Source organism: Desulfurococcus sp. (assembly GCA_026626905.1).
GTDB lineage: Archaea > Thermoproteota > Thermoprotei_A > Sulfolobales > Desulfurococcaceae > Desulfurococcus.
This window is the reverse complement of the sequence record JAPNUX010000008.1, coordinates 112,988-167,496: the sequence shown is the minus strand read 5'-3', so window position 1 is coordinate 167,496 and position 54,509 is coordinate 112,988. Positions and strand designations below refer to the sequence as shown.

The window sequence follows — 54,509 nt, the reverse complement described above, 5'->3', positions numbered from 1 at the left end:
TGGAGAGAGAACTAGGTCGTAGACACCTGGCTCAACATCAAGCCTGCTCTTCGATTCTACAGCATACCTAGCTGCTATCCTAGCCATTGTTGAAAGCTTGTCTCTTCTAAGCTTTGTTGAACAGGTGCTCCACTGTCCGCTCCCTTCTTCACCAGCGAAAGCTCTAATATAGGATTCCATTGACGTGTACTCATGGGTGCCATCGAAGCCTTTAGATGTCGCAAGGTACTCCTTGACGTGCTCGAGGTTAAGCATTCCAGCAACATAGTCTATCTTCTCCTCATGGGCTACGCCTACTATCTCCTCGACTAGACTCGAGGGATCATACAAGTGCTCTATGATCTTCTCGTCAACCATACCTGGTACTTCAGCAGGCTTACCGGGCTCTGGGAGGGGGGCGTAGATCTCCGACTCTCTCACTCTACCCGCCATAGATACTAGTTGCTCTAGGGTAAGAGAAACCCTGCTGGGGTCTAATCCTACTACCTCAGCTATTATTACCCTCTTATCCTTCACTAAGTAGAGTTCTACATTGACGAGCCTCCAGTATTGTACCACGCTTAACTCGCTGTTAGCTATCTTACTCATAGTCCTCTCGGTTTCAACCAGCCTGACAGCTGCTTCCTGGAACCCCTTGCCGAGGGCTTCTTCAAGTATCTTTCTATGGAGCTCCATTTCACCCACCCCGCGTGCTTCTAAGCCTAATATTCTTCAGCTTCACGTTGGGTCCCCCGAACCATACTGGGACGCCTTGAGACGGCTCTCCTTTACCGCAGGTGCCAGCATAGAATTCAAGGTTTCTGTCAACGCCGTCTATGCTACTGTAGAATGACTTCGTAGTTACCTCTAACACTGGGTTCCTCACGTACTCCTTTAGCTCGCCGTTCTCGATGAGGTATGCTTCAAGCCCGACGTACCTTTGACTCCAGCGTTCATCATCTATATTCCACTCCATGTAGGATTTAATGTAGACGCCTTTTCTCACAGTCTCCAGGAGCTCCTCGAAGCTCATGTCCCCCGGCTTGAAGTAGGTGTTGCCCATTCTGATTATAGGCTCGCTAGCGTAGTCCATGGCTCTAGCTGCTCCATTGCTTCTAACACCGTATACTGTTGCTGTAAACCTGTTGTGGAGGTGCTCGTATACTACTCCCTCCTTGTATAGGTATCGGGCTCTCGCAGGTACCGCTTCATCATCGTAGAGGTAGAAGCCGTAGCTCCCAGGGATTGTAGGGTCATCTATAACAGTTGCATACTCGTTTCCAATCTTGGCTCCAAGCATGCCTGGTTTAATGAAGCTTTTACCAGCTTGAGCTGCTTCACGCCCCATGATTCTATCTGCTTCACTTGGATGCCCTGAGGACTCGTGAACTATTAATCCCACTATCTCGCTTCCAACTATTACATCAACGGGTTCTGAAGGGGGTGGTACAGCTTTCAGCAGTATCTCCTCATACTTCGAGGCCTCCTCAGGAAGCTTCTCGTGCAGCCTCCACTTATCTAGTAGCTCGACTCCACCACTCCCGCCGAGCTGCTCCCATCTCTGCACGCTACCTTTAGCTGGATGGCTTACCACCATGTTATAGTATACTGTTATCCTAGGAATACTGGATTCAATGTACCCGCCGTCGCTGTTCACTATTATTTTCTCTTCAATCCACTCATCGTAGCTTACAGTTAGAACAGGAATTCTAGCCTCCCTCGTAGAGCCTTGAATACTCTTCCACAGCTCGGTTAAATAGTTTATCTTCTCGTCGAGAGACAGAGAGTCAAAGGGTTTTACAGCTACAGCAGAATACCTAGCTCTCCCAAGCCTTGAATCATCCAGCTTCAAGGGATTCTTCACTAGCCGAGAGGAGGCTCGAGCAAGCCCTACAGCCTTCTCAACAGCCCTCCTCACACCCTCCCTGCTTAAATCAGGTGTAGCAGCAAAGCCTAGAGCACCGTTCACGAGAACCCTGATACCTATACCACTCCGATTCGAGAGACTTGAACCCACAACACTACCATTCCTAGTATATACTCCCAGCCTACTAATACCATGATACCTGGCTTCACTATAGGAGGCGCCAAGCTCACCTGCTAATTTAACCCCGTACTCAACTAGATCCAGCAACTAGTCCACCAGTATTGGTAAAATAGCACCGTAGAATATAAATATCCTCCAGCCTCCTCTTATCGCTTCCCTAGAGTCTAGGATCCATGCGTGAAATGAAATCTAAAGTGCCGGTAGAAGCAATCTAGTGTTCCTGGAACATATCTATATGACGGTAAACTAGATCCAGGTGAATACATCGCTTTAGAGCAAATATGTTACGATACGAGTGGAAGCAACCATGAGATTGGAATACCTCTCGGGACTTACGCAGCAATAGGTATATGCAGTATTCTAGCGGCTTCCTTAGAACCTATAGGCTTCATAGCGTGCTTCGCGGCTCAGAACTACCTATCAGTATCCCAGTTATCCTTATCATATGAATCGCCATCAATCTACATTAATTAGAAATATAGTGAATCGTGGTGAATCACGGAGACCACTCAGCTATCCCTGGAGACTATAATGTCCCTGAGTACGTTTACGTTAGGATTAGCCGCTACAAGTATAGGGAGCCTGGAACCTACTGCTACTATTATGTACCTGCAGGAATATACTTTGAATTCCACTAGAATATAGTTTCTCTGCTTCCTTAAATCATGTATCCTGGTACTCCAGCTGAAGCAGCTATAATAGTCGACTTGAAATCAATGCAAGCTTCCCACGCGGAAATCTTAACAGGATGACAGGATAAACGGGATTAAATCTAGAGGTATTCCTCATTATTATAGCTTAATCCCTTACATTAAAGCCTGCTCCACTAAGGTTATTCGAAGACCAGCTTAGAGAATGCAGTAATACCTAGCTTAGCGTAGGTGCGCAAGAGATTCATCTACCACCGTCTTAAACTCGTAAACAAAGGGATTCCAGTGACACCGTATGGTTTAGTGGAGGTGCGGGCCCGCGGGGATTCGAACCCCGGGCCTCCGGCTTAGGAGGCCGGCGCCCTATCCTGGCTAGGCGACGGGCCCTCAACCTACCTCCAGCTTACTTGAGGATTATAAGTGTTTTTCAGGTTATTCAAGCTTAAAACCCCGAGAAACCATAGTGTGCTATGCCGCCGTAGCTCAGACCGGTCAGAGCGCCGGACTCATACGGGGTATTAGTGACCGAGGTCACCTCAGGGGATATCCGGTTGTCCCGGGTTCGAATCCCGGCGGCGGCATTCTACTGCTCAGGTTTGTTTCCCGGTTACCTAGTGGTTTCAGAGTTTTAATTCTCCAGTGTGTTCTATAGATTGGTGTGCTCTATGGGTGAGCCCGGCTTTCTAATGGGGTATGTTAAGGCTCTTGATGTTAAGCGTAGAGGCATCCACGAGCTTCTACTAGAGATGGGGGATACAGCATTCCAGGGGAGGAGTCTAGGTGAAGCCTACAGGATCCTCATTGATATGTTCAGCGATGAGGATAATACTATATTCCTAGGGCTCGCTGGATCCATGAGTACAGCTGGCATGTGGAGGATTATAAAGTGGCTTATCGAGGAGAGGTATGTAGACGTTGTGGTTTCAACAGGAGCTATTATAAGCGAGGATATATATGAGGCCATGGGCTTCAAGTACTATAAGACTCATCCATGCGTTAGCGATGAAGAGCTACTCAAGTTAAAGTATGATAGATTCTACGATACACTTGCAAGCGAGGAAGACTACAGGAGGATGGAGAAGCTTATAGAGGAGTTCATAGAGGTCCTCCCCGAGGGCAGCGTCTACAGTACAGCCGAGTTCCTACACGAGTTTGGCAGGTTCCTTAACGAGAAAGGGGTAGACAGTATTGTAGCAGCAGCGTACAGGGCTGGAGTACCAGTATTCTCGCCTGCACTAGTTGACAGCGGGTACGGTATTGCCGCTGTACTAGCATACAGGAAGGGACATAAAGTAATCCTCGACATGGTTAGAGACTTCCACCAGCTCATCGAGATCGGGAGGAGAGCGAGGAAGCTTTCCGCAATATACATTGGAGGTGGAGTACCAAAAGACTACGTGAACCTTGTAGCAGTAGCACAGACACTCATAAAGGAGTACGAGGAGAGTGTTCACGACTACTATAAGAGCCTAGAGTACGTTGTACAGTTTACAACAGATTTACCTCAGTGGGGAGGGCTTAGTGGTGCAACACTAGAAGAGGCTGTCAGCTGGGGGAAGGTTTCACCTAGAGCTAGAAAGAAGCAGGTTCACGTTGATGCAACTATAGCTCTACCCATTATAGCCCACGGGCTCGTTGAAGGCGGCGTTAAGAGGAAGAGGCCTGCAGACCTCTCCTGGTTCTTTGCTAACCCCCGTAGTCTCCCCTAGTCTATTTCAGCGTATTAAAGCCAGGATCAAAGAGAGAATAGAAAGAGGATATAAGTACTTCCAGAGGAATCTGACAGCCTGCTCCGGCTTATATCGGGGTAGAGATGCATCTATTATCGTCAGCACAACAAATACCACTATGGTTTTAACTAGTATAATAGCTGTTGATGCCAGCCAGTTTTCCTCTACTGTGAAAGGCCAGGATCCCCCGAGGAACAGTAGAGTGTATACTAGAGGGTACACTAGTCTCTCAGCGAACTTAGCGAAGAATCCGAGAGCTAGTCTAGGCCCACCGAGCTCAGTGAATATACCCCAGTAGATTTCCGCTTCAGCCTCCGGTGCATCAAAAGGCTTAACCATTAGAATGCTCATCATTCCAAGAAACCCGGCGATTGCTGCAAGGAGCATGGCGGTTAAGCTGGTAGCACTCAACCCCCAGAGCATTGGGGAAGCCAGGGAGGTTAAGTAGAGGGAGTATTCAGCGTTGAAGTACTTTGATGCCAGTATAACCGGGGTGATAATTGCTATAGCGTAGGCTGGCTCGCTCGAGAAGAGGAGGGCTATGTATCGCGCTGCGCCGAGCATGGTGTAGGGGTTTGGGTGGGCTACAGCAAGGTAGACTAGCCCGAAGGGTATTAGTAGCAGCAGGTAGAGTATAACGACTATGTCGTATTCAGCATAGTATGGTTTTAAAGCTATAGGTGTCGCCGTGAATATAGCTATAAGAGCACCTATGACTAGCGATACCACTATAACCGGGCTAGTCTTGAGACTATACTTGCTAACCATATCCTTCTTCATTAACAGCTTCAACAGGTCTGCTAGAGGCTGGAGCACGCCGACCGTGCCAGCGTATACGGGTCCTCTCCTGAACTGTACTCTCCCGACAATCTTTCTGGCAAGCCACTGCGTGACTATTATGAGGATTATAGTGAATGTTAAGCCCGGGTAGACTAATGCCTGGATTAGAAGAGAAGACAAGTCAACCATTACTACCACCCTGTAATCAAGAGGACTACTATAAGAGCGAGGAGCACTATGAAGCCTACAACATACCAGTCGCTTAGATAGGATGCAATACCCCTCTCTAGGATGCTTCCTCCAAGCCTCCAAGCCCTCCTTAATATGTCTGCAACAGTCTCAGTGAGTGAGGGTAACTCGGGCTTCTCAACCACGAAACCCGACATAACCGGTAGCTCCGATACCTCGTCACGCTGACTTGGCATCCTGCTGGCTACAGTCTTCTGGAATAACACGTAGAATACAAGGTATACGGTTAACCCTATTAAAGCCACCTGAGAGAGCAGAATTAAGAGAAATGTGTAGGTGTTCATGGCCCCCGCCTCCTACTCGAATATTTTCGAGAGGTGCTTCTCGAATTCAGCTGAGATCTCGTTGTAGGCGACTTCATCTGATACATCCTTGGGTGTCAGCCAGTGAACGTAGTATACCTTCCTCTCTTGATCTAAGTCTACAACTACTGTTCCAGGCGTGTTCGTTATACTATTAGCTATAAATGTTACAGCGTAGTCTGTTGAAACCTTGTAGGGGACTCTAACTATAGCTGGCGTTGGTAGAGGCTTCGGTGAGAGGATCACCTTAAGGACATCCCAGTGGGCTTTCGCCTCTATTATAGTAAAGTACTTGAGCAAGTAGTATACACCGTGCAGTGTTCTCCTTAAGGTTATCTTACCTGGATTGCTGACTAAGTCCGGCTTGAAGATTAAAGCTACAATAACCCCTGTTGCGAAGGCTACTGCCAGCTCAACTATATCGAATACACCAGTGTAAACGAAGTATGTGATGGATGCTAGTAGCACCGCTAGGATTATTGATGCCTTATTCACTCCTCACTCACCTCCAGCTTCTTAATACTAAAGGTGCCAGTAGCCTCCACGATCTTCAATGCTAGGACAGCAAGGAATATGAGTTGAGCTAAACCTATTACTATTGCTGTCACAATGAGTACCTGGGGGATTGGGTCTACAGCCATGCTAGCGAAAGATGATACTTCCCGTGGATTCAACGGCAGCTGAGGGTTTAGCAGTGTTCCACCAGGGTATACCGGCGGCATCACGGCCCCAGGCCTAAATCCTATGAAGACTAGTAGCACGTAGACTGCATCTGAAAGGATCGTCACAAAGATCAGCTTCTTAATTATGTGGGGTTTAGATACAACCCCGTAGAGCGAGTAGGAGAATGTTAACACTACTACGAGTACTATGTAGTACCACAGGTATACATCCAAGCTCACTTCTCATCACCCCTCCCAAACCTCTCTACGAGGTACATGATGGCTACTGTAAAGCCTGTAGATACAGCTGTAAACTCCGAGAGGTTAAGCCAGATTAACGTGCCGGATAAAAGCACATCGCCTACCGGGGTATTCACCAGTGCTGGAAATGAGAACTGGGAGCCGGGTTTAGCTAGGTTCTGGAAGAGGTATGCGTTGAAGCCTGTGATTAGCGAGTAGAGTAGAGGTGTAATACCGATCAAGAATATAGCTGTGACACCCAGTGTTCTAGCCCCTAGAAGCCTGCGTGGTGTAAGCCCTCTTCCCTCGAGGACTCCAGTGCCATATGCGAGTAATATGACTAGTGGTGCTATAACGAAGATACTACCGCCCTGGAAGCCTCCTCCAGGTGTCAAGTGACCGTGGAGAGCTACTGAGATGCTTACAGCAGCTATTATGAGCGCAACGATCTTCGCTGTAACCCTAACTATCACTGTTAACTCTCCGCTGCTTTTCCCTGTTGTAGTTTTAGAGCTGCCAGCTTTCTCCAAGACTATTAGTGAGGCTACTACTGCAAGGAATAGCACGCTTGTCTCAAAGTAGGTGTCAAACCCCCTCTGATCCCAGATCACGCTTGTAACAACCTCAGTACTCATAGAGGTCCACTTTGAGAACGGGTATACTACGTGCACTAGGTATACTACTGCTAGCCCTGTGAGAGTTTGAGTACTGTATCCTATGAGCCCTGTATAGTAGAGTAATAGCACTAGGAGTACTGCTAGAGTGGAGGATACTATTATAGAGGCTATAGTAGAGAAGCTATTCTTCAAACCTATCACCCTTGCTTAATACGTACATGAGTATCACGCTGTTAACACCTAAGCCTATAGCTATGTACGCTATGAGGAGGTCTGGTGCAAGAAAGAATGAGAGGGCTATAGCATAGAACACAGACTCTATACCCGAGTATACTATCGCTTTAGCTACATCCCTCTCCCTGTATACAGCTATAGTTGCTAGGAGAGCAAGAGTAACGCTTACAGCAGCTAGAAGAAGCATCAATTCACTCACCCCTTATCCTCTCTCAATCTATCCACTAGAACCATAGGTTCAACCTCCCTGCTGCGATGAGTGGCTCTAGCAAGAATGTGAGAGCCTGGAGCCACGCCTAACGCTATGAGTGCAGCAGCGATCACGCATACCCCTGAAGTATAGGCTTTAAAGTAGACATCTACGTCTAAGGCAAGCACCATTATGGCTATACCTATGAGAGGATAGAAGCCTCCACCCATGCTACCGATTGTCGCTGCATGGAGCCTCATGTAGAAGTCCTTGAATCTAAAGAAGCCTATAGCAGCTATTATATCTAGAATCCCTCCTATCAGGGTTACCGTTAATCCAATATAGAAGATAACTGTGTAGATCAAGCTAGCCCTCCCTCCTCTCAAGGTATCTTGCAACCAGGATATCGAGGAGCATAACCCATGCAGCCAGCGGTATGACACCTATCAGGAGCATTGATGACTTATAGTAGAGTGCTATGATAACCAGCAGCACAATTAGATCCACGGATAAAGCGTCAACAGCTAGAACAGCGTCAGGTAGGGTTTTAGAGGTTAGGGCTCGAGCAACATAAATAACCATGGCGACTGCAAACAACCCGGTTAGAATAGGGAGGAAGAACTCGAGCAACCCGTAGTCAACCATGTTGAACCACACCCCCTTTCTCACTCCTGTAAACCCTGCTGTAGGAGTCAATGAAGATCTTCCTCTCAACTGATATACTCCCAATCGGCTTAAGCTCCTGCGGCTGCTTTAAGAGCCTTGATTTATCAGGAGTGAAGAGCTCGAATCCTGCCGCGGAAGTCATTGAAAGGGCGTCAAAGGGGCAGTACTCGACGCATAAGCCGCAGTAAGTGCACTTGTTAAGATCTATTCTAGGGAACCGCTTCCGCGGGTTCTGAGGGTAGTCTCCTTCAACTACAACCATGTCTATTGATGCAGCCGGGCACACCTGCTGGCACATAGAGCACCCAGTACACTTAGCCATATCGAGGACGTGAGCTCCCCGTGTCACAGGGCTTCTATAAGGCTTATCAATTCTTGGCACCTGCCTCGTGTAGGGCTTTCTCAAGAGGTATTTAACTGATTCAATAATAGATGAAGCCGTCACTGCTCTCACCTATCCAAGTCAGGTGAACACGGGTCAAGGGAGGCTAGTAGTACAGGGAAGTCGGCTATTGTGACTTCATCACGGCTTACAATGTAGTCTACAACAGTAGTGAGCAGGGGCATTGACATGCTCTTCAATCTAACCCTATAGGGTCTTCTACCTCCAGTGCTCACAATGTGAATTAAGTATTCTCCTCTAGCTGTCTCAACTCTCGCTACACCTTCACCTGGAGGCGCTGTTAATGGAAGCTTCACTCTTAAGCTACCCTCAGGCTGTATTCTCTTAACACTCTCACGAATGATCTTCAGGCTCTCATATATCTCCCGGAATCTAACCATGCTTCTATCGAATGCATCCCCTGTTGAGCCTACTGGTATATCGAAGCTTACTTTACTGTAGTTCAAGTAGGATGGATTCCTCCTTAAGTCGTAGGGGAGCCCGGTAGCCCTTAACACAGGCCCTGTTACACCTAGCTCTAATGCCTCCTTAGAGCTCAGCTTTCCTAAACCCTTTGTTCTAGCCTTGAACACGCTGTTTCTTAGCAGGGCGGATTCAACCTCTCTAACCCTCTCCTCAACGAAGTCTGCGACTCTCAATGTATCTTCAATAAAGGACTCCGGGAGAGGATACCTGATGCCTCCCGGCACGCTTATATTATGGTATATTCTATGGCCGGCTAGCCTGTAGAACCACTTCAGTATCTCCTCACGTGCAGCTATAGCCCAGAAGGCAGGAGTCCTCAACCCTGTGCTTCCACCTATAAAGTGAGTCCAGAACAAGTGGGAGGCTATCCTAGAGAACTCGGCTTGAATCATCCTAACGTACTTAGCGTTCTCAGGCACTTCAATCTTATGTATTTTTTCAACAGCCATAGCGAAAGCTATTTCAAGAGGGTCGGGGTCCTCCACGCAGAACCTGTAGCTTAACACGATATTCATCTCCCATGTCCTATTCTCCATCATCTTCTCGAATCCACGGTGAAGGAACCCTGGTAGTAGCTCGGCTTTAACGACTCTTTCACCGTCTAGTAGAAGCTTAAACCCTACGTTGCCTGGCGCACCTGGATGCTGGGGGCCGAAGTATACTTCCACAAGCCTGCTACCTGCCATACTTGTACCCTCCATACATGGTTTTCACAACGAAGTCAGCGGTATTCACGTCCCTCCGTAGAGGCGGAGGACCTTCCCAGTTGCCTTCTAGAATCCATTTTCTAAGGGAGTTATTACCCTTGAAGACTATCCCCATGAACTCGTAGACTTCTCTCTCAATGTAGAGGGCTAGCGGGTAAATGTCGCTAACTGTATCTATCTCGGGTGCTGCTCTCCTAACATATGTTTTAACCCATACCTGGGATGCATTTGATGGATTCTCAAGGATATAGTATACTTCGATGACTCCTTTCTCAGGGTAGTCTACAGTGTTAATGTTCACGAAGAGCGTGTAGCCTTTACTCTTAAGCTCTTCTAAAACTCCTCTAATCCTGGATGGATCTACTGATGTCCTACATATCTTCAGCTCCATATCCTCTTCGTAGCACTGGGGGTATGTCTCCTTGAAATCATAGTTCAACGGCTTAGAAGCCTCCGCCTTCATCTTCTCCTCGTACTCGCTTCTCCACTTTTTCTCAAGTTCCTCCCACTCAGCAATCTTCTTGAATGCATCAGGCTTGATCCTCGAAATATAATTCTCGAGGCTCCTCTCGCTGAGGCTCCTTCTCATGTATTCTATCATAGCTAGGTAGTCGTCTGGTGCTGGCATGCAGCCGGGAACCCATCCCTCCACCTCAACGAAGTCATCCAGCCTCTTGTATGTAGCGTAGCTATCCCAGTATAATCCACCGGTAGACGTGCAGTTGCATCCAGCTAGTACGAATCTAGGCTCAGGGACCTGCCTGTACATGTTTAGGAAAAGCTTTACAGTCTTCTTCGTTAGGTAGCCCATGCCTACGTAGATATCGCTTTGACGGGGTGAAGGTGTAGGCATGTAGCCGTATCTCTCCCAGTCGAGGGGAGTCATTACTAGTGGCGGAAACTCCACTGCACCGCAAGCCGAGCAGTAGTGTATCATCCAGAGGCTTCTAGCGTAAGACCACTTGGCAAGTTTCTCCAGCATTTCACCCACCTCCAATTATAGCCTTGAAGGCTTCTAGAACATAGTTTAATCTACCATGTATGAGAGCACTTGAAGCAGGCTCGATGAACCCATCCCTGAGAGGCATGTAGGCTACGCCGAGGGCTAGCACTAGTAGAGTGAACAGCAGGGTGTAAGCCTTGATTAACCCGTCAGGCTTAGTGGATTCACTATCATAGGCAAGAATGGTGGCTGAGACAGCTTTAATAAAGCCTGCTAGAGCTAAACCACTCCCTAGTAGAGCTACTATCAGTGATAGAATTAAGGTTGGATCCCCGCTGATGTAATTCAACAGCACGCTGTATAATTCTAGCTTAGCTGAGAAGAGGATTGTAGGGGGGATCCCTATGACTGCTAGTGCTCCGGTAGTAAAGCCTAACTGCATCACCCTGCTGCCCCGGAAAACCCCTTTCAACTCGTCTAGGCTGTCCCCTCCCCGAGTATAGGCGGCCCAGCCACTCGAAATAAATAAGAGTGGCTTGACTACTGCATGAGCCACCACATAGGATAATACTACTCCTACACCAGCTTCACTGAGAGATGAAGCTATAGCAATATACCCAGTGTCAAGTATCACGCTGTATGATATCATCTTCAAGAGCCTCTTAGAGTAGATTAAGCCGAAGCCTCCGACTAGGATTGAAGCTATACCAGCCAGCCTTAAGAGAAGAGCTACTTCACTAGGTATAGTAGAGTAAACTGTATAGTAGAGTCTCAAGAGGAGATAGTATCCAACAGCCTCAGCAACCCCTGCTAGAAGCCCTGCAACAGCTGGAGGAGCACTGCTGTAGGCGTCAGGCAGCCAGAAGTGGAGTGGTGCGAGGGCTTCTTCAGCTATAAGACTCCATGTCATGAGGATTAAAGGAAATAATACTGCTGTTTCAACTGGGAGAACCGAGTATTCTGCTCTACCAATAATGAATCTCGGGTCAATACTCCATAAAGCCAGGTAACCCATATTTAATGCTCCAACAGCAAAGTATAGAAGTGTAGCACCGAGAAAGTATACTAGGCCTGTCACAAAAACTAGAAGGCCGTATCTAAGGCTAGCAAAGTAAGCTTTAATATCACCTTTCAGCGCGAGGAGCCCAAGCATGGATATCGTGAGAACCTCGAGCATTACAAAGGAGTTGAATACATCGCCAGTATAGGTTACACCAAGCAGTCCCGCGATCAATCCGAGGTAGAGTGCAACACCATACTCGTTTAAACCAGGCGTAAAGTACTTTAGTAGAGGATAAATGAGGAGTGAGAGAAGGGCTACAACCAGCCCTATGCTAGCTGAAAACAAGTCTACCTCGTAGGATATACCCACTAGAGGTGTGAAACCTCCAAGAGTGTAGAGTAGTATCCTCTTTCCTGCCTCAATGTACACTACTATTGAGGCAGCTGCAGTGAAAACTAGGAATAAGCTACCGTAGATCAAGGTTACAATCGTCTTAACGCCTAGAACTCTGAGTAAAATACTCGTGAAAGCCCCGCCTATTAGAAGGTAGACTGTTAAAGCAGGCAGTAAATCAACAGGTAAACCTGAAAGCATTAGGTTCACCCAACCTAACATTCATTTAAAACCCTAGAGGCCAGTATATAAACCTTATTCTCCCGTTCAATAATGTAAGAATAGTATAGAGACGATTATACCATCAAATATCACTACACTCACTACACAAGTCTACATGCAGGTCGGGATCCTCGAGCATAATGCTCAAGCTGATTGGATCGAAGTATATTGAGATAGACTTGAAGAGTAAACCCTTAGAGAGAGCCTCCCATGCAGTCCTCCCGATCAGCTTATCCTCACGGCAGTAGAGCCTGAATCCTTTTGCTCCAGGTATACTTGCAACGAAGACAACCATGGTTTTAAAGCCTTTTGAAGCTAGATCACCGAGCACTCTGATATGCCTCCTCCCTCTCTCAGAGGGGGCGTCAGGGTAGCCGGCATACCCGTTGAGATCTAGGATAGCGCTCTTAAGCTCCACGTACACTTCTCTACCTCCACATTCAAGCTGGTAGTCTACGATGATATCACTGATCCTCTTATTCCTTCCAGCCACACTACAATCCTTCAGCCAGGGGATCAAGCCTTCCTCCACTGCTCTAGCGAAAGCTTTCTCCTGCGTCAAGGTATCTAGCACAGCAACTCCGCCATCCACGTAGACACCTAGAAGCCTGTAGCCTAGCCTGCCACTCTTAGTCTCCACGAGGAAACCCTTCACACCCGGCTTCAGCACGTTGAGAAGCCTCCCTGTATTGTTGAGGTGGGCTTCAAGCATGGTCCCATTAGACTCTACGAGAACAGTGAAACGGTTCAATCTCCGGAGGAAGATGCACTCACTAAGGGAGCTCAGATTAAACGATAAAATAGTTTTCACGAGTTGCATCCTCCAGCAAACTCTATTGAACCCTGTAATATCGTTCAGAAATAATTAACTAAGCCGTATTATTGACCTCCTTTCTTGGAATCATGTTCATTACTACTCTTCCCTTAGGATTCTAGGAGGAGTGCGGCGGCCAGGATTTGAACCCGGGATTTCCGGCGTGGCAGGCCGGCGTCCTAGTCCAGGCTAGACGACCGCCGCATCTAGTAGTGGGTTAGGTTGTGGTGTGTCTTATAAATTTATCTTGTGAGTTGCCGCCGCCGGGATTTGAACCCGGGTCACGGGCTCGAAAGGCCCGCATACTTGACCGGGCTATACTACGGCGGCTTAACTAGTGAATGGAATTCTAGTGAGGGCTTTTAAATATAGGTGAATGGAGCGAGGCTTGTAGAGTGTCCGCAGTGTCGTTAAGCCCTGCTTCTTGCTCTCTCAATAGCTTTTCTAATCCTATCTAATGCCTCGCTTCTACCCTTCCAGCCTATAACTTTAACCCATTTCCCTGGCTCTAGCTCCTTGTAGTGCTCGAAGAAGTGCCTAATTCTCTCTCTCACTGCTTCCGGGAGGTCCCATACATCCTTGATGCTGCTGTATCTTGGATCTATTTTTTCAGCTGGGACAGCTATTATCTTAGCATCCCTGCCTTTCTCATCCTCGGTTTCCAGGACGCCTACAGGTTTAACTTTTATCAGGGAGCCTGGTAGCAGAGGGTCGCTTGAGACTACTAGAACATCGACTGGGTCTCCATCCTCCTCAAGGGTTCCTGGTATAAAACCGTAGTTGAAGGGGTAGACCATGGATGTATAGAGTACTCGATCCACGACTAGTATCCCTGTCTCCTTATCTAGCTCGTATTTCACGCCGCTGTTGACAGGTATCTCTACTATAACATTGACTTCCTCGGGGGCCTTGGAGCCTGGCCCCAGCTTATCATATGCAGTCATATACTTCACCTACACCTAAGTAAACTAGTTTAGGGATGAGTAGCATCCAGGTAAAAAACTTGAGAGTGTTATTTCGTCTAGGAGAGCCTTAGGATTATTGTGGAGGGTACTCCTTCTTTAATGACAACTGTTATCCTGCCTGGCGCCTCAATGCTCGCCCATGGCTCGAGATTCTTTCTCAGGTTCTGGAGTGTTAGTATCGTGGAGTTTATCTTCTCTATGGCTTCCTCGATGACTCTGAGCTCTGTTATAGGATCTGGGTTCACCAGTATCTTAGCGTCCTTTAAGTCTACTTCCCTACCTGATGAAGCTACTTCTTCTCCTATGAGACCCTTCAGCATCTCTCTCAGCTTCCTAGCCTGCTCGGCTTTAACGCGGGCATCCTCCAGTTTCTTGAGGTTCTCGGCTAGCTGCTGCTTGAGGAATGATATAGTGTCATCTATGATCTTTATGACATCTCTGAACGATGAAACATCCCTTATAGCTAGACTCAATTCTTCCACCAAGCTTAGATACTGTAAACAATGATAAATAAACTTTTTATATTGAATTTTCACCGCACTCGTAGTCTACCAGCTTCTGAGAACCCTGTCTAGTAGAACAGGTATTTGAGATGGAGTATCGGCTACTGGTATCCCGGCATCCTCGAGGCTTCTACGCTTAGATGCATAGTCGCCTACACCCATGGATATTATTGCACCTGCATGCCCCATTCTCTTGCCTGGTGGAGCAGTCCTCCCAGCTATGTAGGCTACAACAGGCTTCCTCGAGCTGAGCTTGCTGTAGAATCCTGCGAATCTCTCCTCTGCATCTCCACCTATCTCTCCGATCAGTACTATGGCATCTGTACCGTTATCCCTGATGAACATTTCAGCCACCTCGGTGAAGTCTAGTCCTGTAATCGGGTCTCCTCCAAGCCCTACTACAGTTGACACTCCATGGCCGTGCTTAGATATCTCCCTTGCTATCTCGTAGGTTAGAGTACCGCTTCTCGAGACAACTCCAATTCTACCCGGTTTGAAGACGTGGGATGGCATTATTCCAAGCTTGGCTTCACCTGCTGTTATAACCCCGGGAGTGTTAGGTCCGATCACCATGACACCACGGCTTCTAGCATAGTTGATGAATTTCAGCTCGTCGTGGAGGGGGATGCCTTCTGTTATCACGACGATTACTCTAATGCCGTTGTCGACTGCCTCGTAGACGGCTTCACTCGCGAATCTTGCGGGCACGAAGACAATGCTTGCATCCACGGGGCCCTGCTCTGCAACAGCCTCCCATATAGAGTTGTAGACTGGGATTCCGTGAACGTATGCGCCTCTTTTACCTGGAGTTGTACCCGCGACTATCCTAGTACCGTATTCAAGCATAAGCTTGGTGTGAAAGCTACCCTCTCTCCCTGTTATCCCTTGAACTAGAACTCTAGTTTTAGAGTCCACTATTATACCCATTAACTCACCCCCCAGCTAACTCCACTGCCCGCTGAACTGCGTTATCCATCTCAGTGTAGACGTCTATGCCGTGCTCTGCTAGTATCCTCCTCCCCTCTTCTTCATTAGTGCCGAGCATTCTCACAATAACAGGCTTAGATACACCTATCTCTCTTAACGCTTCTACAATCCCGCTTGCCACTTCATCACACCGTGTTATCCCCCCAAATATGTTGATGAGGACTACTTTAACCCTTGGGTGAGCTAGTATAATCTTGACAGCCTCCCTTACTCTATCGCGTGTAGCTCCCCCGCCTATATCAAGGAAGTTTGCTGGTCTACCTCCGTAGTGGAGGATTGCATCCATTGTAGCCATAGTCAACCCGGCTCCATTGCTTACTACTCCTACATCTCCATCTAACTCCACATAGTTGAATCCCAGCTCCTTTGCTAGCTTCTCGTAGTATGATGCATCCCTGCCGTAAAGCTTCTGGAGCTCTGGTCTTCTGAATAAGCTGTTATCATCTACTATTATCTTAGCGTCGAGAGCTACAAGCCTCCCGTCACACGTGTAGGCTAGAGGGTTGAATTCAACGAGCTCGGCATCATAGTCCACCATAATCCTGTACATAGCTTTCATGATGTTATCGAGTGCTGCTAGCTTATCCCAGGGGAGGTTAAGGAATGCTAGAGCCTGCCTAGCCATGTACCCCATGTACCCTGTGAAGACGTCCACAGGGATTCTAAGTATTCTATCAGGGTATCTTCTAGCAAGCTCTTCTACCTCAACTCCACCCATCCCGGATACCAGGTATACTAGTTTTCTTGAAGCTCTATCAACAGTCAGTGAGAGGTAGAGTTCTCTCTCAATGCATACAGCTTCTTCTACAAGCAGCTTTTCAACTCTCTCACCTTTAATATTCATTGATAGTATCTCTCCAGCCTTGACTCGTACATCCTCGAGGCTTCCAGCCTTCCTTACTCCTCCCGCTAAACCTCTACCTCCAACGAGAACCTGAGCTTTCAGCACTACTTCTTTAGAGCCAAGCTCCATGTAGGCTTTCACAGCTTCTTCAACGCTACTAGCAAGTATCCCTTTAGGCACACTAATACCATATTTTACCGCTATATCCTTACCCTCGTACTCGTAGAGCTTCATGAGGGGATCCCAACTCACTGGTAAGCTAGCTAGACGTATTTAACCGTCTGGGAGGGAGTACTGCAGTAAAGCCCGGGGTGTATTAATCCACAGCCGCTAGGTTTAGCAGGCTATTCTACTTTACTGCAACATGGAATCCAGGAGTATTTGTAGTGCGGGGGGTGGGATTTGAACCCACGCAGGCCTACGCCACCGGGTCCTCAACCCGACCCCTTTGGCCAAGCTCGGGCACCCCCGCACTACTCGTGATGATAGTAGTAGAGAAGGGTGGTTTTATAGTTTATGGCTGGACTCTCCGCTTTCTACGATGACAGTTGCTACGGGATTAATCAAGCAGGGTGGTGAAGTCGTCTTGAAGCAGGCTTGAGAGTACCCCACAAAGTCTTTCCAGGGTGATAGGAGTACAGCTATAATCTAGAGTAGTGATCACCTCAAGTACACGGGGTGGTCTAAGTGTACGTTGAGATCGAGCCTGGAGACTACCATGTTCTACATCCAAGACCAGTATACTTGATCGCTTCGAGGAGCTCTACTGGGAGGCTTAACGTTATGGCTGCGTCATGGGTTACACCCGTCTCCGACGAGCCATTCCTCATAGCTGTCTCGATATGGAAGGGGAGCTTAACTTACAGAAATGTGAAGGAGACAGGAGAGTTCACTGTGAACGTACTGAGCAGTGAACACGTGGATCTAGCCTATAAGGCTGGAAGCGTGAGTGGTAGAGATATTGATAAGTGGAGCATGCTGGGGTTGAAGCCTCTCCCCTCAAAGCTCATTAAAACCCCAGGCGTGGATGGAGCTCTAGGAGTACTCGAGTGTACTGTTGAAGGCGAAGTACCGGTAGGAGAGTCAGTTGTCTTCATAGCTAGCGTTAAAGCTATCCGCGTGAAAGGAGACCTCTACGCTAAGCACGGCTGGGATCTCAATAGAACTAGCATACTAATGCATATGCATGGAAGAGTATTCACGAGTAGTGGAAGAGTAATTGTAGCTGAGAAAAGGTGGGGAAAGGCTGATAAACCAGGTGGAATGGCTTAAAAGCCGTCAAGTAGTATCGTGTATTCTGTGATAGAGATGCCTAGAGTTAAAGTGCGCCTCGTCGAATGGAGTGATATAGTTGACTGGTCTAGAAAGCTAGCTGAGAAGATAAGGGAGAGCAGCTTCAAGCCTGATCTAATTGTAGCAGTCTCGAGAGGCGGGTTTGTTCCAGCTAGGCTGGTATGCGACTTCCTAGGCGTAGAGAACCTGGCGAGTATTCAAAGCCAGCACTGGACTGAGGCTGCGAAAGCTAGCGAGAAGGCTATCATAAAGTACCCGTATAAGATAGATGCAAGCGGGCTGAGAGTACTAGTCGTCGACGACATAGTGGATACAGGCGATACATTAAAGCTCGCCAGAGACTACATTCTGGAGAACTGGAATCCACTGGAGGTTAAAACAGCAGCCCTCCAGTGGATAAGCACTGTAGCTAAGTTTAAACCAGACTACTACTACCTGGAGGTTAGAGAGTGGGCTTGGTTCCAGTACCCCTGGACTAGAGTAGAGGACACCTACCAGTTCATTAAGAGGATGATGAGCGAGGCTCTCAAGGAAACTGGTAAACGCGAGTGGAGCTTTAGCGAGATTGTAGAGGGTTTCAGAGAGTGGTATGGGGTGGATGTAGGAGAGGCATACTACAGGGAGGCATTAAGGATACTAGTTGAAAAAGGCTTTGTAAAGTATTCTCCTGGAGAGGGCAGGTACGTGGTGAGCTTGTAGTATGCTCGTGGAGCCGCCTGTTAGAGCCGAGATAGCAGTTATAGGAGGGAGCGGAGTATACAATCTCCCAGGACTCTCAAACATAAGAGAGTTCAAGGTTTACACTCCCTATGGTGCTCCAAGCGACAACTTAATTGTAGGCGAGTTGAAAGGCAGGAGAGTAGCATTTATTCCAAGACATGGGAGAGGGCATAAAATACCTCCTCATAGAGTCAACTACAGGGCTAACATATGGGCTTTAAAGAGTATTGGAGCCAAGTGGGTTATATCAGTCTCCGCAGTAGGGAGCTTGAGAGAAGACTTCAAGCCAGGAGACTTCGTCGTGCCAGACCAGTTCATAGATATGACTAAAGGGGTAAGAGACTTCACTTTCTTCGAGGGAGGCACTGTTGCACATGTTAGCGTCGCTGATCCATTCTGCGAGTGCCTCAGAAAGAAGATTCTCGAGGCTGCAAGCAGGCATCCAGATATAAGGATCCATGGGAAGGGAACATACATATGTATAGAGGGACCTAGATTCAGCACTAGAGCTGAAAGCAGGGTTTGGAGGGAGGTATTCAAGGCCGACGTAATCGGCATGACCCTAGTCCCCGAGGTCAACCTGGCATGCGAGGCACAGCTATGCTACGCCACCATAGCAATGGTGACAGACTACGATGTATGGGCTGAGAAGCCGGTTACAGCTGAGGAAGTAGTTAGAACAATGAATGAGAATGTTGCAAAGCTGCAGAAGCTACTCCCGGAGATCATAGGGATCCTACCTGAGGAGCCGAGTAGAGAGGAGTGTAGTTGTTGCAGGAGCCTGGAGACAGCTTTAATGTAAAATGGTACTTGGAGAAGCTGGCTGGAATCGAAGAGGAAGCCCGGAGGATCTCAGGCATAATAAGGAATTTTTTGAGAGAAGAAGGTTCGAGCAGGCTTATAATATCCTACAGCGGTCACGGCTACCTGCCTGCATCATGCATGTTCTGGCATATGGTGACAATGAATGAGGAGAGCTACCCGCTGATAGCTGATGCAGTATCCACGTCAGTTCTCATTCTAGCCTACAGGGATCCAATACCACTAGTAGTGTTCTCACCGGTATTTCGACCCGAACTATTCAATCTACTACAGGCTTCAAGAATAATGAATCACCCATACATAGCCTTGATAGGCGAGCCAGTTGATGAAAGAATACTGAGGCTTCTAAGAGACTACAGGGTTGTATTCGCTAGTGCACGCGATGAGCTGGATTCATCGCTAGTAATGGCTATGGCCTCCTACCATGCTTTAGCTGAAGCTTATAGTGGCAGGCTGGCTCGGAGAGGCGAGAGGATACTAGCACATAGTAGAGAAGGATTCACGCCGGTCTTCGAGGAGATGATAGGTGCATACAGAGAGGTTTTCTCAGGAATCCTAGGGTCTCGGGAGCTGACGGTATCATCGAGTAGACTTCTCGAGTCCTCATCCATATACCTCGTTGAAGCCTTAAGGAGGAGAGGTGTTAGAGCAGCCTACGAGCACCCGGAGCTTGTCTCAGGGCATGGTAGCGTGCTGCTTCTCGGGACTAGCGTGGAGGAACACTATCTCAAGGAGGTTAAATTCAAGCTTACTGCTAGAGGGCTCCGAGTAGTAGACTTAGTGTTCAACACTGACCCTATTGAAGCTAACATATACTTGGCTATGATAGCTGACTACATTGCGTCAGCTAGTGGTTCAACCACTGTATTTTAAAGCTTCACTTCTAACCTTATATTGTGAGATGACGGGTATGAGTAGAGCAATCTCTAGGAGACTACCCCACCTAGCGGGTCTTGGGGTCTTTACAGGGGTGCTTGTTGCTATAGTAGACTTGAGTCTCTTAAACGTGGTGATCGGGCTGTCAATTTTCACTGCATCAATACTCTACTTCTATAGCTACACGCGCCAGCCCATCAGTCGAGAGGAAGTTAGAAGCGTACTCCAGGTGATATCGCTACTAGCAGCTCTAGGAGCACTGCTAGGCGCAGTAATCTCAAGGGGCGCCCTTGATTCGAGTCTTACAGCTGCTAGCATTATTCTTACATCCCTAGTTACAGCTTTGATAGCCAGGGGTGCGTGAGTTTTGAAGATAGCTGTAATAGACTACAAGAAGGAGCCTAAAAGGAGCTCACTCGAGCTAATAGAATCCATAGTGAAGCATGGACACGAGCCAGTATACTTGAAGACACCTCTACTCGACGCAGTAATATCTCAGAGCGGTGTTAAAGTATATCATTCTACCGAGGAGGTTGTAGTCGACGCTGCTGTTCTAAGAGGAGTAGGCTTCGCGATGAGCCTCGAGATCCTGATGAAGAGGATAGGTGTTCTAGAAGCACTTGCATCAAGGATCCCCGTGGTAAATAACCCGTTAAAATCTCTTATAGCTAGAGATAAATGGATATGCCTGCTCCGATTACACTTAAACGGCCTCCCTGTACCGGAAACCCTGGTGACAGAGAACCCCTTTGCTGCTATGAGGTTTAGCAGAGATAAGAAGAAGGTGGTTTACAAGCCTCTCATGGGTAGCCTAGGGCTTGGAAGCACGCTTATAGAAGACCCTGATCTAGCATTCAACGTCTCAAGAGGCTTAATCAGTATCGGGCAGCCAAGCTACTACCAGGTCTACCTAGAGAAACCCGGCTACGACTACAGGGTCTTCGTAGTAGGAGATAGAGTTATAGGAGCAATGAAGCGTGTTAGCACGCAGTCATGGAAGACTAATATAGCGCAGGGGGCTGGTGGAATACCAGTCAGGGAGAGCGAGGAGCCGTACGTATACGAGCTCGGCTTGAAGGCTGTGAAGATACTGGGGTTGGATTACGCTGGAGTAGACGTAGCTTACGATAAAGCATCAGGGAGATACTATATACTGGAAGTAAACGCTTTCCCTCAATGGGAGGGCTTAAGAAATGCTACAGGCGTGAACCCGCCAGACTACATTATTGAGTATGTGGAGGAGAAGGCTAGAAGGTAGAAAGAGAAAAAATATTAATTAGGGAAACTGCGTGTAGTTTAGTCTTCATCCTCCTCGCTGATGTTGTAGACTGATCTAGAGAACTCCTCTCTAATGTTTAATCCGTGTCCACCAGACTGCTGTAGCCTGTTCTGCAGTTCCTCTAAAACCTGCTGGAGTAGCTGTAGACCTGTAGCGTTTGTTCTAGAGTGGATTTCCTCGGCTAGTTTGAGAATGTACTCTTTCAACTCTCTCTCCTTGAACATCTTCTTGAAGCCAGGGTGCTCAGAGAGCTTGTCGAGTGCTTTAGAGACTATTTCAGCAATTACTTTAGCTTCTTCTCGACGTCTCTCCTCAATTCTAGATCGCACTTCCTTAGTGTACTCCTTTACTATATCCTTAACTTCTTTTACTTCGCCGCGCTGTATTCTTGCTTCTATTTCAGCTCTTATCTCAGCTGGAAGCTTCTCTATCAGCCCCTTCATTACTGGAAGTGGTTTCGGCTTGAAGACCTGCTCGTACTTCACGTAGTAGATGAATACTGTTTTCACTAGAGTACTGTAGGCTTTAACATAGCTCTCGTAGCCGGAGACTGCGTGCTTGAATGCTTCTTTTAAGCTGCTTTCATTTAGATACTGCTGGGCTTCCGCGATCTTCTCGTCGCCTCTCTCAATCCAGAGAGCTACTGGGCTTGTGTTAATGTCTTTTCCACTAGTGTAGTTGACGGCGTTAAGCAGGATGCTCTTTAATTCTGAGGCTGCCTGCACGATGGCATTAATAGTGTTAGGTGTTATAGTGTAGTTTTCACCGAGATTGCTCTTTATAACCTTTGCTAGGACTATGTGAGCGAATGCTGGGGCATGACCATAGTGGATGGCTGCTACAATAGCGAAGGTTGCTGCTCTACGAGTAGCATTACTCTCACTTAAATTCAATGCTCTCTCAAGGAATTTATCACCTAGGTTTAATGTTACATTAGCTACCGTGATATTGTGTTCTAGCTCCCACTGGAAGAGCTCGTATGTTATATTCCTCATGGTGTACGCTAGATCGATAGCTCTACTGAGATTGACTAGTGGGATAACTAAGTCGACTGTGCCATTTCCAGCTTCAACTTCATCTTCTACTTCAACTTCTACCTCAACTTCATTCTCATCCTCTACTACTGTAGTATTAGTGCTAGCCGTAGTGTTAGCAGGGGTTGACGTGCTAGTAATGGGGGTATCTACTGTAGTTGCCGTCGTGGTGCTACCAGCAACTAGCACAGGCATGAATACTGGATAGAGTACTGCTACAGCTAGAGCTGTTAAGGCTAGTAACCCGATCAATCCTGCAGGCTTCACCTGTCTCACCCAGGGGTTTATACGCACACCGTTTAAGATAAGGGCTAGTCTGAAACGATTCCTGCAACTGTTCCAGCCCGTTGAAACCAAGCTATCTATTGCAGAGTACATGGGAGCCTGATATTTACTCCACCGTGCTTGTCTCTCCAACTGAGACTTGAGGCAACGGGAGTAAAACCGCGAAGGATACCAGTTGTTGAGTCAGGTTGAGAGCTCGTCATCACTGGTCTGCCGGTTCACTATTCATCATCCATGCTTAAACACGTATTAGACACGTAATATATGCTCCTGCAGCTCCAGTAGGCTGACCTAGAGGCTTCTAAAGCCAGCGCGAGAAGCAATCCCGCTGGAACCAATTCGACTACCAGGTGAAGGGAGGTTTCTGCCCGCGCTCTCTTCACGCTTCACCGTTATGACGGGATAACGCGTGTAAAGTGCTTCTGTAACTTGAAGCAGCGTGAGTATCCCTATATGCGTGAGAGCTCTAGCAAGAGTCTTGGTGTAGAGGAGTCTCCCTCTTGTACCCTTTAACGTCTGCAGCATGTTTACAGAGTAGACTTCTTGAAGCTTGACGAGACTTATTGATAGGGTGTATGCAAGCTTCAACGTTAACGCTATGCTAACTGCTAGCAGCGGGGAGATCCTGCTCACCTGCTTCACGAGCTCGGAGACCCTAATTACAGAGGCAGCTATTGCCGAGAGAAGAGTCATGGAAAGCATGCGGGCGCTACCTGCAGCTAGGATTACAGGATCTATTGCGCCTACAGCGTGCTGAACGATGAGCCCTGATACCACGTATACTAGAGTGAAGGGGGTAACTACTGTTATTATATCGAGTAGTACTCTACAACCTCGTAAAGCTATTAGAATGAAGGCTAAGATAATTAAGGTGTATGGTAGCAGGATGGCTGGTTGAAGTAAGATTACCGTAGAACCTAAAATCACGGCTACTAAAGTCTTCGAGAAGCTGAGTTTTAAACGCGAGCTTCCAGGCGTGAAAGCTTCAGCTGTCCTCAATAAGAGGAACTTTAAAACCATCATCTACCACCTTGAGATAGCCGTCTTCCAGAAGGTGAGTATTCTTGAAGCTTCTAGCTAGTTCTAAATCATGTGTTGCAATAATAATAGATGCTCCATTCAACGCGAACTCTTCGAGCAGGTACATGAGGAGCCGTTTATACTTGTAGTCCAATCCCAGCGTGGGTTCGTCGAGCAAGAGGACCCTAGCCTTAGAAATATAGGCTAGTGCTAGAGAGAGGAGTCTAGCTTCACCTATACTAAGTGACACCGGATTCTGCTGCTCAAGCTTTTTGAGATTAAAGATTTCCATTACATCTTCAATATCATCCTTGAAACCCCATATCCTAGCGTAGAATTCTACCTCCTCTCTAACAGTATCCTGAGAGAACCAGTAGATCGGTGATTGGGGAACCAGGAATAGCGGCTTAGATGTCCTAATAAATCCTTTACTAGGCTTTAATAGTCCCGCTAGCAGCTTAATTAGCGTTGTTTTACCACTGCCATTCTTCCCAATTATAACTAATATATCGCCAGGCTTAGCAGTTAAGCTCACATTCTTTAACACGTGTTTTCCGCGATCATAATAGTATTCTAGACTACTAGCTATAACAGTATACTCACAGCTTCCGCTTTTAGAGGCCGCATTAATCCTGTTCTCCCTAGTCCTCGGTATCCTAGAATTCTCGTTGCCCTGTTCAACAGGATCTTCTAGGCGAATCACCTTCACCGCGTACTTCTCCAGGATTTCGATTCTATGGTCGACTATAATAGCTGCTGCATTATGTATTCTACAGTAGCCGGCTACGGTCTCCAGTACATTAGGTAGAATCCATGGGTCTATATGTGATGTAGGTTCGTCAATTAATAGTAGTCTAGCACCAGAGAGAATTGATGTAGTCAGTAGCAGCCTGTACAGCTGGCCATCAGATAATTCATGAATTCTCCGCGAGAGGTCTCCTAGTATATCGCTAATCAAGCTACAGTTGCAGTCTCCAAGGAGATCTAACTCCTCTCTAATAGTTGAACCAACGAAGTAAGCTGTTGGATCCTGGGGGATATAAGATACGAGTCCTTTACTCCTAGCTTCAAGTGGGTTCACTCCATATACTTTCACCTCTCCTTCCACTTTGAAGAATGAGTATAAGCCAGGGATTACGCCTGCAATAGTTTTGAGGAGCGTTGATTTACCACTTCCCGAGGGGCCAGTGAGAGCGTAGAGGCCACCTGCTTCAAGCTCAACTGTGAAGCCGTCTACTATAATCTTATCTCTAATACTGATCCTTAGATCCTTTATTTCAAGAGGCTTAGTCAACTCGGATGCCTCTCGCCTCTAGGAGCTTTGCTATAGCTCTCGATGAAACTATAGCAAGCAAGTGATCCATGAATAAATCCTGAGGGATGAATATCAGTACTGATGATACAAGTAGCACTAGAATCCTGGAGTCCCCGTTTAAACCTATCCACGAGCTAACACTAGAGCTCCAGGAGTAGAGTTTAGAGCCTGGTATAGCGTAGAGGGAAAATACTAGGAATCCAAGAAAGTATACTGGTAGCACAGCTATAAGAGATATAGCTAGGAGCACTATAACCTCACGTTTACCAATCTGAGATAGCTTGACACTTTTTCTCCTCAAGTAAAATCTGGTGAGAATAGACATTAATGGAGAAGCAATTACAAAGCCAGCTAAGTAGCCTCCAGTATAACCGAGGACTACCGCTAGGCCTCCAGTAAACCCTGAGGCTAGAGGTAATCCTAGAGCAATAAGTAGAAGGTATAATCCCATTGATAATGTCGCGTATGCTGGAGGGAGGAGAAGGCCAGCCATAACAACTCCCATATTCTGCATTGTATAGGGTATAGGGCCAACGTTGAATCTAATCTGCGCTAGCACTGCTGTTAAAGATGTAGTAAATGCAGCAAGCGCTAGCTTCGAGTACTCCGCCTTCATGTCTCTAATACCTCTCTGAGAGAACTTATGAATCCTGCTAGGGAGTTAAAAACATGTTTAAACGAATTATGATGCAAATACCGCTGGCATGGAATTCACGGCGTTAACGTGAACTGCGATAGATACGCGTTGCTCTCAGTTAAAATATAAGGTGTAATATACCTGATACAACTATCATGGATGAGGCAATGGTAGAGTGGTTCCGTATACTCGTATCCTACAGGCCTGATGCACTAACTGTATGGGGGGATCCAGTTGTAGTTGAAAGGCTCTCCTGGTACTATAGTGTTATGAAGAATGAGAAGCCAGCTAAATTCATGATAGCTAAGAAGACCCCTGTAGAAGTAAATCCTTTTGACGGGGTTCCACTCGAGGAGTTATGGGTAATCCATGATGAGGCATCCCGGAGATTCACCTCGCTGCTCAGAGATGTTAGAGAGCGAGGATTAAGCTTAAAGGAGCTTGAAACCCCCAAGTACAGCTATCTAGACGTGAAGACTGCTATAGCCTACAAGCTTATGGAGAACTGTGTTCTCTGCGAGAGGAGGTGTAGAGCGAGAAGGCTTGAAGGAAAGCCTGGTGTCTGCTTAATGGATAAGGACTGTATTGTCCACAGCTACTTCCACCACATGGGGGAGGAGGCTCCTCTAGTTCCAAGCGGCACGATATTCTACGGTGGATGCAACTTTAAGTGCGTTTACTGCCAGAACTGGGATATCAGTCAGGTTAACGCTAGGCGTGGTGAGAAGGTTACACCAGTGGAACTAGCTTCAATACAGAAATGGCTTAGATTGAAGGGTGCTAGAAACATTAATCACGTAGGCGGGGAGCCAACACCCCACTTACCATTCATTCTAGATAGCCTAAGATACCTTGATGTAAACGTACCCCAGTTGTGGAATAGCAACATGTATTTAAGCTGGGAGTCGATGAAGCTGCTCCTTGATGTAATCGATATATGGTTACCAGACCTCAAGTATGGTAGTAATGAGTGCGCTTGGAGGCTAAGTAAGGTGAAGAACTACTGGGAGATTGTAACAAGGAATATCAAAGCTGCACACGATTCAGGTGGAGACATGATCATCAGGCACCTGGTTCTCCCAGGCCACATTGAGTGCTGTACTAGAAGAGTCCTGGAGTGGATTGCAGCAAACACACCTAGAGCCCTCGTTAACGTGATGGATCAGTATAGGCCGGAGCATATTGTAGCAAGGAAGCCAGAGCTCTACCCTGAGATAGCTAGAAGACCCAGTGCCTCGGAGATTAGAGAAGCCTACCAGATCGCTGAGAAGCTTGGAATAGCATACCAGCAGGTGTCTTAGATGAATGGAAGTATAGAGCCTGAAAATGTATCTGAATATTACTTCAGCGAGCATTACAGGGTTCTCGTAGTCGAGGAGAACGGAGAGTTCACGGTATCCGTCGACGTCTACCGGGAAGGGTGGGATTTCACCGATTATACATCAAAGTGTATTGGGGATGTATGCCTTCTGCTAAAAGAGCTAACCTCAGACTCCCTGAGGATAGTAGCAGAAGGGATTGAAGGAGTCGTTAAAGTTGCTGTCATAGGAGTTAGAGTTGCAGATAAATATGAAACCATTGGAGTGAAATGGGTTATCGACAGGAAGCCCGGGTACGCTCAAGTCGAGGCTATCTATAAAGCGTCGTGGAAGCTCGTGGGATGCGCGAGAGAGGCTTGTAGAGAAGATTAAAGGTTAAATTATGTGGAGTTAATAATACGCTGTTAACTTGGGTTCCAGGATACGGAGGGTTGAAGCGTGAATGAATCCTTCACGGCGAAGCTGAAGGCAACGAGATGGGATGTTAAGAGGGAGAAGGAGCTTCTTGAAGCATGGGAGAGGGAGAAGCTATACGAGTTCAATCCTGACCCAGGTGATCCAAGAGAGATACTAGCTATTGATACACCACCACCATACGCTAGTGGTAAATGGCATGTGGGTGGTGCAGCCCACTACGCGCAGATAGACATGATAGCCAGGTACTTCAGGATGAAGGGGTTCAATGTCCTTGTCCCATTCTATGCTGATAGAAATGGCTTACCGGTTGAAGTACAGGTTGAAAAAGCATATAATGTTAACCCTCACGAGCTCTCCGCGACACCAGAAGGTAGAGAGCGCTTTCTCAAGTTGTGCAGGGGTTTCCTGGATAAAGCTGAAAGCGAGATAGTATCAGTCTGGAGGAGGCTTGGATGTAGCTTCCAGTACTGGCGTGACGGGACAGATAGCGAGGAGTACAGGAGGATTACACAGGCAACCTTCATAGAGCTCTACAAGAAGGGGCTGATTTACGAGGCTGAGAGACCAGTAAACTGGTGTCCTAGATGTAAGACTACCCTAGCTGACGCTGAATTAGAGTACGTTGACGAGGAAACACTCCTCTACTACATTAAGTTCCAGGTTAAAGAGACAGGAGAATACCTGGTTGTCGCTACAACTAGACCCGAGCTACTGCGCTCCTGTAAAGCCCTCGCCTTTAATCCAGGTGACGCCAGGTACGCTAGATACAAGGGAATGCATGTAGTAAACCCAGTCTACGGGCATGAAATGCCGATACTAGAGCACGCTGAAGTTGACCCGGAGTATGGTACAGGTTTAGTCATGATCTGTAGCTATGGGGATCAAAGAGATGTAAGAATGTTCAGAGAGCTTGGCTTAGAGCCCACCGTAATAGTGGATAGAGATGGACGCTTAACAAGTGAAGCAGGCCCTCTAGCCGGCTTAAGTATAGTTGAAGCTAGAGCTAGAATTGCCGAGATCCTCGAGTCGAAGGGACTGCTGGTTAGGAAGGAGAAGTTAAAGCATAGCATCCCGGTTTGCTGGAGGTGTAAGACTCCAGTTCAAATAATCCACTCCAAGGAGTGGTTCTTGAAGCAGCTTGAATTCAAGGACAGCCTTCTAGAAATAGCTGAGCAGCTAGATGTAAAGCCTCCAATGCACAAGAAGAAGCTAGTAGACTGGGTGAAGAGTGTTACAACAGACTGGCCTATAAGCAGGGATAGATACTATGCAACTGAGATACCACTCTGGAGATGTAGTAGGTGCGGCTCGATACTAGTACCCGAGCCGGGAAGGTACTACAGGCCGTGGAGGGATCAACCCCCGTGGGATGAATGCCCTGTCTGCAAGGCTCCTAGAGAGTACATTATTGGTGAGAAGAAAGTCTTCGACACGTGGTTTGATAGCAGCATTAGTGTCCTCTACATAACCTACTACCTGAGGAATCAGGCTCTCTTCGAGAAGGCATTTAAGTACACGCTGAGACCCCAGGGCTTAGATATCATTAGAACCTGGCTCTACTACTCACTACTACGAGTATACCAGTTGACCGGTAAGCCTGCATTCAGGTGGGTTAGAGTAACCGGGATGGGGCTTGATGAGAAAGGAGAGGCGATGCATAAGTCTAAGGGTAATGTAATCGATCCCGAGCCTTACGTGGAGAAGTATGGGGCTGACGCCTTCAGGTTCTGGGCTGCATCGAGTGCTAGACTAGGCTACGACTACAGGTTCTCAGAGCAGTCTCTTAAGACAGGGCTCCTCTTCGCAACTAAACTGTGGAATATAGCCCGCTATATCTCAAGCTTCCCTGAGCCAGAGGAGTACGTGTTGAGAGAAATAGATAAGGCAACACTCATCTACCTAGACAACACTATTGCTAGCATCGATAAAGCTTACAGCGAGCTAGACGTATACGAGCCGATCCACCAGTTATACCAATTCACATGGAATTACTTCGCATCCCACTACATAGAGTTAACGAAGTCAAGAGCGTATAATAGGGATGGCAGGTACAGTGAGCTAGAGCAGAAGGGGGTATGGTATACCCTCCACTATACTCTTAAAGCTGTTCTAAGAGCCTTGGCACCCATAATGCCTTTTGTAACTGATGCTATATTCAGAGAACTCTATGGTAGAAGCGTCCACCTTGAGAGATTCCCTGAACCACGCAGCGAGAACCTTGGGAAACCCTATGATGTGATCCAGGCTGTAGTCGACGCTAACTCAGCGATATGGAGGTACAAGAAGAAGATGGGGTTAAGGCTCAGTGAGCCCTTGAAGGTTAAAGTATACCTACCCGAGGTACTTAAAAGCGTGGTGGATGAGTTCAGGGAGCTGCACAAGCTTGAAAGCATAGAGTTCTATAGAACCCCGCCATCAGACTCCACTGATATCGGAGGAAGAGTATACCTAGCTAAACAGTAATCCTGTAAGTGTAATGCCATTCCGTTAGGCTTAAGTAGGGGACTAGTGGCCTACAAGTCCTGTTTACTTCCGTAGAGCTTCCTCATCCTGTACTCTATACTCCATGAAAGTCCCTTTAGCCAGCCTCCAAGCGATAGGGTTCCTGCTACCGGTTTAACCAGTCCTCTCCTTATAGCATCTAGTACGTCTTCCACGCTAGAGGGTTCCTCGATGTAGAGTACTGTGTAAGCGGAAGCTATGTGCTCAGGGATGTGTGCATCACTATTTGCTAAGCCGGGTTTCCCGAGGGCTAGTGCTGCATCCATTGCCCTGCTATTCGCCTTCCTAGACGAGCGGGCATTCCATACTTCAATGGCATCCCAGCCTCTATACTCGTATACGAGCTCGCCTATCCCATTTCTCAGCGTATCGAAGGGGTGGGCTGGAGCAATAATACAGTTGCTTTCATGGGCTTTATCTATCAGAGGGCCTATGCTTCTAGGCAAGTCTACTTCATTAGGACAGTAGACTAGTATATCGCCAGCCTCGCTCTTCAACTCTACTCCCGGTACAACTAGAATCTTCAAGCCGCTCCTCGAGTCAAGGCTCCTCGAGAGCCTGTACCCTTCAACTCCACCTTTGAATGTATCATGGTCTGTTATGGATATAACGTGTACGCCTTTATCTGCTGCATACCTAATGATCTCTCTTGGAGTAGCCTTTCCATCACTGTACACTGAGTGAATGTGGAGGTCTGCTACCACTACGATTCTAATCACCCAACACATATCCTAGTAGAGCACGCAAGCCTACACCACGGAAACCAATAGCTAGCAGCTCTCGGAAAAATAATACTGGGTCTCAGAAGACTAGGAGTAGAATGGTTTAAGCTCGCCCTTACAGTAGGGGCACTTGTAGTGTAGTCTCCTGGCATCAGCACTACAGAAGTAGGCTTTCAAGCCTTGCTCAACGCACCTAGGACAGTAGTATATGTTCTTCGCTTCATACCCGTTCACGAAGTCTAGTACTGTACCGCAGATAGCACACTTCTCTGTAACCCATCCTCTATGCCCAGGCTTATTTACTCCTTTAAGCAAGCCTACAGTCATTAGCTGACACCACAGTATTAAACGATAACCAGGCTTTATAAAGACGACTAGAACCACCCCAGCTGTCAGGGCTTACAGCACTCTATTATTAAAGAGCTGTGAGCGGGAAGCAGCTTTAGGCTACTTTCACCCCCACGGCTAAACGTCAGGTTTAATAAACTGGAGGATAAAAGCTACTATTGTGAGGATTCTTGCAGAGAGTTAATTTACCTAGTGAATGGGTTGAAAGAGCAAGAGTTTTCCTTACTGATGCTGAGAGGCATTTAGGTGAAGGCCACTACTGGTTGACGTGTTTTGAAGCACAGCAGGCAGCTGAATTCTATGTTAAATCTCTGCTAATAGCTTTAACTGGAGTTTACCCTTATACACATGATATAGTTGAACTACTAGATACACTAGCAAGTGTTGGAGTAAGTATTCCAGATGAAATGCGTATCTACGGTGATGTGCTAACACCACATTACACTATGGCAAGATATCCTGGTAGAAAACCATTCACTTATGATAAAGGTCGTGGTGAAAGATGTCTAGAGGGAGCTAAGAAAATAGCTTCGTGGGTGGAGAAGATTGCAGACCCCTAGACTTAGCGTATATGCAGAGAGACTTAGAAGCTGGGAAGAAGCCTTCAAGGAGTTTATCGAAGTACTCTGCCGAGATGGAAACGTCTTAGAGGTTTACCTCACCGGCTCGAGAGCTCGTGGTGAGAGCTTACCCTACAGCGACTACGATGTGGTAGTTATCGTTAAGAATGCGGGAGACCTCATGGAGGAGATTGTAAGGCTCCGCGGGCTGAGGAAGCATAGCTTCCCATTAGACCTTATAGTTTTAACCGCTAGCGATCTCAAAGACCCCTTATATGAAGGGATTATTAAGACTGCTGTAAGACTCTGCTAGCTATCTGACTCCTTCTAGTGCTCCTAGCGCCGCTATATTTACAACTTGCTCTACCACACTATTGAATGAAATATTATCTTTTCTTAAAGTGATGTCCAGCTCGTAGAGTCTTCTAGCTCCATCCTGCGTCTTCATTAACCCGAGGTTCCTCGCTTCTTCAACTAGCTTTCTGTGCCTCTCGCTCAGCTTTCCTTCTAGTAGGTCTAGGTATAGCAGTATTACTGCGCTTCCTGAATCTCTAGCTCGCTTGTAGTACTCTACTAGTTTCTTCAAGCTGTTCACGAGCAGGTTTTCACGAGGGTCGAGTAGCGTGAAGCCAGGCCATTTTGCTCCGAGAACCCTGAATACATCAGCGTATGATGCTCCAGCCTGCACCAAGGATATTTGTGTTAGACCTGTTGAAGTTAAGTGGTCGCTCATATCGCTTCTCCCAATGGATCTCAAGGTATCAATGTAGTGCTTGATGTCACTCCACTTACCGCTCATCACTACGGCGTCGAGGGACCTCTTAAATCTACCGGGGTCGCTTAGAATGCTTTCAACACCACTATGAGCTAGCGCTATAGATGACACCATTATAGGTGTAAAGTACTCTGGGTGGACTGCACCGCAAACCCTGTAGACTTCCCTATAGGTTTTCGCAACCAGCCTCCCTAGCTCTACGCTAGTTAAAGCCTTACTCCCTTTTCTAACAAGCTCGCCCTCCTCGTAGGCTGCTGTAAAGCCGTCTATAGCTATAATGAGATTACAGGCTACTTCATCGTAAAGCCTCTCGGGTTTAAGCCTGTGGAGGCCTCCAGGCTTGATGTAGGTGCTTAAACCGTGGAGAGCACCGTACACTAGCATCTTAGCTACTTCAAGGCTCATGGAATCCCCGGTACCCACTTAATGCTTAACTCCTCCTAATTAAGTGAAAAATTAGAGTAGAATGCATGCTTTTAAGACGAGGGGGAGGCTATCTGAATGCCCAGGTACCCTAGTTCATCTTGTAGCATGCCTAGTAATAGCCGTGTTCTCTCATCTAGCTGCTCGGCTAGTCTCCTCGAGTACTCCAGCTTCACGTGATTCTTCAGCTTGAATATCTTCTCGTGGAAGTGTCTTAAGGAGTCTTCAAGGCTTCTACTATTCCTGCACCCGTAGATGAATACTCTTAGAAAACCTACTACGCCTAGAGCATCCAGCTTGTCTGCATCACTGAGAACTACTGAGAGGAGTGTGCTCGGTTCAGTAGACCTCTTATAGCTGTAGGAGTGCTCCTCTATAGCTCCCACTATCTCCTCGATAAGGGTGCCCGGGAGTCCTAGCTCACCTAATAGTTCTCTCGCTATAAGTGACGAGTAGAATGCGTGAGGCTCCCCGATAACCCTGCCTAAGTCATGAAGGTATACTGCGAGCTTGATTTTATCTCTACTAATATCGAGTTCCTCGCCTTCCACTATGTTGAATGCGTATCCGAGGACTCTCTCGATGTGCGGCCATCCATGGTCTAGAGAGTTATCGTAGAGGGATCTACAGATGCTTTCTATTAACTCCATGGATCTCTCGTCTAATACACCAGTCGTCAAGTACTTCAGCCTCCACTACACCGGGTTAACTCTTCAAGCAGGTTGACTGATATATCCAGGCCAAATCTCTCCTTGATTAGCCTATTAGACTCACGTGGATTAAATCCTGTATCCCTTAAAACCCCGGTTACTAGCCACGTGAATACATCCAAGCTTACACAGTCTAATCCACTACACTCGCAGAGCTTCTCTAAAGCTTTAATCGAGGATTCCTTGAGTTTAGTGGTTACGGCTTCAACACACTCTCCCAGGGATCCCTGCCTCCTCACAATACAAGATGTGCAGAGTAGTATAGCGTTCCTTAAGTCCAGTGGTGGTTGAAGCCCCTCCACGCATGGCTCCATACCTGCCGCCTCGCATAGATAAGCGTAGATCTTGACTGCGAATGCTGTAGTCTTAGAGTAACCGCCCCTGTATAAGTCCGCGAGAGCTTTAGATAGCCTCTTTAAATCTCTGCAGAATACTAGTCCATTCTCCTCTAGATCCCTTGCTAGACGCGACGCGAGGAATCGAGCCAGCCTATTCTTCTTCTGCTCGAGAAGTCTAGTGTTAAAGCCCGTTGACACCATGAACTCCAGGATCCCCTTGAACACGCCCTCTAGATCCACATACCTCCTCCTAGCATGGTATTCTGCGAAGGCCTGCCAGTAGACTTCACCCTTCACATTAAGCTGGTAGCTGACTAGGCTGTTAGCTACTACTAGCACTGCAGTTTTACCTGCACCCTTAGATTTAAGGAGTAATTCTACAGCCTTAAACTGGGGGTCTAAGTGCTTTAGCAAGCTGATCTCTTGCTTAAATCCCTTAATCATGACTCCAATATCGCAGGCTCTACTGTAATCTACTTTAAGCATCCTAGTGCACCGTGGTTTATTTAATACTATTGTTTAACTTTATACTAATCAAGGAGAGCCTAGCGGGGAGTCTAATGCGAGTCTTAATTACAGTTAAAGATAACAGGGTTTCAGGCTTCGAGGAAGCCGATAAGCTACTAGTCTACAATGCAGAGAAAGGAGTAGTTGAGAAGAACCTAGAGAAACCCGCTGACATCAGCCTGCTAGAGGAGATGGTTGAAGAATACGATCCATGGTTGCTGTTCACCAGCAGTATAAGCGAGGATAACAGTGATGTAATAGAGGAAATAGGCGTTAAAGTTATTGTAACACGAGCTAGAAGTATAGAGGAATTAATAGATGAATACTTCACGGGTGCAGGCAAATGAAGCACTACGCTATAGACCTGAGAATAGGAGGCCATGGACTCCCAGAAGCTTTAAAAAAGGAGTTGGAGAATGCTGAATGCAAGAGCACACCTCTAAGCAGCAAGATAGAGGCTTATCTATGCAGGAGTGAAACAGTCATACTAGTCAACAGCATTGATGACTCCATACTAGTGGATATATTGAATCCTCCTCCAGAACTCCTGGATAGACTGCTTAAAGCGTTGCCGCCAGCGCAAAGCATAGTTAGAGTTCTAGAGAGAGGATTCAGCTTAGAAGAGCTAGTGTAGGGTTGGCTCTACTGGGATGAAAGTGGTATCCGGCGGCTTAAATTCAACACCATTATCGAGAGTATCCGTCCATTCTTGATCCTGAATGCTATATCGCCATCCTCACTGAGGATCTCTTCATCAGCCTCTTCCTCGTAGCCTTCAAAGTTCATGTAGAGGGTATCGCTCAGCTGGTCGTACTCGAAGCTTATTCTCTCAGGGTTCTCAATATAGTATCTTCTAGTACTGGCAGTATTCAAGAGCAGTCACCATTAGGGTAGAGGAGCAACTACATCTGTGAAGTCTAGTGGTAGCGGCAGCTTCTTAGCCTTGTATTCATCATACTTTCTCTCGAGGAAGGTCTTGAACACCGGGCATATATCGAACTTCCCGTCTCTCTCACACTTAGTACCCATTAGCAGGAAGCACATTTTAGTCCTCTTATCGTAGTAGGGGCATATCTTATGGTACTGTTTAGCGCTCTTCAGCATTCTGTTAACCCACCGCTGCTTCTCGTCAGCAGGCTTTTTCTCCTGCTTCTCCATTAAGGCTTCATCCAGCTCTCTATCCGAGATTCTCGCTGCAACCATGTTTCCTCACTCTCCTCTACTCTCAGTAAATGTTATCTTGGAGCTATCTTTTAAGTTTACTCTTTGATCACATGGCTCCTATAAGACTATGCTACTCATACATGGTCTTCAACTACTCTACGGGGCTCCTGCTATCCTTGATTTATATCTACTTGTAGTAGAGGAGCTAGAATAGTAAATTGAGAGGGAGGCTGGGTTATGGAGCTGAGAACCCTGTTAAGTAGGCCTTATGGGAGTTTAGCCGGCGTGCTCGCTGAGAAGCTTAAATCACCTCCCAGGAGAATGTATATTAGAGTTAACACGCTGAGAGTTAACCCTGATAGGCTTGTCGAGTACTTGAATAATACAAGTGGCTTCAAGTTCTATAGAGATGAGTATGTAGAAGAAGCTGTTTACACGTTGATCGAAGGCCCTTTCGAATTAGAGTGCGAGGCCGAGAGATATGTGGTTGTCGATGATAAGACAGCTGTCTCATTAATGCTGGGAGCAAACCTCTACCGTCCTGGAGTAGTTAAGTGGAGCTTCTTCGAGGAGGGAGATGTTATCGCAGCAGTATCAAGGAGTGGTGTTAGAGTTGCATGCTTAAAGACGACTGTATCCTCGAGGAAGCTTGCATCTATCAGTAGGGGTCTTGTAGCATTCAATACTGCTTCACCTTACAGAGCCCCTAGGCTGAGCGAGCTAGAAGCCTATGCTCAAGTCTTCTTCTACCCTCAAGGATACCCGAGTATTGTGACAACTAGAATACTAGATCCAAGGCCAGGCGAGCTGATCGTGGATTTGAATGCCTCCCCCGGCGGTAAGACCAGCCATGTAGTCCAGTTAACCAGGGGTAAAGCACTGGTTATAGCGTTGGATAGAAGCCTGGGTAAAATCCAGGCTTTAAAGAATACTCTTACACGCCTAGGCCTCGATTTAAACGTTATCGCTATCCCGCACGATTCACGCTATGTTCACGTCGACTTTAAGCTAGCTGGAAGAGCTGATAGAGTTCTAGTAGATCCCCCCTGTAGTAATCTTGGAGTTAGACCTATTCTAACATTAGAAAGAGACTACAAGAGTATACTTGACCTCTCCGCCTACCAAAAACAGTTTCTTAAAGCTGCATCTATTATTGCTAAGCCGGGCGGCGTCATAGTATACTCTACGTGTACTCTCACCGTGGAGGAAAACGAGTGGAACATAGCTTACGCTGTAAGGGAGCTAGGTTTAGAGAGTGTTGAGCTAGCTGAGGAGCCCCCGTTCTCTGAGAGAGTATCGTATAAGGGTATTGTAGCATACAGGTACTCACCTCTCTCTAATGATATGCCTGGATACTTTATAGCAGTGCTCAGGAAGCCTTCCTTCTAACGATGGGTGTCCCGCAGAACGGGCACTTATTCTCGCCAGGTCTACCGGGAACATACCCGCAGGTAGGACAGTACTCCTCATACTCCCTGGCGGCTGTTATACCCTTGGTTCTCAGCGGCTTGAAGGATATCTTTAAGTGTAATAGGAGGTTCTGTAGGCTGTAGTCGTCTGTTACCACTATAACTCTTCCATGACTGCTGAGCTTTAAAGCTAGTGATGCAACCTCTAGGTCTGTTTTTGAGAGCCTTGAGATCTCGCCTATTCTCTTCGCCTCCTCAATAACCCTCTGGTATGATTCTTCATCAGGCTTACCGACCTATAGGAGCCCTGCTTCAATTGCCTCGAGGAGTGCAATCCTATTCTCTCTATCTACGACTTCCTCTACGGCGGATTCAATAGTGAAGACTCTGAAAGCATAGCGGGGTAGGAGCCTATAGTATTTTGCAAGTAATCCTGAAGTATCCAGCACCACGTAGCTCTCAGTATACAATTCTCCTCTTACCCAGGATCCTTCTAACTGTATCATGAACCCCACTGAACCTAATAATCTTCAAGTAGCTAGAGCTCCCAGTGACTCGCACCGGCTCCCTTCTACCCAGGGATGTAGTGTTCTCTCCATCAATATATAGTACCGAGTAGTCCCTTGATGATACCTCTATAACGCTTAGATTAGCTTCCACTATGATTGAAGGCATACCCAACTGTATGGGATTCAAGTGTGTTACTATAAGGATCTCCAGGCCTGCTGGAGTTAACGGCCCTCTAGCTGAGAGATTGTATCCAGCGGAACCTGGAGCTGTGCTTACGATTAAGCCGTCTCCCTCGAAATCGTATTTGGAGCGTAGTCCAGGCGAGCTTATAGCTACTGTGAAACCAGCTACCTTACCTAAGTCAGCGTTTATCAAGGCTGCTTCATTCAGGAAGAAAAAGCAGTTCTCCTTCACGCAGACCTTGCCTCTCGGGTAGAGTTGAACTGTAAAATCTCCTTTCAGCACTCTCTCAATAATGCTGTCAACTTCAAGTGTAACATCCTCGTAGAAACTATTCCTCCTACCGCATTGATGTGGTAGTATTAGAGGTGTATCAGTAGGCTTCTGAAGGCACCTCGAGATCCTCAGGATTGTTCCATCTCCACCTATACTCACAATTAAATCCTTCCCGGCAATAGTACTGGAGTCAACATCATCTACCACTGATACTCCAGTGGTAATTCCATGAGTCCGGAGCACCTCGCTGTACTTTCTCGCAATGCTAATGCACTCTGCTGTAGGCTTGTAGACCACTTGCACTGATGATACAGGGAGCATTTCAATCAATCCAGTATAAGAGCACTAATATCCCTCCTAATATCTTGAGTGCTGGAGCACCGTGTGCTTAGAGGCATGGATCTCCAAGCGTGGCTGGTAGCCTATGGTGGCTGATAATATTCTCTGTGTCAGCGTTGAGAGAAGGTATGCTGATATAGCTATACGGAGGCTTAAATCCAGAGGACTCGTTAACACGGAGTACCGGGTCTCCAGGCTTGATGGTATAATTCTAATACCTGTAGTAAAATTCACAGGGGATCTCCACGATATTCTAGAAGGTGTACCATTCGTGATCACAGAGTGTAGTCCACCGGCTAGAAGACTTGAGCCTGCTGTTAGAGTTCCCTCCTACGACCTAATAGGTGGTGTAGCCATAGTTAGAAGCAATGTACTAGGCTTCATGGAGGAATCAGAGCTCGTTGAAGCGTTGAGAAGCGTTCATCCAGGCTTGAAGGCAATATACGTTAAGGAGGAGACGGTCGACGAGTATAGAGTACCAGTCCTGAGACTCTTATGGGGTGAACCAGTAAGTGAAGTGGTAGCTAAAGAGTACGGGCTGCTCTTTAAAGTATCCCTTGGTAGAGTATACTACAATCCTAGGCTCGCTGAGGAACACCACAGGATAGCAGTAGCTTCAAGGGATGGTGAGCTCATAGTAGACCTCTTCACGGGGATCGGAGGGTTCCCAGTTCACATAGCGTCGCTAAGGAGATCCCTCATCATAGCCAACGACTTGAATCCAGAAGCATATAGGCTTCTATGCTGGAATATAGAGGCTAATGCTAGAAGGCTTAAGGGGACTATAATACCATTGAATACTGATGCCAGGAGAATAGTAGAGTACGTGAGGATTGAGGGTAAAGCTGACAGGGTTATAGCCAACCTGCCTAAATCTAGTCTTGAATTCCTTGGCGTATATGATGCAGTCCTTAAACCTGGAGGTGTTCTCCACCTCTACCATCTCACCTACGATCCTGATACTACTAGAGTGGAGCTTGAATCTAGGCTGCCTGGCTGGAGAATCCAGGAGTCAAGGCTAGTCTTAGAGTATGCTCCTAGAGCCGGTGTATATAGATTCGATCTCGTCAAGCCTTAAAGCGTATAGTTTTAACTCGACTACTGTGTCAGGGTTTCGGAGCGCGGCGATAATTCCTCTATCTATATCTCTCGCCGCCTTGCTGGCTTTAACACCAATTGTAGCTGGCTCGATGAACGAGCTTCTTCTTATGACTAGTTTAACAGGGCTATCCAGTAGAAGCCTGCTACTACCCTGAGCTAACACTACATCCATTAAACCTCCAACTATGATTAGGGCTACAAGTACTGCCCTATCACTTCTTAAAGCTTCTTTAAAGCTCTCCGAGAAGTCTCTCGGTGCTTTACTAGCTGAGACACCTATAATACAGTCTCCTCTCTCAGTTAGATGCTCCTCTCTAGTAACCTCTAGTGTAGTAGGATGAGTAGCCTTAATATTAGGGTGGCCTCTCGCATATACTACTTCAACAGCAACCATCCCGGTTAACCCTGGTATTATTTGGGGCAATTGAGTAATTTTAAGAGAGGGGTTGTTCTTGAGCATGGAGGAGTACAGGAGGCGGGTTATCGAGGAGCTATATATGCTCGGGTATGTTAGAAGCGAGAAGGTTAAAAAAGCTCTCCTCAAGGTTCCCCGAGAGCTCTTTGTGCCAAGACATCTGAGAGAGTATGCTTACGTTGACACGCCTCTACCTATAGGCTATGGGCAGACTATTAGTGCTATACATATGGTTGCCATAATGACGGAAGAACTTGACCCTGAACCAGGTGATAGAGTACTAGAGGTTGGAACAGGCTCAGGATACCAGGCTGCAGTTCTCGCTGAAATCGTGGCGAGAAGTAGCCCTGAGCGGAGAGGCCACGTGTATACTATCGAGAGGATCCCTGAGCTAGCAGAGTACGCTAGAGAACGCCTAAGTGAAGCAGGCTATAGTGACGACGTGACAGTTGTCACAGGTGATGGGAGCCTCGGGCTGCCGGAGAAGGCGCCATTCGATAAGATCATTGTCACTGCTGCTGCACCCACTATCCCGCCACCACTCATCGAGCAGCTAGCAGATGGAGGCAGACTAGTGATACCAGTCGGCGACCCCTATATCCAGAGGCTCATCATAGTAGAGAAGCGGGGAGGCGTGCTCACCAAGAGATACGGGATTGAATGCGTGTTCGTGCCACTAATAGGTAGATATGGATGGCGTGAAAATCGTTCAGGCTCCTATCACCCCCGTAGTACTTAACCTAGGTATTTGAATTAACCTCCAGGAGAATAAGTAGACTAACCCGCGATACAAGTCTAGCCCTCACTTCTTAGACTGCACCTTCCTGCTACAGTGGGATTCACATTCAACTTCTCATACAAATTATATGCTTCCCGGTGGTGTAATGCTTGCAAACCCAGGCTATTCTCGCTCATGAAACCTGTAAATTCTTGTTTGTAGGGGAGTAGTGCTGGAGGTTTAGGAGTGGCTGGGGGAAGTAAACCACTTTGAGAGGCCTTTCTGCTCTCCTTTTATGTGATCCTTAAATGCCTTCATGTATCTCTCGAGTGCTGCTTCAACTCTTTCGCTATTAAAATCGTGTTCTTTTACGAGTATTCGTTTTACTTCATCAGTATCCGGGCTACGCCATTCAAGCTTGTACTTATCTGTGACAGGAGGTTGAAGGAAATACTTTTTTATTGTGGTGACATCTACTTCCACAGGAGTTTTCAGTAGGGGTTTAGGTATTTTCTCCAAACCCCCGTAGATTTTCACTAGCTGGAGAGCCTTCTTCGGTCCAATACCTTCAAAGCCGTCTGGATTATAGTCTGTTCCGAGGAGTATGCCGACATCTATTAAGCCCTCGAGGTTTAATCCTAGTGTTGAGAGAAGTTTCTCGAGGTCTATGACCTCCGGCTTTATCTCAATATACTCGTCTCTTCTAGGAAGCTTCCTCCTGCCGCTTATTGTAAGATTCCTTACTAGTCTAGGGGAGCCGAATAGCAGGCTATCGTAGTCTTGTGACGCCGACGCATATGCATCACCCTTCCTAGCCATGTAGGCTGCTTGAGCTTCACCTTCAGCTGGAGCTTGAACCCACGGTATCCCCATTGCATCCAGTAGACTCCTAGCATCCTTCACCATTTCATCTGTCAGTTTGGCAGCCATGGCTGCGTAGCGTCTTGCAAGCTCTAAATCACCTGATTGTACTGCCTCCTCGTATTTTCTTGCAGCCTCCTCCCTGATAACTCTTCTCTTCTCTATTTCTCTAGCTTTCAATTCAGGTGGCTTCCCGTCGAACACATAGACTGGCTTCACGCCGGCTTCCACAAGGTTTATTGTCCTGTAGAAGAGGCCACTTAAATGGCTGGTTACTCTTCCCTTACTGTCGAGTAGAGGGGTTCCATCAGGCTGTCTAATTGCAGCGAGAAACTGGTAGAGAGCGTTGTATGCATCAATAGCTATAATTCTACCTCTTAGAATCTTTAAATCTTCGAGAATGGATCTAGCTTCATCGGGTATGAGGTCCTTTAAATTAACACCCATTACTTGCACCAGGAGAGAGTATTTTGATCATGGCCTTTAATATCTTAGCATGGAGGATCCAGGCGTGGATCAGCCGCGTGGTTTAAGCCGCTATGCTACCTTACATACTCGTAGAATCTAGGAGAGAGCTTTATGAAGAGCTCTCTGCCTACTGATTCAACCTGTATGAGCCCGGAGAGCTCTAGCTTCATTAGGGTGTGATATAACTCAGGCTTGCTCAGTGTTAAACCATACTCCTTCCTCAACAGTTCTTCAAGGCTGCTCTCATATATTCCCTCGGGTTTTGAAGCCAGGATCTCTAGCATTACTCTGAAGAGCGGGGTGATCCTCCAGTACCCTGGTGTATACTTCACTGTAGAACACCTCCGCTACGTGTATATGCTTGGCTTAACAATCTGTCTGGGGAGTGACTGCCTAGCCTTCATCCCCCATTCAACGTAGAATTTTACCATTGAGTCGTTTATACTAGGTTTTACTACTTCTAGGGCTGTCATGAAGTGCCTCTCGCTGACTTTCTCTATGAATAGGGATTCTCTTAAAGCAGCCATAACAGCTTCCCTAACGAGGGCTTCAATATCTGCTCCACTATAGCCTTCAGTTATCTTAGCTATCTTAGCTAAATCTACATCTACGTCTAGAGGCACGCTTCTCGTGTGGACTTTAAGTATTTCTAGTCTCGCATTATAGTCTGGTGGCGGCACGTAGACTAGCTTATCGAATCTACCCGGCCTTAGTAGTGCTGGGTCGAGTAGGTCGGGTCTATTAGTTGCAGCGAGAACCACAACATTCTCCATCCTCTGGATTCCATCCATCTCTGTTATCAACTGGGTTACAACTCTCTCGGAGACTCCTGAGTCTGCTTCAAAGCCTCTCAGCGAAGCTATAGCATCTATTTCATCGAAGAATACTACTGCTGGAGCATAGAGCCTAGCCTTCCTGAAGATCTCGCGGATAGCTTTCTCAGATTCTCCAACCCACTTACTCATGATCTCAGGGCCTTTAACAGCTATGAAGTTTGCTCCGCCCTCTGTTGCAACAGCCTTTGCGAGCAGGGTTTTACCGCATCCAGGAGGCCCGTATAATAGTACTCCTTTAGGCGGCTTGATGCCGAATCTCTCGTAGACTTCAGGATGCTTTAATGGCAGCTCGACGCTCTCTCTTAGAGTCCTCTTAACATCCTCGAGTCCGCCTATATCACTCCATTTTACATCTGGTACTTCAACGTGGATCTCGCGTAGCCCGCTCGGCACTATACTTCTGTACGCTGAGAGGAAGTCCTCTCGCGTAACCTTGAGGTTTGAGAGTAGCTCGTCTGGTGGAGGCCACTTATCTATTCTATCAAAATTCACTTGTCTTCTGATAGCGTGTAGAACAGCCTCCTTGACTAGCGCGGCTATATCTGCACCAGTGTATCCGTGGGTTATCTCAGCTATCTTGGCTAAGTCGACATCCTGGGCTAGTACCCTCAGCTCTCTAAGCTTCCTTGTGTGTATTAAGAGTATCTCATACCTCCCCTTCTTATCAGGCATTGGTATCTCTATCTCTCTGTCGAATCTACCAGGTCTTCTTAAAGCCGGGTCTAGAGCATTAGGCCTGTTGGTGGCACCTATAACTATCACGTTTCCTCTTCTCTCTAATCCATCCATCAAAGCTAGCAGCTGGGCTACAACCCTTCTTTCTACCTCGCCGACTACTTCATCTCTTTTCGGTGCTATAGCATCTATTTCATCAATGAATATTATTGCAGGGTTCTTCTTAGCCTTCCTCTTAGCTAGCTTGAATACTTCTCGGAGCCGCTGCTCTGACTCACCATAATACTTGCTCATTATCTCCGGGCCATTGATGGTGATGAAGTAAGCGTTAACCTCGTTTGCTAGAGCTTTAGCTAGTAGCGTCTTACCTGTGCCTGGCGGCCCGTAGAGTAGTATACCCTTCGGTGGCTCGATACCAAGCTTCCTGAAGACCTTCCCGTATTTTAATGGGATTTCTATAGTCTCCCTTATCTTCTCTATTATGCTGCTGAGGCCTCCTATATCATCGTAGGTTACATGAGGTATTTCATCCACTGGCTCCTCGAACACGTAGACCTCGGTTTCATCCGATATTATCGCTGGATCGTATGGTTTAACCAAGACTACCTTGAAGGGGACAGGCATATCAGCTATAACTATCTGTATGCTATTACCCTCCATGACAGGGTAGCCTATAAGCTTGTGTTTAATGCTGTCCAGCACGTAGCCTTCTATTGGTGCACGATAGTTTGTTGGAGCCAGTTTCACTACAGTAGCATATCTGCGTTCAACTCTCTCCACGTATACAGTATCGCCTACATCAACACCAGCGTTAAGCCTTGTCAAAGAATCCAGTCTTATCACACCCATGCCTCTATCATGCTCACCGCTTGGAACAGCTAAAGCTGCAGTCTCAGATCCCCCTTCAATTAGAAGCATGTCTCCTTCAATTATACCGTACTTCTCCATTACATCAGGGTCAAGTCTAGCTAAACCCTTACCGTAATCCCTTGAATCAGCCTCGAGAACCGTTAAACGTATCCTGGCCAAGATTACCCCCATTTAATCCCTTTATACCTCGCGAAAACACCCATCTAATCTGACTCTAAGATTTAAAGCCCTATAAAAGCTTCTATTGATGTGCAGGGTATTCTTACCTGTTGAATCTGAAAGATTCAGCCATATATAGAAGAGAAACGTGGTTTAAAAATAGCTTTAAGCAAGGGTCTACTGCTTCTGCCCTGCTGACTCTAACTCCTTAAGCCTTCTCTCAATGTAAGCCAGCTCATCGTTCAAGATCTTCAGGGTATTCTCGATCATTATCTTCCTGTAGTTAAGCCAGTTTTTCTCGGCTTCTACAGATGCTACTAGACTCCAAGGATACCATGGGCGTGCCCCGTAGAGGAGCCATCCAGGCCTCTCCCAGGGGGGTAGGTGGCTGAATGGTCCTCTACCAGGCCATGGGCCTCTACTCGTCCACCATCCCCACTTCCACCAAGCCATTTTCGCTCACCTTTCCGGGAATATTCTCAAAAAAGGGTTTTTAAATATTTCCCAAAAATATCTAGGTAGAGGGGTAGTGGAATGCCTCGATGGTGCTGGAGGAGAAGGAAGTGGGGTCCCGGCAGGCCACCTAAACCGTTATTCCTGACGCTACCCCCAGTGGTAAGAGTTTTCACGCCGGATCCTGCTGGAAGCGGAGAAGAACGCTTAATACTTCCCGAGCTTGAGGCTTTAAAGCTAGTGGATTTAGACGGCTTGAATCTAGATGAGGCGGCAGCATTAATGGGGGTGGGTAGGGGTACTGTATGGAGGCTTCTAGTAGGAGCTCGAGCTAAGCTTGTAAGAGCCCTCTTATACGGGGAGAGGATTGTTATCGAGCCTGGAGGCGAGGTTTCCGAGGTACCTTCAACTCGAGATTCCGGAGGAGGCGGGGGCTCCGGGCATAGCTGACTACTATCTTCCCGCGTGGAGGATAGTATGCTGGAATACTTCACTATTGCTGGAGGAGGTCTCCAAGCAAGCTTTTAGCTTCAACTAGAAGCTTGTATATGGCTTCAGCAAGCCTAGCTCCCTTCTCTGTGAGAAGATATTCATCGCCTCTCTTAACAATTAATCCAGCCTCCTCCAGTAGTATTAAATTATGGTATAGCGTGCTGGCTCCCAGTCCTGCCCTAATGAAGTCTACTTTACGCTTCGCACCGAGGTACATTAAGGCTAGTATCCTCGAAACACCTGTTAAAAGCCTTGTATGTGCTACTTCATGGGGGTCTAGCTGCTCCTCCACTGGCAAGCACCCTACTCCAGCCAGTAGAGGCTTAGGCTACAAGACCTAAAATTTATTAGTCTTAGAAGGTTTCTGTCTCATAGCAGGGCCCGTCGTCTAGCCTGGTTAGGACGCCGCCCTGACACGGCGGAGGCCCGGGGTTCAAGTCCCCGCGGGCCCACTTGCTTACGTAAATGTTAAGCTATAAGGCTCTCTGTTTTCTCATCGAATATCAGTGCTTTATCCCACTCAAAACTAAGCTTTACTTTAGAGCCCATTTCTACTGTCAGGCTACCTGGAACGTGTATTCTCACGTATTCCTCGCCTAGCTTTACTGTCACTATGGTCTCTGAGCCTGTGGGCTCTGCTACAACTACCTCTCCTTCTGTATCGCTTATAGTGGTATCTCCAGCTATTTTAACCTGCTGTGGTCTTATCCCTATTACCACCTGTGATATCCCTTTTGCTTCTACTAGCTCGCCTATCTTCGGGTCGACCGGAACCTTTAATCCATGTGCCTCAAGCATGTAGAATGTTTTAACCGGCTGAGTTATCCCGATGCCTCTCTCAGACTTAATGGCTTCGCTAAGCTTCCTGAACGATGCTCTTATGAAGTTTATTGGGGGTACTCCTATGAAGCCGGCTACAAACATGTCAGCTGGCTTATAGTATAGCTCGCTGGGTGTTCCAACCTGCTTTACTCTCCCTTTATCCATGACAGCTATCCTGTCAGCCATAGTTAAAGCCTCGATCTGGTCGTGTGTCACGTATACTGTCGTTATGTTGAGCGTCTTCTGAAGCTTCTTTAATTCAGTCCTCATTGTGAGCCTTAACTTAGCATCAAGATTGCTTAATGGCTCGTCGAGAAGCCATACCTTAGGCTTCCTAACTAGTGCTCTAGCTAAAGCTACTCTCTGCTGCTGCCCGCCTGAAAGCTGAGCAGGCTTTCTATCCAGTAGTCCCTCTATCCCTAGAAACCTAGCTGTCTCTAAAACCATCCTTTTAATGTCATCACTAGTTAACTTTAACTCACGTTTTCTAATTTCAAGGGGGAAAGCTATGTTCTCATAGACTGTCATATGCGGGTATAAAGCATAGTTCTGGAACACCATTGCGACATTACGGTCCTTAGGATGCAGCTCTGTTACATCCTCGTCACCAATGAATATTCTGCCTTCATCAGGATACTCTAATCCTGCAATAAGTCTCAGCGTAGTCGTCTTACCGCAGCCTGATGAACCTAAGATCGCGAAGAACTCACCATCATTTATAGTTAGAGAAACATTGTCTACGGCTGTAACCCTGCCGTATTTTTTCACGACATCAACTAATCTAACACTCGGCATCTAAGCCCACACCTCTCATTCCGGATACCGGCTCTAAAGATTATTTATACCTATACCTGGTATTATTAGGCTTTAAATATTATTGTAGAATCCATGTTTAAAGTAGCATACTAGTTTAATCTTGATATCATTGTGTATTAAGAAGGATAGTAGTGGGCCCGAGGGGATTCGAACCCCCGGCCTGCGGGTCGCTCCTCCAGATCACAGTCATCCCGGGATGGTCACTCCGACCCGTAGAGATCTGGAGCATCGGCCGCCTCTACGGCGTCCGCCGCTCTGCCTGGCTGAGCTACGGGCCCACTACCAGTCATTCATTTTTATCACATAAGCTAAGGGAGTTATAAAGTCTTTCCGGGTAGTACTAGGCTTAAACTTAAACGCTATATTTAAAGGGAGTTTAGGAAACTCTAGTATGATATTGGTGTTTTACAGCATGGAGAACTATGCAGCGGTGATGATGAAGCCTTGAAGTACCCGCTGGATAGGATATGCGTTAAAAGCGGCGTGCTCTGCCCGAGCTGCCAGAGGAAGGTTGAGGAAGGCGTGGTTAGAGAGGATGAGATACCAGTTATGAGAGTGCTCATGGATTTAGAAGAGAAGTTGAAGTTCTTGAGGAAGGGGAGCTACTCTAAAACTTACAGGTTGAGGGACCGCTTGATAGTGATGATCAGAGATGGCTTCGAGCCTGAGTAGATAGATGAGCTTGAAAGAGAGTTATCTCAGGCTCTTAATACGAGGGTTAAAGTAGTTGTTGAAGCGGGAGACTCTAAGCGATTAATAGAGCAGCTGATAGCACCTGCATCTCTAATAGGAGTCAACCAGGTCTGGCTACCTGGAGGCACGGAGATACTCAACGTGAGGATCTCTAGGAGGGATCGAAGAATACTAGAGAAGAGTAGAGAAGAGTACGAGAACCTATTGTCAACACTACTCGGTGTTAAAACCCGGATAGTTTTTGAGTAGCCTCCTAGCTGAGGACTAGGTTATCCTTAAACAATTCTCTTAACACTACTGTAGCGTACTGACCTGGCTCTAACGTGAATTTAAGCCTGCATACACCCCCGTTACACGTTAATTCAGTGTTCAATGGCTTGAACATCCCCTTTCTATAGAAGCATGGGAGAAGTCTTATCTTCTCTACGCTCACTCCTTCAATTCTCAGTATTTCCCTGTATAATTCCACAGCGCTACTGCAGCCAGGCATTGGATAGCTGTTATCGAGCTTCAAGTAGCCTCTTCTCTCAATAATACTGTTTAGCAGGAGATTGAAGAGGTAGCTGGCGTACGCGTCTACAGCTAAACCGTGTAGTGATCTCGCAAATCTCTTTAATCCTAGACTACTATACCTTGAGCCCGTGTAGAGGCTCTCATAGTATAGGTTCCTATAGCTGCCCTCCAACCTCCTCACGGTTGCATCGAGGTCCTCTAGAGGGTATATGGCTTTAAGCAGCCATGTAGCGAAGAGATCCTCGCGCCCTGTGATAATAAGCTTCCCGAGTATGTGCGTGTTATGCCTTCTAGCACCGAATCTCTGGTATCCGTAGTATGCTGGGAGGCCGTGCCTTTCAATCAAGTACATTATCTTTTTAATAGCCTCGGGTAGACTGTTTTTAACATCCTTTAATGTGACCTCGAACTCATTGCCTTTAAGCAGCCCTTTCTGCTTTGCTTCAAGGTAGCCTTCAACTCTGAATGAAACATTACCTTCCTCGAATGGTAGTATCTTCTCGTCTATAAGCAGCCTTCTCACGTAGAAATATGAGGTGGTTGTAGCATTTTTGTCTTTCAATCCATGGAAGTATATGTTTTCAGGGGGGAGGCCCAGCCTTCTTGATAGTACTCTCAGTGCTTCTAGAGTATCAACACCCTTCTTCACGACCCTTATGACAATATAGCTGTCTCTACCAGCCTGCTCTGCGCTCCTCGAGATAAGAGCGTGATCAACTACCTCGCGCACTGCAAAGTTCTCCGGGCCCGGCTTGTACTCGTAGTCAACTTTGAGTCTCGTGAGAGAGTACTTCATGCCTGCAGTATAGTCTAGTGGGTGAGGGTAGACTACCCTAGTCAACTCTCACACGCTGAAACCATGGTTTCAGAGAAGCTTTAAGTCGCCTGTTAAAGCATCTACATCTCTATCTGGTGCTGGACCTATAGCGATGGCTGTCAGTGTTCCAGGTGGCACCTCTGTGAGCCCAGCATCCCTTACAATTGAAGCCGGTAGCCCTCTTGAAACAGCCTCCCTGTATCTTTTAACTAGTTCCTCCTCCCCGCTAGCTTTAACCACGATCTTCTTCTGCCCGCTACTCCACCATTCTTCAAACCACTCTCTACGCTTATGGAAGGCTTCGAAAGCTGCAATTACAGAGGCGTGGGCTACCTGGACGGCTATTTTGCCCTTACTGATCTCTAAGTCGCTTCTAACAACTATAACCTGCTTCATCGACTAGCACACCAGCAGCTCTCAATGTTTTTAATCCCCTACATTATAATCGTTAAGGTCGTTAAGGAGCTTTATGCTTTTAGCGAGGTGGGTGGGATGGCTGGCTACGTGCTTAAGCCGAGTGGAATAGAATTAAAGATAGATGAAGCTGCTTCACCACCAGTATGCAGCAGCTGCCATAGGCTAATGGAGCCTGGAGAGCACGGCGTGGAATTCTTCTGCCCTAACTGCGGGAAAGTCCTGATAAGGAGATGCGAGAGATGCAGAGAGCTGGTTGTCGAGTACACATGCCCTAGCTGCGGCTTCAGAGGTCCGTGAGGTGTCTAGTATGGGCCAGCTACTCGTTGTCGCTAGGATACTACCTGAAGGCATCGAGGTATCTCTAGAGAAGCTGAGGGAAGATATAGCTAAAACCCTCCCTCAAGGCTACGAGCTGAGAATGTGGGAGGAGGAGCCTGTAGCATTCGGGTTAAAGGCTCTCAGGCTAGCTATAATAATGCCCGAGGATGTTGAAGGCGGTACTGAAACCCTTGAAAACTTGATCAGCCAGGTTGAAGGAGTAAGCTCTGTTGAAATAGAGTATGTTAGCCGCATATAGCTAGCCTCTAAGCCCTAATTCTCCAAATAGGTGGAGCTAGTTAACCCTTTATTCTCCTCACGACATCACTGTTTCTAGCTGCAATTATGAGTAGGTTTCCAGGCTTAACGATATCCCCTGGTTCAGGTATCTTAAACTTCATGCCGTCAAATAATAGTATTATCCTGCCTTCATCCCCTAAATTGATCTCCTCGATCCTATTCTCCACAACTGGATCAGACTCGCTAATAGTCACCATGATGATCTTCTCGTCGTTAACACTTCCTAACTCTCTCCCATTAGTTATGGATGTAAGCATTTGAGCAATGACGTTAGCTATTACAACAGGTTGTACCACGGGTATCCCGAGCCCTAGCTTTACTACTAGCTCAGCGATCTCAGGCTCCGTGAACCTGCCGATTCTAATCGGTACGTTAAACGTTTTAGCTATAGCGAGAACCAGGAGGTTTGTTTCATCACTATTAGTTAAAGCGAGCACAGCTGTTACTTCCCTCATGTTCACCTCATCATACAGCTTTATATCTGTTGCATCCCCCTCCAGGAATAATACGTCGCCGAGGTTCTCGAAGACCTGCCTTCTCTCCCTCTCTCTATCTACGACTATTACTTCATCAGCTTCATCCTGCACTCTGAAAATCTTGAATAAGTGCTCGGATACCTTGCCGCCACCAATTACCAGTATCTTCAAGCCAGCCATAAAGTTTACACCCACAGGCTACCAGTTTAATACCATATCAAGTTATTAATGTCAACCAGGTCTTATAGGTTACACGAAATTCTTATTAGAGACTTCAGCAGGCGTAACACCTTGTGGAGGCAGGGTTAGAATGGTATCCACGGTAACAGCTGAGAACGTAAGCTTGGTGATAGTGGTCGCATTAACTGTTATCATAGTGCGAATAGTTGTATCGAGGCTGTTAAACGAGCTGGTTTTAAGGGGCTCTATCTCCGTGAACATCCGCGAGGTGACCCTGAAGATCCTTGATATAGCGGTAATCATTATATTGGTTGGTACTGCTACAATAATCTTCATACCCCAGTACTGGGGTATTCTAGCGGTACTAGGATTACTAGGCTTAACCATACTGCTCCTATTAATATACCCTGTATCATCCTACATAGCGATTGTAGCCCTTCAAATGAGGTTTCAATTAAAGGGTAGATTCTACGAGATCCTCCTGCCTGGATCCTCTAAGTCCCTGCACGGTAGAATAGTTGACTCAACAATCTACCATTCAATCGTTGAAGACGAGCACGGTGTCATCCACTACGTGCCGAATGCTCAGCTAGCACGCTCTGTTCTCAAGCCTTACACACCTAGAGTAGTATTCGAGGTGGCTGTTAGATTACCGGGGGGCGGTAGCCTGGATCTCGTAGAGCTCGAGGAAGCTATAGCGGGAAAGCTCGAGGAGTACGGGTACCCGGGTTTCAAGGATGTTAAAGATGTCAGCGTGGTTAGAGCTTCTGGAAGCGAGCTCGTGTTTAGAGTAGTATTCTACCCTATCTCGATACCAGTAAGGAAAGACAGCTTGAGGAGACTGGTAGTAGACCTCAGGAGCACGCTCCTAAAGGAGCTTCAAGACCGCGTAGTAGACGTGCATGTTGCTGTCCTATGAGGTTGCCGAGTGAAGAAGTACTTTACCATCTCCAGGGGGAGCTGGCAGCCGGCTCACACGGCCTCTTAGATCAAAGAATGTTGACTCATCCACGTGTACTTTAACCCACATCCCGTAGTCGAGTCCACCATCCTCGTACCCAGGGTTTAAGACTACTGGTATGTAGTTTGCAAGCCGGCATATCCAGGTATTAGTGTACTCTGTGATAAAGCAGTCCTGTAGCGTCCCCTTATACCTTGATTTACCCTTTAATCCTACCTCCTCGATTAATCTGAGAGCTCTTAGAACCCTCTCCTTCTTGACTTTTGTGGGTAGCTGCGGCAGGGAAGCGGAGTACGTGAGTGGTCTTATACTGTAGGATGCGAGGTGTACTCTCTCGAATTCAAGCTTCTCTATTACTCTGAGAGTCTCGTTGAAGTCCTCCTCAGTCTCCATGGGGTGGCCTACTATAATGTCTGTTGCAACACTTAGATCAGGTATTCTCGACTTCGCTTCCTCAACTAGCTCTACGTATTCTTCGACAGTGTAGTTGCGTCTCATAAGCTTGAGGATCCTGTTACTCCCTGACTGCAGGGGTATGTGGAGGAACCTGTACACTCTGCTTGACTCGCTTATAGCTTCTATTAGATCATCCATAATGTATCGAAGGTGCTCTGGATTCAACATACCTACTCTAACCATGTAGTTTCCTTCGACTCTTCTAGTAACCTCTTTTATTAGAGTAGGCAGTTTTCTCGAGCCATACAAGTCTATACCGTAGGTACCTAAGTCCATCCCTGTTAACTGTATTTCTACTGCCCCCTTCTCTACAGCCTTTTCTACAGCTTTGACTACAGCGTCAATGCTGTGGCTTACTAGCACCCGTCTAGCCAGCTTGGATATACAGAAGCTGCAGTTACCTAGGCATCCCTCCTGAACAGGGATTGGGGCCACTCTACCCTCGAAGTACACGCCTATTCTATCTCTCTCCCTTAACCCATTTAGTAGGACTACCCTGCCCGGGGATTCGAGGGCTTCAGCTACTAGGGGTGCATTTTGAGGTGATATTAAGCTAGCGCTTGGAGCTATCCTTGCAACAGTGTACGGTTCTGCTTTAGCCATACAGCCTGCTACAATGAGCTTCTTACCAGTTTTCACGGAGACCTCGTGTAGCTCTCTTATCCGTTTAATCATATGCTGCTCTGTGTCAAGTCTTACTATGCAGGTGTTTACTACTATAGCATCGGCATTCTCAATGCTCTTGGTTAGTGAATGCCCTCTTCTAAGTATCTCCTCTACCATTAATGCTTCATCACTCTTATTCAGCGAGCACCCGTAGCTCTCAATGTATACTCTCACATCCATGCACCCGGGGTTCCGCTTAACTGTAACCCCCTTAATATCCCGTGTATATTAGCCTTGAAAATGTTAATCAATAGCTTGGTGCATGCTGTATGAGTTCAAGCAGGCTGCCTAGCTACGAGGAGCTCATTGAGAGAGCTTACAGGAAGCTTGGTGGAGTACGTGGCAGTAGCGAGGTATTTGAGATACCCCAGGCAAGCGTGCTAGTAATTGGTGATAAAACGATTATACAGAACTTTAAGCAGATAGCTAACGTCTTGAACAGGGATGAAGACTTACTGAGAAGGTACTTTATGAAGGAGCTGAATGTACCCAGCTCTATTAATCCAGCCGGCCAGCTGGAGTTGAAAGGAAGATTCAACCCCTCTGCTATCAACCAGCTGCTATCTAGATTCGCCAACATGTACGTGAGGTGTAGTACCTGCGGGTCAATGCACACAAGGCTCATTAAGAAGGGGAAGGTATTCCTGCTTAGATGCGATGCCTGTGGCGCTGAGACAACCCTCCCAGCCTTCTAGGTTAAAGGTGCTTTCACGTGGGTAGCCGGGTGAGAGTATACGTTAAGAGATACGAGGTTCAAGGTGAAGTAGTAGTTGCAGCATGCGATGAAGACGTGCTGGGACTACGCCTCGTGGATCAAGAGGCTAACGTAGTCCTAGATATTGATCCACGCTTCTACAAGGGGGATTTAGTCGACATCGAGAAAGCTGTTGAAGTCTTAAGTAACGCTACAATCGGTAATATCGCAGGAGAGAACATTGTGAGAATCGCTATTGATAGAGGCCTAGTTCACCCGGAGGCTGTTCTAAGAGTTAAAGGAGTACCTGTAGCCATGTTCACGAGAATCTAGGTGAGTATCAACGGAGGCTCTTCCACTTGAGCGGCAAGCGTTTCTGCGTGAAGTGCGGTAGAGAAGTACCTGGTGAAGACCTGGTTAGAGGGTACTGTATAGACTGCTACCTGAAGTACCATGGAGTCTTCAAAAGCAAGCCTAGAGTAGAAGTAGTAGTATGCCCTAAATGCGGCTCCTGGTACTTCAAGGGGGCATGGCACCCGCCCGCTGACACTAGAGAAGTCTTGAGAAGAATACTACTGGATACTCTACGCAGATTCCTCAATGAAGAGGTCGAGCTAGTAGATGTTCAACCAGAATATGATTCAGAAGCAGATTTAAGCGGGGGAACTGTAAGAGCCCGTCTATCACTCAAGGTGGGAAGGCATAGTATTGAAGTCGAGGAGCCAGTTGAAGTTAAACTCGCCTACAGGGTCTGCGATAGATGCTTGAGGAGAAGTACTGGCAGGCATGAAGCCCTCGTTCAAGTAAGATTCGACCCAGCCGGGAAGCCCTCCAGCCTCTACAGGAGAGTATACTCACTGCTCCAGGATCTCGGGTTAACCAGCAGCCTCGTGGAAGTAGAAGAATTGAAGGATGGCTTCGACGCTAAGTTCGAGGATATAGTATCAGCTAGGAGAT

General features: G+C 47.0%; 68 protein-coding genes, 7 tRNA genes and 1 pseudogene (2 of these 76 running past the window's edge). 28 read left to right on the top strand and 48 right to left on the bottom strand.

Annotated elements, in window-relative coordinates; translation table 11 throughout:
- Positions 1-675: the 5' portion of a TldD/PmbA family protein gene (locus OWQ48_06945; protein ID MCY0868935.1), read on the bottom strand. The gene continues 651 nt to the left of window position 1, outside the view; the window shows 675 of its 1,326 coding nt (coding positions 1-675); it begins with the start codon at positions 673-675; the stop codon falls past the left edge of the window.
- A gap of 1 nt (position 676) precedes the next feature.
- Positions 677-2,113 carry a TldD/PmbA family protein gene (locus OWQ48_06940; GenBank protein MCY0868934.1) on the bottom strand — a complete coding sequence of 479 codons (1,437 nt, stop codon included), beginning with the start codon at positions 2,111-2,113 and terminating at the stop codon, positions 677-679.
- 401 nt (positions 2,114-2,514) lie between these two features.
- Between OWQ48_06940 and OWQ48_06935 the strand changes: the two genes are divergently transcribed.
- Positions 2,515-2,664: a hypothetical protein gene (locus OWQ48_06935; protein MCY0868933.1), complete on the top strand. Its 150-nt coding sequence runs from the start codon at positions 2,515-2,517 to the stop codon at positions 2,662-2,664.
- 324 nt (positions 2,665-2,988) lie between these two features.
- Here the strand turns inward: OWQ48_06935 and OWQ48_06930 are convergent.
- Positions 2,989-3,063: transfer RNA gene (locus OWQ48_06930), tRNA-Arg, on the bottom strand.
- Between the two features lie 85 nt (positions 3,064-3,148).
- On the opposite strand from OWQ48_06930, the gene OWQ48_06925 reads away from it, so the two are divergent.
- Both OWQ48_06925 and OWQ48_06920 read left to right on the top strand, forming a co-directional pair.
- Positions 3,149-3,257: transfer RNA gene (locus OWQ48_06925), tRNA-Met, on the top strand.
- A gap of 84 nt (positions 3,258-3,341) precedes the next feature.
- A complete protein-coding gene (locus OWQ48_06920; GenBank protein ID MCY0868932.1) occupies positions 3,342-4,385 on the top strand; it encodes a deoxyhypusine synthase in 1,044 nt (347 codons plus the stop codon).
- Positions 4,386-4,391: 6 nt separating this feature from the next.
- Here OWQ48_06920 and OWQ48_06915 read toward each other — a convergent pair whose 3' ends face one another.
- The 20 genes from OWQ48_06915 to OWQ48_06820 form a co-directional block, all read right to left on the bottom strand.
- The gene (locus OWQ48_06915; protein MCY0868931.1) at positions 4,392-5,375 is read right to left on the bottom strand and encodes an NADH-quinone oxidoreductase subunit H; all 984 of its coding nucleotides are present in this window, start codon (positions 5,373-5,375) and stop codon (positions 4,392-4,394) included.
- A gap of 2 nt (positions 5,376-5,377) precedes the next feature.
- On the bottom strand, positions 5,378-5,719 hold the full coding sequence (locus tag OWQ48_06910; GenBank protein MCY0868930.1) for a hypothetical protein: 342 nt from the start codon (positions 5,717-5,719) through the stop codon (positions 5,378-5,380).
- A gap of 12 nt (positions 5,720-5,731) precedes the next feature.
- Positions 5,732-6,232 (bottom strand): Na+/H+ antiporter subunit E, encoded by a 501-nt coding sequence (locus OWQ48_06905; protein ID MCY0868929.1) that lies wholly within the window; start codon positions 6,230-6,232, stop codon positions 5,732-5,734.
- Positions 6,229-6,639, bottom strand: coding sequence for a sodium:proton antiporter (locus OWQ48_06900; GenBank protein ID MCY0868928.1), 411 nt, complete (start codon positions 6,637-6,639; stop codon positions 6,229-6,231). The genes OWQ48_06905 and OWQ48_06900 overlap by 4 nt, the downstream gene beginning before the upstream one ends.
- Positions 6,636-7,448: a Na(+)/H(+) antiporter subunit B gene (locus OWQ48_06895; GenBank protein MCY0868927.1), complete on the bottom strand. Its 813-nt coding sequence runs from the start codon at positions 7,446-7,448 to the stop codon at positions 6,636-6,638. Before OWQ48_06895 ends, OWQ48_06900 begins: the two co-directional genes overlap by 4 nt.
- On the bottom strand, positions 7,438-7,689 hold the full coding sequence (locus OWQ48_06890) for a DUF4040 domain-containing protein (GenBank protein MCY0868926.1): 252 nt from the start codon (positions 7,687-7,689) through the stop codon (positions 7,438-7,440). The genes OWQ48_06895 and OWQ48_06890 overlap by 11 nt, the downstream gene beginning before the upstream one ends.
- Positions 7,686-8,045 carry a monovalent cation/H(+) antiporter subunit G gene (locus OWQ48_06885; GenBank protein MCY0868925.1) on the bottom strand — a complete coding sequence of 120 codons (360 nt, stop codon included), beginning with the start codon at positions 8,043-8,045 and terminating at the stop codon, positions 7,686-7,688. Before OWQ48_06885 ends, OWQ48_06890 begins: the two co-directional genes overlap by 4 nt.
- 1 nt (position 8,046) lies before the next feature.
- Positions 8,047-8,349 carry a monovalent cation/H+ antiporter complex subunit F gene (locus tag OWQ48_06880; protein MCY0868924.1) on the bottom strand — a complete coding sequence of 101 codons (303 nt, stop codon included), beginning with the start codon at positions 8,347-8,349 and terminating at the stop codon, positions 8,047-8,049.
- On the bottom strand, positions 8,318-8,791 hold the full coding sequence (locus OWQ48_06875; protein ID MCY0868923.1) for an NADH-quinone oxidoreductase subunit I: 474 nt from the start codon (positions 8,789-8,791) through the stop codon (positions 8,318-8,320). Before OWQ48_06875 ends, OWQ48_06880 begins: the two co-directional genes overlap by 32 nt.
- A 5-nt stretch (positions 8,792-8,796) precedes the next feature.
- Positions 8,797-9,915 (bottom strand): NADH dehydrogenase subunit D, encoded by a 1,119-nt coding sequence (locus tag OWQ48_06870; protein ID MCY0868922.1) that lies wholly within the window; start codon positions 9,913-9,915, stop codon positions 8,797-8,799.
- The gene (nuoB, locus tag OWQ48_06865; GenBank protein MCY0868921.1) at positions 9,890-10,903 is read right to left on the bottom strand and encodes an NADH-quinone oxidoreductase subunit NuoB; all 1,014 of its coding nucleotides are present in this window, start codon (positions 10,901-10,903) and stop codon (positions 9,890-9,892) included. Before nuoB ends, OWQ48_06870 begins: the two co-directional genes overlap by 26 nt.
- Before the next feature lies 1 nt (position 10,904).
- Positions 10,905-12,461: a proton-conducting transporter membrane subunit gene (locus OWQ48_06860; protein MCY0868920.1), complete on the bottom strand. Its 1,557-nt coding sequence runs from the start codon at positions 12,459-12,461 to the stop codon at positions 10,905-10,907.
- Between the two features lie 103 nt (positions 12,462-12,564).
- Entirely contained in the window at positions 12,565-13,302 is a 738-nt protein-coding gene (gene sfsA / locus OWQ48_06855) for a DNA/RNA nuclease SfsA (GenBank protein ID MCY0868919.1), read from the bottom strand.
- A 122-nt stretch (positions 13,303-13,424) separates the two neighbouring features.
- A tRNA-Gly gene (locus tag OWQ48_06850) sits at positions 13,425-13,500 on the bottom strand.
- A gap of 51 nt (positions 13,501-13,551) precedes the next feature.
- Positions 13,552-13,626: transfer RNA gene (locus tag OWQ48_06845), tRNA-Glu, on the bottom strand.
- Positions 13,627-13,706: 80 nt separating this feature from the next.
- Positions 13,707-14,240 carry an inorganic diphosphatase gene (gene ppa / locus OWQ48_06840; GenBank protein MCY0868918.1) on the bottom strand — a complete coding sequence of 178 codons (534 nt, stop codon included), beginning with the start codon at positions 14,238-14,240 and terminating at the stop codon, positions 13,707-13,709.
- Between the two features lie 77 nt (positions 14,241-14,317).
- On the bottom strand, positions 14,318-14,734 hold the full coding sequence (locus tag OWQ48_06835) for a hypothetical protein (protein ID MCY0868917.1): 417 nt from the start codon (positions 14,732-14,734) through the stop codon (positions 14,318-14,320).
- Positions 14,735-14,809: 75 nt separating this feature from the next.
- Positions 14,810-15,691 (bottom strand): succinate--CoA ligase subunit alpha, encoded by an 882-nt coding sequence (sucD, locus tag OWQ48_06830; GenBank protein ID MCY0868916.1) that lies wholly within the window; start codon positions 15,689-15,691, stop codon positions 14,810-14,812.
- Positions 15,692-15,695: 4 nt separating this feature from the next.
- On the bottom strand, positions 15,696-16,829 hold the full coding sequence (sucC, locus tag OWQ48_06825) for an ADP-forming succinate--CoA ligase subunit beta (GenBank protein MCY0868915.1): 1,134 nt from the start codon (positions 16,827-16,829) through the stop codon (positions 15,696-15,698).
- A gap of 153 nt (positions 16,830-16,982) precedes the next feature.
- A tRNA-Leu gene (locus tag OWQ48_06820) sits at positions 16,983-17,067 on the bottom strand.
- Positions 17,068-17,282: 215 nt separating this feature from the next.
- On the opposite strand from OWQ48_06820, the gene OWQ48_06815 reads away from it, so the two are divergent.
- Genes OWQ48_06815 through OWQ48_06790 form a run of 6 tightly spaced genes read left to right on the top strand, consistent with a single transcriptional unit; the run spans position 17,283 to position 21,564 of the window.
- Complete coding sequence (locus OWQ48_06815) at positions 17,283-17,867, top strand: flavin reductase family protein (protein MCY0868914.1); 585 nt, start codon at positions 17,283-17,285, stop codon at positions 17,865-17,867.
- Positions 17,868-17,903: 36 nt separating this feature from the next.
- Positions 17,904-18,587 carry a phosphoribosyltransferase gene (locus OWQ48_06810; GenBank protein ID MCY0868913.1) on the top strand — a complete coding sequence of 228 codons (684 nt, stop codon included), beginning with the start codon at positions 17,904-17,906 and terminating at the stop codon, positions 18,585-18,587.
- A gap of 1 nt (position 18,588) precedes the next feature.
- Positions 18,589-19,410 (top strand): S-methyl-5'-thioadenosine phosphorylase, encoded by an 822-nt coding sequence (locus OWQ48_06805; GenBank protein ID MCY0868912.1) that lies wholly within the window; start codon positions 18,589-18,591, stop codon positions 19,408-19,410.
- Positions 19,380-20,303, top strand: coding sequence for a hypothetical protein (locus tag OWQ48_06800; protein ID MCY0868911.1), 924 nt, complete (start codon positions 19,380-19,382; stop codon positions 20,301-20,303). The genes OWQ48_06805 and OWQ48_06800 overlap by 31 nt, the downstream gene beginning before the upstream one ends.
- A 37-nt stretch (positions 20,304-20,340) precedes the next feature.
- On the top strand, positions 20,341-20,670 hold the full coding sequence (locus OWQ48_06795; GenBank protein MCY0868910.1) for a hypothetical protein: 330 nt from the start codon (positions 20,341-20,343) through the stop codon (positions 20,668-20,670).
- Between the two features lie 3 nt (positions 20,671-20,673).
- Positions 20,674-21,564: a RimK family alpha-L-glutamate ligase gene (locus OWQ48_06790; GenBank protein MCY0868909.1), complete on the top strand. Its 891-nt coding sequence runs from the start codon at positions 20,674-20,676 to the stop codon at positions 21,562-21,564.
- A gap of 38 nt (positions 21,565-21,602) precedes the next feature.
- Here the strand turns inward: OWQ48_06790 and OWQ48_06785 are convergent, their stop codons facing one another.
- The 4 genes from OWQ48_06785 to OWQ48_06770 form a co-directional block, all read right to left on the bottom strand.
- Complete coding sequence (locus OWQ48_06785; GenBank protein MCY0868908.1) at positions 21,603-22,886, bottom strand: hypothetical protein; 1,284 nt, start codon at positions 22,884-22,886, stop codon at positions 21,603-21,605.
- A 309-nt stretch (positions 22,887-23,195) separates the two neighbouring features.
- Positions 23,196-23,924: a hypothetical protein gene (locus OWQ48_06780; protein MCY0868907.1), complete on the bottom strand. Its 729-nt coding sequence runs from the start codon at positions 23,922-23,924 to the stop codon at positions 23,196-23,198.
- The gene (locus OWQ48_06775; GenBank protein MCY0868906.1) at positions 23,890-25,218 is read right to left on the bottom strand and encodes an ATP-binding cassette domain-containing protein; all 1,329 of its coding nucleotides are present in this window, start codon (positions 25,216-25,218) and stop codon (positions 23,890-23,892) included. The genes OWQ48_06780 and OWQ48_06775 overlap by 35 nt, the downstream gene beginning before the upstream one ends.
- On the bottom strand, positions 25,211-25,855 hold the full coding sequence (locus OWQ48_06770; GenBank protein MCY0868905.1) for a biotin transporter BioY: 645 nt from the start codon (positions 25,853-25,855) through the stop codon (positions 25,211-25,213). The genes OWQ48_06775 and OWQ48_06770 overlap by 8 nt, the downstream gene beginning before the upstream one ends.
- Before the next feature lie 188 nt (positions 25,856-26,043).
- On the opposite strand from OWQ48_06770, the gene OWQ48_06765 reads away from it, so the two are divergent.
- From OWQ48_06765 to OWQ48_06755, 3 genes are all read left to right on the top strand, one after another.
- Positions 26,044-27,177, top strand: a complete 1,134-nt coding sequence (locus OWQ48_06765) for a radical SAM protein (GenBank protein MCY0868904.1) — start codon at positions 26,044-26,046, stop codon at positions 27,175-27,177.
- On the top strand, positions 27,178-27,567 hold the full coding sequence (locus OWQ48_06760) for a hypothetical protein (protein MCY0868903.1): 390 nt from the start codon (positions 27,178-27,180) through the stop codon (positions 27,565-27,567).
- Between the two features lie 66 nt (positions 27,568-27,633).
- On the top strand, positions 27,634-30,075 hold the full coding sequence (locus tag OWQ48_06755) for a valine--tRNA ligase (GenBank protein MCY0868902.1): 2,442 nt from the start codon (positions 27,634-27,636) through the stop codon (positions 30,073-30,075).
- Between the two features lie 50 nt (positions 30,076-30,125).
- Here OWQ48_06755 and OWQ48_06750 read toward each other — a convergent pair whose 3' ends face one another.
- Complete coding sequence (locus OWQ48_06750) at positions 30,126-30,833, bottom strand: PHP domain-containing protein (GenBank protein ID MCY0868901.1); 708 nt, start codon at positions 30,831-30,833, stop codon at positions 30,126-30,128.
- Between the two features lie 90 nt (positions 30,834-30,923).
- Complete coding sequence (locus tag OWQ48_06745) at positions 30,924-31,163, bottom strand: hypothetical protein (protein MCY0868900.1); 240 nt, start codon at positions 31,161-31,163, stop codon at positions 30,924-30,926.
- A gap of 191 nt (positions 31,164-31,354) precedes the next feature.
- Here OWQ48_06745 and OWQ48_06740 point away from each other — a divergent pair, with 191 nt between their 5' ends.
- Together OWQ48_06740 and OWQ48_06735 are read left to right on the top strand one after the other, a co-directional pair.
- Entirely contained in the window at positions 31,355-31,744 is a 390-nt protein-coding gene (locus OWQ48_06740) for a HEPN domain-containing protein (protein ID MCY0868899.1), read from the top strand.
- On the top strand, positions 31,731-32,057 hold the full coding sequence (locus tag OWQ48_06735; protein MCY0868898.1) for a nucleotidyltransferase domain-containing protein: 327 nt from the start codon (positions 31,731-31,733) through the stop codon (positions 32,055-32,057). Before OWQ48_06740 ends, OWQ48_06735 begins: the two co-directional genes overlap by 14 nt.
- Here OWQ48_06735 and OWQ48_06730 read toward each other — a convergent pair whose 3' ends face one another.
- The 3 genes from OWQ48_06730 to OWQ48_06720 all read right to left on the bottom strand — a co-directional run bounded on the left by OWQ48_06730 (position 32,058) and on the right by OWQ48_06720 (position 34,476).
- Positions 32,058-32,924, bottom strand: a complete 867-nt coding sequence (locus OWQ48_06730) for a hypothetical protein (GenBank protein MCY0868897.1) — start codon at positions 32,922-32,924, stop codon at positions 32,058-32,060. It abuts the gene before it with no gap.
- A 71-nt stretch (positions 32,925-32,995) separates the two neighbouring features.
- On the bottom strand, positions 32,996-33,622 hold the full coding sequence (locus OWQ48_06725; GenBank protein ID MCY0868896.1) for an HD domain-containing protein: 627 nt from the start codon (positions 33,620-33,622) through the stop codon (positions 32,996-32,998).
- Between the two features lie 5 nt (positions 33,623-33,627).
- The gene (locus OWQ48_06720) at positions 33,628-34,476 is read right to left on the bottom strand and encodes an N-glycosylase/DNA lyase (GenBank protein ID MCY0868895.1); all 849 of its coding nucleotides are present in this window, start codon (positions 34,474-34,476) and stop codon (positions 33,628-33,630) included.
- 74 nt (positions 34,477-34,550) lie between these two features.
- On the opposite strand from OWQ48_06720, the gene OWQ48_06715 reads away from it, so the two are divergent.
- Together OWQ48_06715 and OWQ48_06710 are read left to right on the top strand one after the other, a co-directional pair.
- A complete protein-coding gene (locus tag OWQ48_06715) occupies positions 34,551-34,844 on the top strand; it encodes a dinitrogenase iron-molybdenum cofactor biosynthesis protein (GenBank protein MCY0868894.1) in 294 nt (97 codons plus the stop codon).
- Entirely contained in the window at positions 34,841-35,131 is a 291-nt protein-coding gene (locus OWQ48_06710) for a hypothetical protein (GenBank protein MCY0868893.1), read from the top strand. The genes OWQ48_06715 and OWQ48_06710 overlap by 4 nt, the downstream gene beginning before the upstream one ends.
- A gap of 8 nt (positions 35,132-35,139) precedes the next feature.
- Here OWQ48_06710 and OWQ48_06705 read toward each other — a convergent pair whose 3' ends face one another.
- Both OWQ48_06705 and OWQ48_06700 read right to left on the bottom strand, forming a co-directional pair.
- A complete protein-coding gene (locus OWQ48_06705; GenBank protein ID MCY0868892.1) occupies positions 35,140-35,370 on the bottom strand; it encodes a DUF2283 domain-containing protein in 231 nt (76 codons plus the stop codon).
- A gap of 12 nt (positions 35,371-35,382) precedes the next feature.
- Positions 35,383-35,700, bottom strand: coding sequence for a hypothetical protein (locus OWQ48_06700; GenBank protein ID MCY0868891.1), 318 nt, complete (start codon positions 35,698-35,700; stop codon positions 35,383-35,385).
- A 198-nt stretch (positions 35,701-35,898) separates the two neighbouring features.
- Here OWQ48_06700 and OWQ48_06695 point away from each other — a divergent pair, with 198 nt between their 5' ends.
- Positions 35,899-37,050 (top strand): RNA methyltransferase, encoded by a 1,152-nt coding sequence (locus OWQ48_06695; protein MCY0868890.1) that lies wholly within the window; start codon positions 35,899-35,901, stop codon positions 37,048-37,050.
- On the opposite strand, the pseudogene OWQ48_06690 reads toward OWQ48_06695, so the two are convergent.
- Both OWQ48_06690 and OWQ48_06685 read right to left on the bottom strand, forming a co-directional pair.
- Positions 37,031-37,576: pseudogene (locus OWQ48_06690) on the bottom strand (nucleotide-binding protein). The gene OWQ48_06695 and the pseudogene OWQ48_06690 overlap by 20 nt on opposite strands.
- The gene (locus OWQ48_06685) at positions 37,530-38,357 is read right to left on the bottom strand and encodes an NAD(+)/NADH kinase (GenBank protein MCY0868889.1); all 828 of its coding nucleotides are present in this window, start codon (positions 38,355-38,357) and stop codon (positions 37,530-37,532) included. Before OWQ48_06685 ends, OWQ48_06690 begins: the two are co-directional and overlap by 47 nt.
- A 103-nt stretch (positions 38,358-38,460) precedes the next feature.
- Here OWQ48_06685 and OWQ48_06680 point away from each other — a divergent pair, with 103 nt between their 5' ends.
- Positions 38,461-39,453, top strand: a complete 993-nt coding sequence (locus OWQ48_06680; protein ID MCY0868888.1) for a methyltransferase — start codon at positions 38,461-38,463, stop codon at positions 39,451-39,453.
- On the opposite strand, the gene OWQ48_06675 is transcribed toward OWQ48_06680, so the two are convergent.
- Positions 39,400-39,900, bottom strand: coding sequence for a DUF371 domain-containing protein (locus OWQ48_06675; GenBank protein MCY0868887.1), 501 nt, complete (start codon positions 39,898-39,900; stop codon positions 39,400-39,402). The two genes, OWQ48_06680 and OWQ48_06675, sit on opposite strands and share 54 nt — an antisense overlap.
- A gap of 34 nt (positions 39,901-39,934) precedes the next feature.
- Between OWQ48_06675 and OWQ48_06670 the strand changes: the two genes are divergently transcribed.
- The gene (locus OWQ48_06670) at positions 39,935-40,630 is read left to right on the top strand and encodes a protein-L-isoaspartate O-methyltransferase (GenBank protein ID MCY0868886.1); all 696 of its coding nucleotides are present in this window, start codon (positions 39,935-39,937) and stop codon (positions 40,628-40,630) included.
- 219 nt (positions 40,631-40,849) lie between these two features.
- On the opposite strand, the gene fen is transcribed toward OWQ48_06670, so the two are convergent.
- The 4 genes from fen to OWQ48_06650 form a co-directional block, all read right to left on the bottom strand.
- Positions 40,850-41,917, bottom strand: a complete 1,068-nt coding sequence (fen, locus tag OWQ48_06665) for a flap endonuclease-1 (GenBank protein MCY0868885.1) — start codon at positions 41,915-41,917, stop codon at positions 40,850-40,852.
- A 95-nt stretch (positions 41,918-42,012) separates the two neighbouring features.
- Positions 42,013-42,270, bottom strand: a complete 258-nt coding sequence (locus OWQ48_06660) for an ArsR family transcriptional regulator (GenBank protein ID MCY0868884.1) — start codon at positions 42,268-42,270, stop codon at positions 42,013-42,015.
- Positions 42,271-42,285: 15 nt separating this feature from the next.
- A complete protein-coding gene (locus tag OWQ48_06655; protein ID MCY0868883.1) occupies positions 42,286-44,490 on the bottom strand; it encodes a CDC48 family AAA ATPase in 2,205 nt (734 codons plus the stop codon).
- A 165-nt stretch (positions 44,491-44,655) separates the two neighbouring features.
- Entirely contained in the window at positions 44,656-44,931 is a 276-nt protein-coding gene (locus OWQ48_06650; protein ID MCY0868882.1) for a hypothetical protein, read from the bottom strand.
- Between the two features lie 81 nt (positions 44,932-45,012).
- On the opposite strand from OWQ48_06650, the gene OWQ48_06645 reads away from it, so the two are divergent.
- Positions 45,013-45,381 (top strand): DUF134 domain-containing protein, encoded by a 369-nt coding sequence (locus OWQ48_06645; protein ID MCY0868881.1) that lies wholly within the window; start codon positions 45,013-45,015, stop codon positions 45,379-45,381.
- 43 nt (positions 45,382-45,424) lie between these two features.
- Here OWQ48_06645 and OWQ48_06640 read toward each other — a convergent pair whose 3' ends face one another.
- Positions 45,425-45,715, bottom strand: coding sequence for a transcriptional regulator (locus OWQ48_06640; GenBank protein MCY0868880.1), 291 nt, complete (start codon positions 45,713-45,715; stop codon positions 45,425-45,427).
- A gap of 85 nt (positions 45,716-45,800) precedes the next feature.
- On the opposite strand from OWQ48_06640, the gene OWQ48_06635 reads away from it, so the two are divergent.
- Positions 45,801-45,875, top strand: a tRNA-Val gene (locus OWQ48_06635).
- Between the two features lie 16 nt (positions 45,876-45,891).
- On the opposite strand, the gene OWQ48_06630 is transcribed toward OWQ48_06635, so the two are convergent.
- Positions 45,892-47,040 (bottom strand): ABC transporter ATP-binding protein, encoded by a 1,149-nt coding sequence (locus OWQ48_06630; GenBank protein MCY0868879.1) that lies wholly within the window; start codon positions 47,038-47,040, stop codon positions 45,892-45,894.
- 153 nt (positions 47,041-47,193) lie between these two features.
- A tRNA-Trp gene (locus OWQ48_06625) sits at positions 47,194-47,339 on the bottom strand.
- A 166-nt stretch (positions 47,340-47,505) separates the two neighbouring features.
- Here OWQ48_06625 and OWQ48_06620 point away from each other — a divergent pair.
- Positions 47,506-47,733 (top strand): hypothetical protein, encoded by a 228-nt coding sequence (locus tag OWQ48_06620; GenBank protein ID MCY0868878.1) that lies wholly within the window; start codon positions 47,506-47,508, stop codon positions 47,731-47,733.
- 274 nt (positions 47,734-48,007) lie between these two features.
- Here the strand turns inward: OWQ48_06620 and truD are convergent, their stop codons facing one another.
- Positions 48,008-49,108, bottom strand: coding sequence for a tRNA pseudouridine(13) synthase TruD (gene truD / locus OWQ48_06615; GenBank protein ID MCY0868877.1), 1,101 nt, complete (start codon positions 49,106-49,108; stop codon positions 48,008-48,010).
- 24 nt (positions 49,109-49,132) lie between these two features.
- Positions 49,133-49,480, bottom strand: coding sequence for a peptidyl-tRNA hydrolase Pth2 (gene pth2 / locus OWQ48_06610; GenBank protein MCY0868876.1), 348 nt, complete (start codon positions 49,478-49,480; stop codon positions 49,133-49,135).
- A gap of 96 nt (positions 49,481-49,576) precedes the next feature.
- Here pth2 and OWQ48_06605 point away from each other — a divergent pair, with 96 nt between their 5' ends.
- Positions 49,577-49,798, top strand: a complete 222-nt coding sequence (locus tag OWQ48_06605) for a zinc finger domain-containing protein (GenBank protein MCY0868875.1) — start codon at positions 49,577-49,579, stop codon at positions 49,796-49,798.
- Between the two features lie 10 nt (positions 49,799-49,808).
- Positions 49,809-50,078, top strand: a complete 270-nt coding sequence (locus tag OWQ48_06600; protein MCY0868874.1) for an elongation factor 1-beta — start codon at positions 49,809-49,811, stop codon at positions 50,076-50,078.
- Between the two features lie 40 nt (positions 50,079-50,118).
- Here the strand turns inward: OWQ48_06600 and OWQ48_06595 are convergent, their stop codons facing one another.
- Positions 50,119-50,775, bottom strand: a complete 657-nt coding sequence (locus OWQ48_06595) for an NAD-binding protein (GenBank protein ID MCY0868873.1) — start codon at positions 50,773-50,775, stop codon at positions 50,119-50,121.
- 163 nt (positions 50,776-50,938) lie between these two features.
- On the opposite strand from OWQ48_06595, the gene OWQ48_06590 reads away from it, so the two are divergent.
- Positions 50,939-51,694 carry a hypothetical protein gene (locus OWQ48_06590; GenBank protein ID MCY0868872.1) on the top strand — a complete coding sequence of 252 codons (756 nt, stop codon included), beginning with the start codon at positions 50,939-50,941 and terminating at the stop codon, positions 51,692-51,694.
- Here the strand turns inward: OWQ48_06590 and OWQ48_06585 are convergent.
- Entirely contained in the window at positions 51,689-53,038 is a 1,350-nt protein-coding gene (locus OWQ48_06585; protein MCY0868871.1) for a tRNA (N(6)-L-threonylcarbamoyladenosine(37)-C(2))-methylthiotransferase, read from the bottom strand. The genes OWQ48_06590 and OWQ48_06585 overlap by 6 nt on opposite strands.
- Before the next feature lie 89 nt (positions 53,039-53,127).
- On the opposite strand from OWQ48_06585, the gene OWQ48_06580 reads away from it, so the two are divergent.
- The 3 genes in view from OWQ48_06580 to OWQ48_06570 are tightly spaced (at most 26 nt apart) and all read left to right on the top strand, a layout consistent with a single transcriptional unit that may run on beyond the window.
- Positions 53,128-53,553, top strand: a complete 426-nt coding sequence (locus OWQ48_06580; GenBank protein MCY0868870.1) for a translation initiation factor IF-2 subunit beta — start codon at positions 53,128-53,130, stop codon at positions 53,551-53,553.
- A 17-nt stretch (positions 53,554-53,570) separates the two neighbouring features.
- Positions 53,571-53,885, top strand: coding sequence for a DUF424 family protein (locus tag OWQ48_06575; GenBank protein ID MCY0868869.1), 315 nt, complete (start codon positions 53,571-53,573; stop codon positions 53,883-53,885).
- A 26-nt stretch (positions 53,886-53,911) separates the two neighbouring features.
- Positions 53,912-54,509: the 5' portion of a 60S ribosomal export protein NMD3 gene (locus OWQ48_06570; GenBank protein ID MCY0868868.1), read on the top strand. It continues 482 nt past the right edge of the window; the window shows 598 of its 1,080 coding nt (coding positions 1-598); its start codon is at positions 53,912-53,914; its stop codon lies beyond the right edge, outside the window.

What these genes read in the sequence shown, in the direction of transcription:
- OWQ48_06920 (MCY0868932.1), top strand. Translation starts at nt 3,342, where the DNA reads ATGGGTGAGCCCGGCTTTCTAATGGGGTATGTTAAGGCTCTTGATGTT.
- OWQ48_06915 (MCY0868931.1), bottom strand. Translation starts at nt 5,375, where the DNA reads ATGGTTGACTTGTCTTCTCTTCTAATCCAGGCATTAGTCTACCCGGGC.
- OWQ48_06910 (MCY0868930.1), bottom strand. Translation starts at nt 5,719, where the DNA reads ATGAACACCTACACATTTCTCTTAATTCTGCTCTCTCAGGTGGCTTTA.
- OWQ48_06870 (MCY0868922.1), bottom strand. Translation starts at nt 9,915, where the DNA reads ATGGAGGGTACAAGTATGGCAGGTAGCAGGCTTGTGGAAGTATACTTC.
- nuoB (MCY0868921.1), bottom strand. Translation starts at nt 10,903, where the DNA reads ATGCTGGAGAAACTTGCCAAGTGGTCTTACGCTAGAAGCCTCTGGATG.
- OWQ48_06860 (MCY0868920.1), bottom strand. Translation starts at nt 12,461, where the DNA reads ATGCTTTCAGGTTTACCTGTTGATTTACTGCCTGCTTTAACAGTCTAC.
- sfsA (MCY0868919.1), bottom strand. Translation starts at nt 13,302, where the DNA reads ATGCAACTCGTGAAAACTATTTTATCGTTTAATCTGAGCTCCCTTAGT.
- ppa (MCY0868918.1), bottom strand. Translation starts at nt 14,240, where the DNA reads ATGACTGCATATGATAAGCTGGGGCCAGGCTCCAAGGCCCCCGAGGAA.
- sucD (MCY0868916.1), bottom strand. Translation starts at nt 15,691, where the DNA reads ATGGGTATAATAGTGGACTCTAAAACTAGAGTTCTAGTTCAAGGGATA.
- sucC (MCY0868915.1), bottom strand. Translation starts at nt 16,829, where the DNA reads ATGAAGCTCTACGAGTACGAGGGTAAGGATATAGCGGTAAAATATGGT.
- OWQ48_06810 (MCY0868913.1), top strand. Translation starts at nt 17,904, where the DNA reads ATGCCTAGAGTTAAAGTGCGCCTCGTCGAATGGAGTGATATAGTTGAC.
- OWQ48_06805 (MCY0868912.1), top strand. Translation starts at nt 18,589, where the DNA reads ATGCTCGTGGAGCCGCCTGTTAGAGCCGAGATAGCAGTTATAGGAGGG.
- OWQ48_06795 (MCY0868910.1), top strand. Translation starts at nt 20,341, where the DNA reads ATGAGTAGAGCAATCTCTAGGAGACTACCCCACCTAGCGGGTCTTGGG.
- OWQ48_06780 (MCY0868907.1), bottom strand. Translation starts at nt 23,924, where the DNA reads ATGGTTTTAAAGTTCCTCTTATTGAGGACAGCTGAAGCTTTCACGCCT.
- OWQ48_06770 (MCY0868905.1), bottom strand. Translation starts at nt 25,855, where the DNA reads ATGAAGGCGGAGTACTCGAAGCTAGCGCTTGCTGCATTTACTACATCT.
- OWQ48_06765 (MCY0868904.1), top strand. Translation starts at nt 26,044, where the DNA reads ATGGTAGAGTGGTTCCGTATACTCGTATCCTACAGGCCTGATGCACTA.
- OWQ48_06760 (MCY0868903.1), top strand. Translation starts at nt 27,178, where the DNA reads ATGAATGGAAGTATAGAGCCTGAAAATGTATCTGAATATTACTTCAGC.
- OWQ48_06745 (MCY0868900.1), bottom strand. Translation starts at nt 31,163, where the DNA reads ATGACTGTAGGCTTGCTTAAAGGAGTAAATAAGCCTGGGCATAGAGGA.
- OWQ48_06730 (MCY0868897.1), bottom strand. Translation starts at nt 32,924, where the DNA reads ATGAGCCTTGAAGTAGCTAAGATGCTAGTGTACGGTGCTCTCCACGGT.
- OWQ48_06720 (MCY0868895.1), bottom strand. Translation starts at nt 34,476, where the DNA reads ATGCTTAAAGTAGATTACAGTAGAGCCTGCGATATTGGAGTCATGATT.
- OWQ48_06715 (MCY0868894.1), top strand. Translation starts at nt 34,551, where the DNA reads ATGCGAGTCTTAATTACAGTTAAAGATAACAGGGTTTCAGGCTTCGAG.
- OWQ48_06710 (MCY0868893.1), top strand. Translation starts at nt 34,841, where the DNA reads ATGAAGCACTACGCTATAGACCTGAGAATAGGAGGCCATGGACTCCCA.
- OWQ48_06700 (MCY0868891.1), bottom strand. Translation starts at nt 35,700, where the DNA reads ATGGTTGCAGCGAGAATCTCGGATAGAGAGCTGGATGAAGCCTTAATG.
- OWQ48_06695 (MCY0868890.1), top strand. Translation starts at nt 35,899, where the DNA reads ATGGAGCTGAGAACCCTGTTAAGTAGGCCTTATGGGAGTTTAGCCGGC.
- OWQ48_06685 (MCY0868889.1), bottom strand. Translation starts at nt 38,357, where the DNA reads ATGCTCCCTGTATCATCAGTGCAAGTGGTCTACAAGCCTACAGCAGAG.
- OWQ48_06680 (MCY0868888.1), top strand. Translation starts at nt 38,461, where the DNA reads ATGGTGGCTGATAATATTCTCTGTGTCAGCGTTGAGAGAAGGTATGCT.
- OWQ48_06670 (MCY0868886.1), top strand. Translation starts at nt 39,935, where the DNA reads ATGGAGGAGTACAGGAGGCGGGTTATCGAGGAGCTATATATGCTCGGG.
- fen (MCY0868885.1), bottom strand. Translation starts at nt 41,917, where the DNA reads ATGGGTGTTAATTTAAAGGACCTCATACCCGATGAAGCTAGATCCATT.
- OWQ48_06655 (MCY0868883.1), bottom strand. Translation starts at nt 44,490, where the DNA reads ATGGGGGTAATCTTGGCCAGGATACGTTTAACGGTTCTCGAGGCTGAT.
- OWQ48_06650 (MCY0868882.1), bottom strand. Translation starts at nt 44,931, where the DNA reads ATGGCTTGGTGGAAGTGGGGATGGTGGACGAGTAGAGGCCCATGGCCT.
- OWQ48_06645 (MCY0868881.1), top strand. Translation starts at nt 45,013, where the DNA reads ATGCCTCGATGGTGCTGGAGGAGAAGGAAGTGGGGTCCCGGCAGGCCA.
- OWQ48_06630 (MCY0868879.1), bottom strand. Translation starts at nt 47,040, where the DNA reads ATGCCGAGTGTTAGATTAGTTGATGTCGTGAAAAAATACGGCAGGGTT.
- pth2 (MCY0868876.1), bottom strand. Translation starts at nt 49,480, where the DNA reads ATGAAGCAGGTTATAGTTGTTAGAAGCGACTTAGAGATCAGTAAGGGC.
- OWQ48_06605 (MCY0868875.1), top strand. Translation starts at nt 49,577, where the DNA reads ATGGCTGGCTACGTGCTTAAGCCGAGTGGAATAGAATTAAAGATAGAT.
- OWQ48_06600 (MCY0868874.1), top strand. Translation starts at nt 49,809, where the DNA reads ATGGGCCAGCTACTCGTTGTCGCTAGGATACTACCTGAAGGCATCGAG.
- OWQ48_06595 (MCY0868873.1), bottom strand. Translation starts at nt 50,775, where the DNA reads ATGGCTGGCTTGAAGATACTGGTAATTGGTGGCGGCAAGGTATCCGAG.
- OWQ48_06585 (MCY0868871.1), bottom strand. Translation starts at nt 53,038, where the DNA reads ATGGATGTGAGAGTATACATTGAGAGCTACGGGTGCTCGCTGAATAAG.
- OWQ48_06580 (MCY0868870.1), top strand. Translation starts at nt 53,128, where the DNA reads ATGAGTTCAAGCAGGCTGCCTAGCTACGAGGAGCTCATTGAGAGAGCT.